General features: G+C 34.9%; 55 protein-coding genes. 31 read left to right on the top strand and 24 right to left on the bottom strand.

The window, feature by feature from the left end; genetic code table 11:
* Positions 1-137: 137 nt before the first annotated feature.
* Both GCQ56_RS05320 and GCQ56_RS05315 read left to right on the top strand, forming a co-directional pair.
* The gene (locus tag GCQ56_RS05320) at positions 138-569 is read left to right on the top strand and encodes a hypothetical protein (RefSeq protein ID WP_152733379.1); all 432 of its coding nucleotides are present in this window, start codon (positions 138-140) and stop codon (positions 567-569) included.
* Positions 570-703: 134 nt separating this feature from the next.
* On the top strand, positions 704-1,066 hold the full coding sequence (locus tag GCQ56_RS05315) for a hypothetical protein (protein ID WP_152733378.1): 363 nt from the start codon (positions 704-706) through the stop codon (positions 1,064-1,066).
* Positions 1,067-1,657: 591 nt separating this feature from the next.
* Here the strand turns inward: GCQ56_RS05315 and GCQ56_RS05310 are convergent.
* Both GCQ56_RS05310 and truA read right to left on the bottom strand, forming a co-directional pair.
* The gene (locus tag GCQ56_RS05310) at positions 1,658-2,137 is read right to left on the bottom strand and encodes a ribonuclease HI (protein WP_152733377.1); all 480 of its coding nucleotides are present in this window, start codon (positions 2,135-2,137) and stop codon (positions 1,658-1,660) included.
* Entirely contained in the window at positions 2,124-2,891 is a 768-nt protein-coding gene (gene truA, locus GCQ56_RS05305; RefSeq protein WP_152733376.1) for a tRNA pseudouridine(38-40) synthase TruA, read from the bottom strand. Before truA ends, GCQ56_RS05310 begins: the two co-directional genes overlap by 14 nt.
* Positions 2,892-3,280: 389 nt before the next feature.
* On the opposite strand from truA, the gene GCQ56_RS05300 reads away from it, so the two are divergent.
* The 9 genes from GCQ56_RS05300 to GCQ56_RS05260 all read left to right on the top strand — a co-directional run bounded on the left by GCQ56_RS05300 (position 3,281) and on the right by GCQ56_RS05260 (position 12,652).
* Positions 3,281-4,210 carry a MoxR family ATPase gene (locus tag GCQ56_RS05300; protein WP_366139691.1) on the top strand — a complete coding sequence of 310 codons (930 nt, stop codon included), beginning with the start codon at positions 3,281-3,283 and terminating at the stop codon, positions 4,208-4,210.
* Between the two features lie 52 nt (positions 4,211-4,262).
* Positions 4,263-5,129 carry a DUF58 domain-containing protein gene (locus GCQ56_RS05295; RefSeq protein ID WP_152733374.1) on the top strand — a complete coding sequence of 289 codons (867 nt, stop codon included), beginning with the start codon at positions 4,263-4,265 and terminating at the stop codon, positions 5,127-5,129.
* A 20-nt stretch (positions 5,130-5,149) separates the two neighbouring features.
* Positions 5,150-6,172 (top strand): hypothetical protein, encoded by a 1,023-nt coding sequence (locus tag GCQ56_RS05290; protein ID WP_152733373.1) that lies wholly within the window; start codon positions 5,150-5,152, stop codon positions 6,170-6,172.
* An 18-nt stretch (positions 6,173-6,190) separates the two neighbouring features.
* Positions 6,191-7,183: a VWA domain-containing protein gene (locus GCQ56_RS05285; RefSeq protein ID WP_152733372.1), complete on the top strand. Its 993-nt coding sequence runs from the start codon at positions 6,191-6,193 to the stop codon at positions 7,181-7,183.
* 35 nt (positions 7,184-7,218) lie between these two features.
* Complete coding sequence (locus GCQ56_RS05280) at positions 7,219-8,256, top strand: VWA domain-containing protein (protein ID WP_152733371.1); 1,038 nt, start codon at positions 7,219-7,221, stop codon at positions 8,254-8,256.
* Positions 8,257-8,277: 21 nt separating this feature from the next.
* Positions 8,278-9,030: a tetratricopeptide repeat protein gene (locus tag GCQ56_RS05275; protein ID WP_152733370.1), complete on the top strand. Its 753-nt coding sequence runs from the start codon at positions 8,278-8,280 to the stop codon at positions 9,028-9,030.
* A 102-nt stretch (positions 9,031-9,132) separates the two neighbouring features.
* Positions 9,133-10,941, top strand: coding sequence for a BatD family protein (locus tag GCQ56_RS05270; protein WP_152733369.1), 1,809 nt, complete (start codon positions 9,133-9,135; stop codon positions 10,939-10,941).
* A gap of 16 nt (positions 10,942-10,957) precedes the next feature.
* Positions 10,958-11,707 carry a tetratricopeptide repeat protein gene (locus tag GCQ56_RS05265; protein ID WP_152733368.1) on the top strand — a complete coding sequence of 250 codons (750 nt, stop codon included), beginning with the start codon at positions 10,958-10,960 and terminating at the stop codon, positions 11,705-11,707.
* 66 nt (positions 11,708-11,773) lie between these two features.
* Positions 11,774-12,652: an aldose 1-epimerase family protein gene (locus GCQ56_RS05260; protein WP_152733367.1), complete on the top strand. Its 879-nt coding sequence runs from the start codon at positions 11,774-11,776 to the stop codon at positions 12,650-12,652.
* Positions 12,653-12,694: 42 nt separating this feature from the next.
* Here the strand turns inward: GCQ56_RS05260 and GCQ56_RS05255 are convergent, their stop codons facing one another.
* Entirely contained in the window at positions 12,695-13,777 is a 1,083-nt protein-coding gene (locus GCQ56_RS05255; protein ID WP_152733366.1) for an alkene reductase, read from the bottom strand.
* Between the two features lie 187 nt (positions 13,778-13,964).
* On the opposite strand from GCQ56_RS05255, the gene GCQ56_RS05250 reads away from it, so the two are divergent.
* From GCQ56_RS05250 to GCQ56_RS05225, 6 genes are all read left to right on the top strand, one after another.
* Positions 13,965-15,785, top strand: coding sequence for a U32 family peptidase (locus GCQ56_RS05250; RefSeq protein ID WP_152733365.1), 1,821 nt, complete (start codon positions 13,965-13,967; stop codon positions 15,783-15,785).
* 48 nt (positions 15,786-15,833) lie between these two features.
* Positions 15,834-16,481 carry a helix-turn-helix domain-containing protein gene (locus tag GCQ56_RS05245; protein ID WP_152733364.1) on the top strand — a complete coding sequence of 216 codons (648 nt, stop codon included), beginning with the start codon at positions 15,834-15,836 and terminating at the stop codon, positions 16,479-16,481.
* Positions 16,482-16,914: 433 nt separating this feature from the next.
* Complete coding sequence (locus GCQ56_RS05240) at positions 16,915-17,586, top strand: TatD family hydrolase (protein WP_152733363.1); 672 nt, start codon at positions 16,915-16,917, stop codon at positions 17,584-17,586.
* Positions 17,579-18,301: a ThiF family adenylyltransferase gene (locus GCQ56_RS05235; RefSeq protein WP_152733362.1), complete on the top strand. Its 723-nt coding sequence runs from the start codon at positions 17,579-17,581 to the stop codon at positions 18,299-18,301. Before GCQ56_RS05240 ends, GCQ56_RS05235 begins: the two co-directional genes overlap by 8 nt.
* Positions 18,302-18,316: 15 nt before the next feature.
* The gene (locus GCQ56_RS20685) at positions 18,317-18,823 is read left to right on the top strand and encodes a methylated-DNA--[protein]-cysteine S-methyltransferase (RefSeq protein ID WP_152733361.1); all 507 of its coding nucleotides are present in this window, start codon (positions 18,317-18,319) and stop codon (positions 18,821-18,823) included.
* 201 nt (positions 18,824-19,024) lie between these two features.
* The gene (locus GCQ56_RS05225) at positions 19,025-20,818 is read left to right on the top strand and encodes a hypothetical protein (RefSeq protein WP_152733360.1); all 1,794 of its coding nucleotides are present in this window, start codon (positions 19,025-19,027) and stop codon (positions 20,816-20,818) included.
* 468 nt (positions 20,819-21,286) lie between these two features.
* Here the strand turns inward: GCQ56_RS05225 and GCQ56_RS05220 are convergent, their stop codons facing one another.
* The 3 genes from GCQ56_RS05220 to GCQ56_RS05210 all read right to left on the bottom strand — a co-directional run bounded on the left by GCQ56_RS05220 (position 21,287) and on the right by GCQ56_RS05210 (position 25,839).
* Positions 21,287-22,621 carry a citrate (Si)-synthase gene (locus GCQ56_RS05220; protein WP_152733359.1) on the bottom strand — a complete coding sequence of 445 codons (1,335 nt, stop codon included), beginning with the start codon at positions 22,619-22,621 and terminating at the stop codon, positions 21,287-21,289.
* Between the two features lie 71 nt (positions 22,622-22,692).
* Positions 22,693-24,957: an aconitate hydratase gene (locus GCQ56_RS05215; protein WP_152733358.1), complete on the bottom strand. Its 2,265-nt coding sequence runs from the start codon at positions 24,955-24,957 to the stop codon at positions 22,693-22,695.
* A 378-nt stretch (positions 24,958-25,335) separates the two neighbouring features.
* A complete protein-coding gene (locus GCQ56_RS05210) occupies positions 25,336-25,839 on the bottom strand; it encodes a metallophosphoesterase (RefSeq protein ID WP_152733357.1) in 504 nt (167 codons plus the stop codon).
* A 213-nt stretch (positions 25,840-26,052) separates the two neighbouring features.
* Here GCQ56_RS05210 and GCQ56_RS05205 point away from each other — a divergent pair, with 213 nt between their 5' ends.
* Complete coding sequence (locus GCQ56_RS05205; protein ID WP_152733356.1) at positions 26,053-27,627, top strand: peptide chain release factor 3; 1,575 nt, start codon at positions 26,053-26,055, stop codon at positions 27,625-27,627.
* 33 nt (positions 27,628-27,660) lie between these two features.
* Positions 27,661-28,035, top strand: a complete 375-nt coding sequence (locus GCQ56_RS05200) for a thioesterase family protein (RefSeq protein WP_152733355.1) — start codon at positions 27,661-27,663, stop codon at positions 28,033-28,035.
* 59 nt (positions 28,036-28,094) lie between these two features.
* On the opposite strand, the gene GCQ56_RS05195 is transcribed toward GCQ56_RS05200, so the two are convergent.
* From GCQ56_RS05195 to GCQ56_RS05185, 3 genes are all read right to left on the bottom strand, one after another.
* Positions 28,095-29,330 (bottom strand): DUF438 domain-containing protein, encoded by a 1,236-nt coding sequence (locus GCQ56_RS05195; RefSeq protein ID WP_152733354.1) that lies wholly within the window; start codon positions 29,328-29,330, stop codon positions 28,095-28,097.
* A 77-nt stretch (positions 29,331-29,407) separates the two neighbouring features.
* Positions 29,408-30,409 (bottom strand): glycosyltransferase family protein, encoded by a 1,002-nt coding sequence (locus tag GCQ56_RS05190; protein WP_152733353.1) that lies wholly within the window; start codon positions 30,407-30,409, stop codon positions 29,408-29,410.
* Positions 30,410-30,412: 3 nt separating this feature from the next.
* Positions 30,413-31,276, bottom strand: coding sequence for a UDP-2,3-diacylglucosamine diphosphatase (locus tag GCQ56_RS05185; protein WP_152733352.1), 864 nt, complete (start codon positions 31,274-31,276; stop codon positions 30,413-30,415).
* Positions 31,277-31,573: 297 nt separating this feature from the next.
* Between GCQ56_RS05185 and GCQ56_RS05180 the strand changes: the two genes are divergently transcribed.
* The gene (locus tag GCQ56_RS05180; protein ID WP_152733351.1) at positions 31,574-32,722 is read left to right on the top strand and encodes a hypothetical protein; all 1,149 of its coding nucleotides are present in this window, start codon (positions 31,574-31,576) and stop codon (positions 32,720-32,722) included.
* A gap of 39 nt (positions 32,723-32,761) precedes the next feature.
* Here GCQ56_RS05180 and sigZ read toward each other — a convergent pair whose 3' ends face one another.
* The 3 genes from sigZ to GCQ56_RS05165 all read right to left on the bottom strand — a co-directional run bounded on the left by sigZ (position 32,762) and on the right by GCQ56_RS05165 (position 34,604).
* The gene (gene sigZ, locus GCQ56_RS05175; protein WP_152733350.1) at positions 32,762-33,316 is read right to left on the bottom strand and encodes an RNA polymerase sigma factor SigZ; all 555 of its coding nucleotides are present in this window, start codon (positions 33,314-33,316) and stop codon (positions 32,762-32,764) included.
* A gap of 196 nt (positions 33,317-33,512) precedes the next feature.
* The gene (locus GCQ56_RS05170) at positions 33,513-33,764 is read right to left on the bottom strand and encodes a hypothetical protein (RefSeq protein ID WP_152733349.1); all 252 of its coding nucleotides are present in this window, start codon (positions 33,762-33,764) and stop codon (positions 33,513-33,515) included.
* A gap of 126 nt (positions 33,765-33,890) precedes the next feature.
* Positions 33,891-34,604, bottom strand: a complete 714-nt coding sequence (locus tag GCQ56_RS05165; protein WP_152733348.1) for an RDD family protein — start codon at positions 34,602-34,604, stop codon at positions 33,891-33,893.
* Between the two features lie 209 nt (positions 34,605-34,813).
* Between GCQ56_RS05165 and GCQ56_RS05160 the strand changes: the two genes are divergently transcribed.
* The 7 genes from GCQ56_RS05160 (at position 34,814) to GCQ56_RS05130 (ending at position 41,565) form a co-directional block, all read left to right on the top strand.
* A complete protein-coding gene (locus GCQ56_RS05160; protein WP_152733347.1) occupies positions 34,814-35,773 on the top strand; it encodes a stage II sporulation protein M in 960 nt (319 codons plus the stop codon).
* 24 nt (positions 35,774-35,797) lie between these two features.
* Positions 35,798-36,655 (top strand): hypothetical protein, encoded by an 858-nt coding sequence (locus GCQ56_RS05155; RefSeq protein ID WP_152733346.1) that lies wholly within the window; start codon positions 35,798-35,800, stop codon positions 36,653-36,655.
* Entirely contained in the window at positions 36,648-37,385 is a 738-nt protein-coding gene (locus tag GCQ56_RS05150; protein ID WP_152733345.1) for a hypothetical protein, read from the top strand. Before GCQ56_RS05155 ends, GCQ56_RS05150 begins: the two co-directional genes overlap by 8 nt.
* 5 nt (positions 37,386-37,390) lie before the next feature.
* Positions 37,391-38,578: a DUF4350 domain-containing protein gene (locus GCQ56_RS05145; protein ID WP_152733344.1), complete on the top strand. Its 1,188-nt coding sequence runs from the start codon at positions 37,391-37,393 to the stop codon at positions 38,576-38,578.
* 21 nt (positions 38,579-38,599) lie between these two features.
* Positions 38,600-39,580 carry a MoxR family ATPase gene (locus GCQ56_RS05140; RefSeq protein ID WP_152733343.1) on the top strand — a complete coding sequence of 327 codons (981 nt, stop codon included), beginning with the start codon at positions 38,600-38,602 and terminating at the stop codon, positions 39,578-39,580.
* 67 nt (positions 39,581-39,647) lie between these two features.
* Positions 39,648-40,979 carry a DUF58 domain-containing protein gene (locus tag GCQ56_RS05135; RefSeq protein WP_152733342.1) on the top strand — a complete coding sequence of 444 codons (1,332 nt, stop codon included), beginning with the start codon at positions 39,648-39,650 and terminating at the stop codon, positions 40,977-40,979.
* A 10-nt stretch (positions 40,980-40,989) separates the two neighbouring features.
* A complete protein-coding gene (locus GCQ56_RS05130; RefSeq protein ID WP_152733341.1) occupies positions 40,990-41,565 on the top strand; it encodes a peptidylprolyl isomerase in 576 nt (191 codons plus the stop codon).
* On the opposite strand, the gene GCQ56_RS05125 is transcribed toward GCQ56_RS05130, so the two are convergent.
* Positions 41,566-42,255, bottom strand: a complete 690-nt coding sequence (locus GCQ56_RS05125; RefSeq protein WP_152733340.1) for an HAD family hydrolase — start codon at positions 42,253-42,255, stop codon at positions 41,566-41,568.
* A gap of 175 nt (positions 42,256-42,430) precedes the next feature.
* On the opposite strand from GCQ56_RS05125, the gene GCQ56_RS05120 reads away from it, so the two are divergent.
* The gene (locus tag GCQ56_RS05120; RefSeq protein WP_152733339.1) at positions 42,431-42,811 is read left to right on the top strand and encodes a hypothetical protein; all 381 of its coding nucleotides are present in this window, start codon (positions 42,431-42,433) and stop codon (positions 42,809-42,811) included.
* On the opposite strand, the gene GCQ56_RS05115 is transcribed toward GCQ56_RS05120, so the two are convergent.
* Positions 42,803-43,741: a metallophosphoesterase gene (locus tag GCQ56_RS05115; protein ID WP_152733338.1), complete on the bottom strand. Its 939-nt coding sequence runs from the start codon at positions 43,739-43,741 to the stop codon at positions 42,803-42,805. The genes GCQ56_RS05120 and GCQ56_RS05115 overlap by 9 nt on opposite strands.
* Positions 43,742-43,872: 131 nt before the next feature.
* Positions 43,873-45,345, bottom strand: a complete 1,473-nt coding sequence (locus GCQ56_RS05110) for an aminotransferase class V-fold PLP-dependent enzyme (RefSeq protein ID WP_152733337.1) — start codon at positions 45,343-45,345, stop codon at positions 43,873-43,875.
* Positions 45,346-45,669: 324 nt separating this feature from the next.
* On the opposite strand from GCQ56_RS05110, the gene GCQ56_RS05105 reads away from it, so the two are divergent.
* The 3 genes from GCQ56_RS05105 (at position 45,670) to GCQ56_RS05095 (ending at position 50,418) form a co-directional block, all read left to right on the top strand.
* Positions 45,670-47,571 carry a long-chain fatty acid--CoA ligase gene (locus GCQ56_RS05105; RefSeq protein WP_152733336.1) on the top strand — a complete coding sequence of 634 codons (1,902 nt, stop codon included), beginning with the start codon at positions 45,670-45,672 and terminating at the stop codon, positions 47,569-47,571.
* A 79-nt stretch (positions 47,572-47,650) separates the two neighbouring features.
* Positions 47,651-49,174 (top strand): alkaline phosphatase, encoded by a 1,524-nt coding sequence (locus GCQ56_RS05100; protein ID WP_152733335.1) that lies wholly within the window; start codon positions 47,651-47,653, stop codon positions 49,172-49,174.
* A 101-nt stretch (positions 49,175-49,275) separates the two neighbouring features.
* Positions 49,276-50,418, top strand: a complete 1,143-nt coding sequence (locus tag GCQ56_RS05095; RefSeq protein WP_152733334.1) for a YibE/F family protein — start codon at positions 49,276-49,278, stop codon at positions 50,416-50,418.
* A 45-nt stretch (positions 50,419-50,463) separates the two neighbouring features.
* On the opposite strand, the gene GCQ56_RS05090 is transcribed toward GCQ56_RS05095, so the two are convergent.
* The 9 genes from GCQ56_RS05090 to GCQ56_RS05050 form a co-directional block, all read right to left on the bottom strand.
* A complete protein-coding gene (locus GCQ56_RS05090) occupies positions 50,464-50,766 on the bottom strand; it encodes a two-CW domain-containing protein (RefSeq protein ID WP_152733333.1) in 303 nt (100 codons plus the stop codon).
* Positions 50,767-50,924: 158 nt separating this feature from the next.
* Positions 50,925-51,689: a DUF1835 domain-containing protein gene (locus GCQ56_RS05085; protein ID WP_152733332.1), complete on the bottom strand. Its 765-nt coding sequence runs from the start codon at positions 51,687-51,689 to the stop codon at positions 50,925-50,927.
* 267 nt (positions 51,690-51,956) lie between these two features.
* The gene (locus tag GCQ56_RS05080; protein WP_152733331.1) at positions 51,957-53,534 is read right to left on the bottom strand and encodes a serine hydrolase; all 1,578 of its coding nucleotides are present in this window, start codon (positions 53,532-53,534) and stop codon (positions 51,957-51,959) included.
* Positions 53,535-53,601: 67 nt separating this feature from the next.
* The gene (locus GCQ56_RS05075) at positions 53,602-54,480 is read right to left on the bottom strand and encodes an alpha/beta fold hydrolase (protein ID WP_152733330.1); all 879 of its coding nucleotides are present in this window, start codon (positions 54,478-54,480) and stop codon (positions 53,602-53,604) included.
* Positions 54,481-54,655: 175 nt separating this feature from the next.
* Positions 54,656-55,780 (bottom strand): pentapeptide repeat-containing protein, encoded by a 1,125-nt coding sequence (locus GCQ56_RS05070; protein ID WP_152733329.1) that lies wholly within the window; start codon positions 55,778-55,780, stop codon positions 54,656-54,658.
* 49 nt (positions 55,781-55,829) lie between these two features.
* Positions 55,830-56,276, bottom strand: a complete 447-nt coding sequence (locus GCQ56_RS05065; RefSeq protein ID WP_152733328.1) for a hypothetical protein — start codon at positions 56,274-56,276, stop codon at positions 55,830-55,832.
* 10 nt (positions 56,277-56,286) lie between these two features.
* Positions 56,287-56,493 (bottom strand): hypothetical protein, encoded by a 207-nt coding sequence (locus GCQ56_RS05060; protein WP_152733327.1) that lies wholly within the window; start codon positions 56,491-56,493, stop codon positions 56,287-56,289.
* A 19-nt stretch (positions 56,494-56,512) separates the two neighbouring features.
* Positions 56,513-56,752, bottom strand: a complete 240-nt coding sequence (locus tag GCQ56_RS05055; protein ID WP_152733326.1) for a hypothetical protein — start codon at positions 56,750-56,752, stop codon at positions 56,513-56,515.
* Positions 56,753-56,812: 60 nt separating this feature from the next.
* Positions 56,813-57,517 (bottom strand): toxin-antitoxin system YwqK family antitoxin, encoded by a 705-nt coding sequence (locus GCQ56_RS05050; protein ID WP_152733325.1) that lies wholly within the window; start codon positions 57,515-57,517, stop codon positions 56,813-56,815.
* Between the last annotated feature and the right edge of the window lie 154 nt (positions 57,518-57,671).

Raw genomic sequence — 57,671 nt, 5'->3', positions numbered from 1 at the left:
TGAAATAATTTTGACTTCAAACTTTACAGGGAAAATATTTTGTTAGCTATGGTGGTTTTCATAAATTCGGGGGTTATTTTTACTGCAAGTGGAATCTAAAAACATCCTTAATCAATAACACTTTACAACTTTATAAAATGGAAAACTCAACTAAAACACCAAATTTATTTCTTTACTCCCTTATTCTACCAATTTTATGGATAAGTATTGGATTTCTAATAGATACTATTGCTCCAGAGAAAAGCCTAGGTGTTTTTGGATTGGTACTAATAATATATGCTACACTTACTCCAATATGTTGGCATTTTACAAAGAATCACCATCGTCATTTTAAAAAACAAGAGAAAATAAAACTTATCGTTTTTCTTACTTTCTGGGCAGTTCTTTGTGAATTGTTGGCAATATGGTATGAGTTATCACTTGAGTCAAATCCAGATATTAGCTCGAGCATTTACTATATAATTGGCGTTACCATATTATTAGATACATTATTTATAACTATTGGTGTTCAGGTTGTTGCAAAAAGAACAAACAACTATTTTTTAGAAAAGATTGATAAGAACAGGTAACAAAAGATAGATTTCATTGGCGGTTACACTCAACTTGATAAAGCAACAAAAACAATAAACTCTAGGCGGTTTTGATAAGGCGGTGGTTGTAGATCACTCACTAATTTCAACAAGATCGTCACATCAAACTAAAAATGAAAGAAAAATTTTACCAACGAAAAGGATTCCTTCCTACCCTATTTACAACTGTATTAATTATCGCAGTTGCTGTAATAACTGATCACTACAAAACACTTTTTGTACACGAAACTGGGAATATTAAAATCTTTGGAGGTTTAGGAATATTATTGGCTTTCGGGCTTTTATTAAGATGGAAGTACGTAAGGCAAATTTTAGGTGTATTTTCACTTATAGCAACCACTGGAATAACATTTCATATTTTTAATGTTGACAAAGAATTTATCTTATCTACATTCATTTTATTAGGAGGATTAATATTGATCTCTTATTTTTTAATTGTCTCAAAATCAATTAAATCTTATATCGGAGGGAAATGATATTTCAATTTAATTCATCATTGCTAGCAACAAATTACACATGAAAAATTGGCTTATATCAATATTATTAGGAGTAATTACCCTTTTATTTAATTCATATTTAGAATATCAAATTGAACAGGCTTACAAATCAATTGGAGAATTAAGAATGATTGTAGATTTTGGCTACAGTGCGATAAATGAAACAATCCTAATTATATTGATGGTGTTATCTTTAATTTTCTCCTTACTATCCATTTTATGGAAAAAAGAAAAACTTGGATTTGTTGGTCTAAGTTTATTTGTACTAAATACGTTTTTGTACCTATTCTAATTCTTTTTTAACACCCATAAGTTCTGCTTCCGAGACAAAAGAAAGTTCTTCCGTGACAAGCACCTAGCCTTCCGTGACATCAGTTTGGTCTTCCGTGATAAGGGGTTAGCCTTTCCGTGACAGAGGTTTCTTCTTCCGTGACATACGGAAAGACAAATTTGTGTCACGGAAGTTCACAAGTCGGTAGCGGAAATGATCCCAGATGTAACTGATGAAGGGAAATTTGTCACGGAACAAGTTTCAACAGATGCAGAAAGGCTAACTCTTATTACAAACAATCAACTATTTCGCAAAGCATTCCTCGAAGCACGATCCACCAAAGTAAAAAAGCGATCGATACCATCTTTATCAAGGGACCTTTTGTGTCCTTTAATCTTCACAAAGCTGCATTGTATCCTATCGGTAAGTTTGTAGAATTCCTGATACAATTGCGCATTGGCAATTTGTTTGCCATTCTTCGAAATGTAATTGTTTTTCTCGAATCGGATACGCCTGCCAGGCAAGCCAATGATATTCTGGGAATCGGTGTAAACAATCACCTCAGTCGCTACTGCATCCAACTTAGCAAGAACCCACAAAAGCGTTTGCAATTCGAGCTTAGAAGAAGAAGTGTTTTCAAAACTTACCGTTTCCACCAATTTCTTTGCCTCAGGTAATGAAATAGCCAGATCAGAAATCAACAGAAAAGCACCAAAACCAACTTTCGATTGAGGATTTACACTGCCATCGGTAAACAAATAATATTTAGCTGGCATCATCCTTTTTTAATCCCTTCGGATATTCAATCTCAGCCAAGAACAAAGCATATCCCGGAACCGATGAACCGGCATTCGAACGATTTTTACTTTCAATTACCATTCGGAAACCATCAAGATCCATTTTACCACGCCCTACTTCCACCAAAGTTCCTACTATGGCGCGAACCATATTGCGAAGAAAACGATCGGCTTTCACTACAAACACCAACTCATCTCCCTTATCTTTCCAAATGGCTTGATAAATTTTGCAATTGTTGGTTTTTACATCGGTATGCAGTTTGCTAAAGCTGGTAAAATCTTCAAACTCAAAAAGAACTTTAGCCGCTTCGTTCATTTTATCCACATCCAACTCGTAAGGAATTTTCCAGTGTGACTCCTTTCTAAAAGGATTCTTCTCTTTGGTAATCAAATAATGATAGGTGCGTGAAATTGGATCGAAACGAGTGTGTGCCTCCTCCTTCACCTGGAAAGTTTCCTTAATGGCAATATCATGCGGAAGAAAACGATTCAAACGAAAGCTCAATTTCTCACAATCAATTTGCTTATCCTGCACAACATCAAAATGAGCATAAAAATCGCTGGCATGTACACCGGTATCGGTTCTACCACAGCCCACAACATTAATCTCACAATTTAAAATGGTAGACAATGCCTTATTCAAAACCTCCTGCACACTAATAGCGTTGGGCTGTATTTGCCATCCATGGTAATTCGTACCCTTATAACTTAACCTGATAAAATATCGCTTGTTCAAATCCTAATCGTTTTCTAAATTCCTCACAAAAATACACAATTTAATAAATGTACAACCGTACGGATGCAAGTTCATTCATTTCTACTCAAACTAACAAAACTATGAACCGTACGAACGTAAGATCTTACGTACCTACCATATTTTGTACATGGAACACTCTTTTACTTGGAGCTTGTAGCTTGATCACTTGTGGCTTTATTCAGTCTTAACACTTTTTAACGGCGCTGAACTTTCATAAAAGCATCAAAAATTTATCTTTGTAGAGGTTTTTCGGGATTCCGATGACTTTTTATGTAAAAATTAAAGCAATAAATAATATTTCTATGATCCAAACAGTTGATATCAAAGAGCTAAATGAGCGTATCCAAAGGGAAAGTTCCTTTGTTGATATGATTTCTATGGAAATGAACAAGGTAATTGTTGGTCAGAAACACCTGGTTGAAAGTTTATTAATTGGTATGTTATCCAACGGACACATTCTTTTAGAAGGGGTTCCTGGTTTGGCAAAAACACTTGCTATTAACACACTAGCAACAACTATAGATGCTGATTTCAGTAGAATTCAGTTTACTCCCGATCTTTTACCTGCCGACCTTTTAGGTACGATGATTTACAGCCAGAAGAAAGAAGAATTCGTGGTGAAGAAAGGACCTATTTTTGCAAACTTTATATTGGCCGATGAGATCAACCGTGCTCCAGCAAAAGTTCAGGCTGCTTTGCTTGAAGCAATGCAGGAACGTCAGGTTACAATTGGCGATCACACCTATAAATTAGAGGAACCGTTCTTGGTAATGGCGACTCAAAACCCGATTGAGCAAGAAGGTACCTATCCGCTACCTGAAGCACAGGTCGACCGTTTTATGCTAAAAGTGGTAATCAACTACCCTAAGAAAGAAGAAGAGCAAATCATCATGCGCCAGAATCTTTTGAAAGCATTCCCGGTAGCATCTCAAATCTTAAAGCCAGAAGATATTCTTAAAGCTCGCGAAGTAGTTAAGGATGTTTATATGGACGAAAAGATTGAAAAATATATTGTTGACATTGTTTTCGCAACTCGTTTCCCTGCTGATTACGGATTAGATCAGTTCAAAGATATGATTTCATGCGGTGCTTCGCCACGTGCAAGTATTTCTTTGGCATCGGCAGCAAAAGCATTTGCCTTCATTAAGCGAAGAGGTTACGTAATTCCTGAGGATATTCGTGCAGTTTGTCACGAAGTACTTCGTCACAGAATTGGATTAACCTACGAAGCCGAAGCTAACAATATCACCAGCGAAAATATCATTAGCGAAATCCTGAATACTGTTGAAGTACCATAGGAATTATGAATTCGTAATTGTTAATTAATAATTATTCATTCGTAATTGAACTATGGAGACTAGTGAATTATTAAAACGCGTTAGGCAAATCGAGATCAAAACCAGAGGTCTTTCCCGCAATATTTTTGCTGGAGAGTATCATTCTGCGTTTAAAGGTCGAGGTATGACTTTCAGCGAGGTTCGCGAATATCAGTACGGCGACGACATCCGAAACATCGATTGGAATGTTACCGCACGCTACAATCATCCCTACGTAAAGCTGTTCGAAGAGGAACGTGAGCTTACCGTTATGCTGATGATTGACGTGAGTGGTAGCCGCGAGTTTGGTACCATGTCGAAACTGAAGAAGAACCAAATAACCGAAATTGCAGCTGTTTTGGCTTTCTCAGCCATTCAGAATAACGATAAAATTGGAGTGATTTTCTTTTCGGATACCATCGAAAAATTTATTCCTCCTAAAAAGGGAAAATCTCATATTCTTAGAATCATTCGTGAATTAATCGATTTTCAGCCGGAACACAGAAGTACCAACATCAGTAATGCATTGAAATATTTAACCAATGCAATAAAGAAGCGATGTACCACTTTCGTGATATCCGACTTTATCGATACTAATTATGAGAATGCTTTAACCATCGCAAACAAAAAGCATGATGTTGTGGCACTTAAAATATTTGATCAACGCGAGCAGGAGCTTCCTTCTATTGGCTTGATTAAAATTAAAGATGCAGAAACCGGGGAATATTCCTGGGTAGATACATCGAACAAAAAAGTGCGCGATCAATATGCAGCCTGGTGGCGAAAGCAAGAGGCAGATAACACCGAGGTGTTTAAACGCTCGGGTGTTGATGTTGCAAATATTAGAACCGATCAGGATTATGTGAGATCCCTAATCGCTTTATTTAAACGTAGAGGATAACTATCAGGAAACTGAAAACTATGGCAAATAAAATACAAACACATAAAAATTTCTTGATAAAGACAGTTACAGCTTTTGCGTTGATGTTCTTTTGTGTGCTTACTTTCTCGAAATCATCATTTGCACAAAATGATGGAGAAATTAACTACAGCGTACAACTCGACACCAATGTAATTGTAATTGGAGATCAAATTAACTTGAAACTTTCGGTAGAACAGCCAAAGGAATTAAAAATTGGCTTTCCCGTTTTCTCGGATAGTATCGTTAATGGAGTTGAAATTATAAATCAGACTCCGCAGGATACAACCCAACTTGAAAATGGAATTATTAAAGTTGACAAAAACTTTTTGATTACTTCTTTCGATGGTGGTGTATACAAATTGAAACCTTTCGAGCTTCAGGTTTACGATGCAAATTCCATTAGGGTATTGCGTAGCGACACCATGCTATTAGGTGTTCAAACCATGCAAATTGACACGACTAAGGCAAACTTTGACATTGTAATGCCAATTCAAACTCCGGTTTCCTTTGCCGAAATTGCTCCCTGGTTGTTAGGTGGCATAATCTTTATTGCACTTGCGGTATTCCTGATTTGGTATTTTCGCTTCCGTAAAAAAGATCAACCTCTGTTTACAATTGCGAAACCCGACGAGCCTGCTCACGTTATTGCACTTCGAAAGTTAGATGAATTGAAACAGGAAAAGCTTTGGCAGACAGGTAAAATAAAGCAGTTCCATTCCCAACTTACAGATACCATTCGTGAGTATCTTGATGAGCGTTACAATTTATCGACATTGGAATCGACTACTGATGAAATTCTTCAGGAAGTGAATTCTGTAGAGGTAAACAACGATTGGCATCGCAATTTGAGAGAGATATTGGAACGTGCTGATTTGGCAAAATTTGCGAAATTCCAACCTCTGCCCGACGATAATGAGCGAAGTTTGAAATATGCTTATCAGATTGTTGAAAACACAATTCTTATTGACAAGGATAGTGTAGAAGAGACAACAGAGACTGAAGAAACTGAGGACAATAAATAAACATTGAAAACCCACAGTATGAGTTCAATTGAATTTGCAAACCCAGAATATTTTTACTTTTTATTACTTCTGATTCCATTTATTTTATGGTACATCCTGAAGGATAAAAATGCACATGCAAGTATTCAGGTTTCAACCGTAAAAAGTTTTAATGCAGCACCAAAAACTTACAAGTACTATTTGCGTCATGCGCTGATTGTATTTCGAGTGTTGGCTATTGCATTCCTAATAACAGCATTGGCACGACCACAATCGAGTAATAAATTTGAAAACACAACTACCGAAGGTATCGACATTGTAATGTCGCTGGATATTTCGAGTAGTATGTTGGCACGCGATTTTGAGCCAGACAGATTAGAGGCAGCCAAAGACGTTGCCACCCAATTTATCACTGGACGTCCAGAAGATAAAATCGGCTTGGTAATTTTTAGTGGTGAGAGTTTTACTCAATGTCCGCTAACAACCGATCATGCCGTATTAATCAACCTTTTTCAGGATATCCAATCAGGTATGATTGAAGATGGAACCGCAATTGGTTTGGGTTTGGCTAATGCTGTAAACAGATTAAAAGACAGTCAGGCAAAATCGAAAGTGGTGATTCTATTGACCGATGGTGTAAACAACCAGGGAGATATTGCTCCCGTAACGGCAGCAGAATTAGCCAGCACATTCGGAATTAGAGTTTATACTGTTGGAATTGGAACCATGGGAGAAGCTCCCTACCCGGTTCAAACCGCATTTGGTATTAGTATGAGAAACATGCCGGTTAAAATCGATGAAGATGTACTGAGAGAAATTGCCGAAATGACCGGTGGACAATACTTCCGTGCAACTGACAATAACAAACTGAAAGCGATTTATGCCGAAATTGATAAGCTAGAGAAAAGCAAAATAGAAGTGAGACAATACAGCACCAAAAGCGAAGAGTTTTTACTATTTGCACTGTTTGGAGCCTTCTTACTTTTATTGGAAATTGCATTGCGCAATTCAATCTTGCGGAACATTCCGTAATTGTAAATTATTGAATAACTGAAAATCATTGTACAATGGATCAATTACGTTTCGATCATCCAGAATATTTATACCTCTTCCTACTCATTCCCATCTTGGTGGTTTTGTATTGGGTGAGTCATGTAATCAAGAAAAAAGCCTTGCAAAAGTTTGGCGATATGAGTATCATTTCTCAATTGATGCCTTATGCCTCTTTTACAAGACCAATTTATAAATTCATCATTCTAATTTTATCCTTAAGCTTTATCATTATTGGTGTAGCTGGTCCACAATTCGGATCTAAACTCAAAAAAATAAAGCGAAAAGGTGTAGAAGTGGTCATCGCTCTCGATGTTTCCAACTCGATGATGGCTCAGGATATTCAACCTAATAGATTGGAGCGTGCAAAGCGTGCCATCTCGAAAATGGTTGACAAACTGAACAATGATAAAATTGGTTTGATTGTGTTTGCTGGTGAAGCCTACACACAATTGCCAATTACAACAGATTATGCATCTGCAAAATTGTTTTTGTCTTCCATTAGCACTGATATCGTTCCTATTCAAGGAACTGCTATTGGATCGGCAATAAATCTGGCAACAAAGAGTTTTACTCCTGATAGCGAAGCCAGCAAAGCAATTATTGTAATTACCGATGGTGAAAACCACGAGGATGATGCTGTAGCTGCAGCAGAAATGGCTCAATCTTTGGGGATAACTGTTCATACCATTGCTATGGGATTACCCGAAGGTGCTCCAATACCTGTTCGTGCAGGATCGAGTGATTTTAGAAGAGACGATGAAGGAAATGTTGTGATCTCGAAGTTAGATCAGAAAATGGTGGAAGAAATTGCCGTTGCTGGTGGAGGAAAACCTGTAATTGCGAATAATACAACCACTGGTTTGAACGTTTTATTCAAAGAGATTAATAAAATGAACAAAACAGAATTGGAAGCTAAAGTTTACGCCGCTTACGATGAGAAATTTCAAATTTTTCTAGCAATTGGTGTATTACTCTTATTCCTTGAAATGTTTGTTTTGGAACGTAAGAACCGACATTTAAAAGACATTGATTTATTTAAAGAATCGAAATAGAAACAGACAAAGAGAGCAATTATGAAAAAATATATAATACTGTTCATGAGCATGATTTGTCTTCTAAGTGTGGAGGCTAATGCCCAAAAAGAGAGAAAATTTATTCGTTCCGGAAATGACCTTTTCGAAGGAGATAAATTTGAAAACTCAGAAGTGGAATACCGTAAGGCTTTGGATAAAAAAGTAAATTCTTACGAAGCTGGCTTCAATTTAGGCGATGCTTTGTACAAGCAGAAAAAATACGATGAAGCTTTAAAACAATTTCAGGCTTTGGCTCTTACCGAAAAAGACAATCAGAAACTGGGGCATCTTTATCACAATATGGGTAACACCTTATTGGAAAATAAAAAAATTGATGAAAGTATCGAGGCTTATAAGCAGTCGCTTCGTTATTTCCCTGATTCGAAGGAAACCAAATACAATTTGGAATACGCTCGCCAAATGAAGAAAAAGCAGGAAGAGCAACAGAAAAAAGACCAACAAAACAAGGATCAGAACAAAGATCAAGACAAGAAGGATCAAGACAAAAAGGATCAGGATAAAAAGAAAGACCAGAAAGATAAAGACAAGCAGAAGCAAGATCAGAAAGACAAACAAGGGGATCAGGATAAAAAGAAACAAGATCAGCAACAGCAAAATAAGATTTCGAAACAAGACGCTCAACGTTTGCTAGAAGCATTGGAAAACGACGAGAAGAAAGTTCAAGAGAAGGTTCAGAAGGCAAAAGCCAAGGCTCAAAAAGCCAAGAAAACCAAAATTAAAAAGGATTGGTAATTGGCATCGCCCACTTGATTTTTACTGATTATTTATCAGTACATTTGTGCGAAACGCATTTACTGACATTTTAAAGAACATCTGAAAAACTATTATATACGGATGAAGAAATTATTTTTCTTACTATTAGCAACAATTTTCATTAGCGCTTCGGCTATAGCCGAGGAGGTTAAATTTACAGCAGCAGCTCCTAAAGTAGTTGAAGCTGGTGAACAATTTAGACTTGTGTACAGTGTAAATCAAAAAGGGAAAGAATTAAAAATGCCTTCTCTTGCTGGTTTTCGAGTTTTAGCGGGACCATCAACGTCCAGAAGTTCGAATTCGCAATACATAAATGGGAAATGGTCTTCTGCCACATCCTACACATATACTTATGTCTTGTTAGCAGAGAAAGAAGGAAAGTATACCATTAATCCAGCCAAAATAAAGGTGAAAGATTATGAGTTTACATCCAACTCTTTAAATGTTGAAGTTGTTAAAGCAAATGAAAAACCGCAAGGGAATCAAGGGGCTCAGCAGCAAAATCAGGCTAGTGCAACCAAAATTACTCAGGCAAACCTATTTGTTAAGGTTGATGTAGACCGTAAAAGTGTTTATATGGGTGAGCACGTTGTTGCTACAATTAAAGTATACACAAGGCTTAATATTGCCGGATTTGGAGATTCTAAATTTCCATCGTTCAATGGTTTTTTAAGTCAGGAAATCCCAACTTCAGGTCAGATATCTTTACAAAGAGAGAATGTGAATGGAACAATTTATAACTCTGGCGTCATCAGAAAATTGATTTTGTTTCCTCAGCATACTGGTAACATCACTATCGATCCATTCGAATTGGAATGTATCATTCGTCAGCGACGCTCAAGTGGAAAAAGAGGTTTCTTCGATGATTTCTTTGATAACCATCAAGACATTCGTGTTCCTCGAAAAAGTAAACCACTTACGATTCGTGTGAAAGATTTTCCATCAAACAAGCCTGCCAGTTTCGATGGCGCTGTTGGTAAATTCAAACTTTCAGCTACTATTGATAAGGATTCTGTTCAGGCAAACGATGCTGTTACTTTAAAAGTAAAAATTTCAGGTAATGGAAATTTAAAATTGATTAATCCTCCTGAATTTGATTTCCCAGCAGACTTTGAGGTTTACGATCCTAAAACAAATCAAAACCTTAAAAACACTGCGAAAGGAACCACAGGTTCTACCACTTTCGAATATTTAATTATTCCTAGGCATGCTGGTAATTATGAAATTCCTCCGGTAGATTTTAGCTATTTCGATCCGAAAGCAAAAATTTATAGAACCAGATCTACTCCTAAATTCAACATTAAAGTTGGTAAAGGAAGTGGTGATGCTTCGGCAACTGTGATTAGTTCTTTCTCGAAAGAAGATGTAAAGTTTATTGGTAAGGATATCAGATTTATTAAAACCAATGTATTTACACCTAGAATTAAAGGTGAAGTATTCTTTGGAACCATGAATTTCTATCTTGGCTATATCATTCCATTTGTGCTATTTATTTTAGCATTTGTTTTCAACCGAAAACGAATTAAAGAGAATGCAGATGTGGCACGAGTAAAAAACAAGCGTGCTAATCGTGTTGCTATGAAACGCTTGAAAGCTGCTTCGGCAAGTTTAAAGGCAAAGCAAAAAGAGCAATTCTACGATGAGATTTTAAAAGCCCTTTGGGGATATACTTCGGACAAACTGAATTTGCCTCTGTCTGATCTAAATAAAGAAAATATCACTGAAATTCTGCAAGGAAAAGATGTAGAACAGGAGTTGATAAATGATTTCATTACCATTTTGGACACTTGTGAATTTGCAAGATATGCACCATCGTCTGGATCATCGGAAATGGACGAATTGTATGCTAAAACGATGGAAACCATTACAAAATTAGAAAAGAGCATCTAGTTTAATTTATAGAAAAATGAAGAAACTATTATATATCGTAATTGCTTTATTGTGTGTAAGTCGGATTCAGGCGCAGGAAACACCAATTAGTGAAGCAAATGATTTTTACCAGAAAGGAGAATACGAGAAGGCAATCAAATCCTACGAATTTGTTTTGGAAACTCATTTAGAATCTCCTGAGATTTATTTCAATTTAGCCAATGCCTATTACAAAACCGGACAGATTGCTCCCGCAATTTTAAATTACGAGAGAGCCAAACTTTTATCTCCTGAAGATAAAGATGTTCAGTACAATTTACAATTGGCACAAGCGCACGTTTTAGATAAATTAGAGGTACTTCCAGAATTGATTGTTAGCAAATGGTACGCTGGGATCAGAAATGCATTTTCGGCCAAATTATGGTCCTACTTTTCAATGGGATTTTTCTTTATCTGTTTGGTATTTGCTAGCTTCTACCTTTATAGTAACAAAAGTGGCTTAAAAAAGATTGGTTTCTTACTGGCTGTTCTTTGCTTCGGATTTAGCATTTTGTTCTATTCCTTTGCATCACAGAAAACAAAAGAAATCACCATACGTGAATATGCAATCATCTTTAGTCCAAGTGTTACCATTAAAGGATCTCCTGATCAGAGTGGTACTGAATTGTTCTTACTACACGAAGGAACTAAAGTGAAGGTTATAGATGAACTTGGCGATTGGAGAAACATTCAGTTAAGTGATGGAAACGAAGGTTGGTTGAAAAAAGAAGACATCGAAAAAATTTAAATCATCTTTTAAATTAAGATATTAGCTGCTAGTTTTACTAGCAGCTTTTTTTATAAAATATAGAAAATGATACACAGCATACAGAACGACACATTACAAGTAAGTGTTAAAGAAACCGGAGCGGAACTCTGCAGCATAAAGTCAATTAGCAGTAATCAGGAATTTATTTGGCAAGCTAATCCTGATATTTGGGGAAGTCATGCTCCAAACCTATTCCCTGTTATTGGATGCCTAAAAGATAATGGCTTTATACATGAAGGGAAAGAATATGCTATGCCTAAACATGGTTTTATTCGTAATAATTCGGATATAAGATTACTCGAAAAAGCAGAAAACAGATTGAGTTTTATACTGAAATCAAATGATAATACAAGAATGGTTTATCCTTTCGAATTTGAATTCAAAATTCACTTTATTTTGGAAGCAAATCAACTAAGAGTAGTTCATGAAATCACCAATACCGGAGATGGAGAAATGCTTTTCAACTTAGGTGGACATCCAGCATTCAATTGTCAGATACAGGATGATGAAGCCTACTCCGATTACTATTTGGAATTTGAAGAAAAGGAAACTTTGAATACCTGGAATTTAGCAGAAGGAGGACTAATTAAATGTGAAGGAAGGCAAGTTTTAGAGAATGAAAAACAAATAGATTTGCATCCAGAGATATTTGCCAACGATGCATTGATCTTTAAAAATTTAAAATCATCAGCTGTTAGTATCAAGTGTAAGAAATCAGATTTTGAGTTAAAAGTAAGCTTTGGTGATTTTCCTTATTTGGGATTATGGGCGAAGCCACATGCCCCCTATGTGTGCATAGAACCATGGATTGGAATTGCCGATTCCGCAGATACCAATCGTGAATTCAACACCAAAGAATTGATACAAAATTTACCTTCTTCAGAATCATTCTCAGCCGAATATTCAATTGAGATAAAGGAATAAAGATAAACCGCAGCAAATACAAATTGCTGCGGTTTATCTTTATTATTTCAATGCCGGATAATCCGTGTAACCAACTTCGTTCCCACCATAAAAGGTTTCCTGATTAGCTGTATTCAATTCCGCATTCACTTCAAATCGTTTCTCTAAGTCCGGATTAGCCAAATAAGGAACCCCAAAAGATACCAATTCTGCTACACCATTCTCTATAGCTTTATTACCAGAATCCTTAGTAAAACCACCATTAATCATTCTTACTCCGTTAAAAAGTTTCCCGTAATAGTTAGAGACATCTTTAATCAATTGAGGATGTTCATCAACAGGCATCAAAGGTTCAATTAGATGAAGATAAGCAAGATGATAAGTATTTAGTTTTTCGATAACATATTTGAAAATTTCCGTCGGATTAGAATCTCCCATATCATTAAACAAACCACTAGGAGAAAGTCTCACGCCTACTCTATCATTTGACCAAACTTCACTTACAGCATTTACTACCTCAAACAAAAAACGTGCTCTGTTTTCTATGCTACCTCCATATTCATCTTTACGATGATTGGTTTTGTCAACTAAAAATTGATCGATTAAATAGCCATTGGCTGCATGAATTTCGATTCCATCAAATCCTGCTTCCATCGCATTTTTAGCGGCATTTTTATAATCCTCAACAATACCTTTTATCTCCGAAAGTTCCAATTCCCGTGGTTCCACAAAATCTTTCAATCCTTCATAAGTAAATACTTGTCCAGCTGGTTTTATTGCCGATGGAGCAACAGGCAAATCACCCTCATGAAAATCCGGATGAGAAATACGCCCAACATGCCAAAGCTGAATAAATATTTTACCACCAACTTTATGAACTTTATCAGTTACAATTTTCCATCCTTTAACCTGTTCCTGACTATAAATTCCTGGTGTAGCAGGATATCCCATTCCTTGTGGTGAGATTTGACTTGCTTCGGTAATAATTAGTCCGGCGCCCGATCTTTGCTCATAATAATTTGCCATCAAATCTGTTGGTACATTTCCCTCTCCAGCTCTGTTTCTGGTCATAGGTGCCATTACCATTCTATTTTTTAAGTCCAAATCAGTAATTGAAAAGGTACTTAGAAGTCTATTTTTTGTCATCGTACTTTTTTATTATTTTTATTTATACAAGATATAAATAAGATCTCAAACCTTGAAAAAAGAATTTTTTGAGCATCCTATAAATGAATTTATAAGATCTGATTAAATGGCTAGATTTAAATTAAGGGTGCATAGAACCTTTAGGTCTCGACATTGCTTTGTATCTTCGCCTCAAATTAGCATTAACATGAACAAAATTGAACTATTAGCTCCGGCTAAAAATCTGGAAACAGGTATAGCAGCCATAAATTATGGAGCTGATGCCGTATATATTGGAGCACCTAAATTCGGAGCTCGCGCTGCAGCAGGAAATACTATTGAAGACATTGCTGAGTTAATTGACTATGCGCATCGTTATTGGGCAAAGGTTTTTATTACCATGAATACCATCCTTTACGATAATGAATTAAAGGAAGCCGAAGAGCTTATTCATCAACTGTATGAATTGGGAGCAGATGCTTTAATTGTACAGGATATGGGAATTCTGGAGATGAATCTACCTCCTATCGAATTGCACGCCAGCACTCAAACTCACAATTACGATTTAGAAAGAATTCAATTTCTTGAAAAAGTTGGATTTAAACGAATCATTTTAGCTCGCGAGCTATCTCTTGATCAGATTAAAAACATTAGAAAACATACAAATGTAGAACTGGAATATTTTGTTCATGGCGCTCTTTGTGTTTCGCTTAGCGGACAATGTTACTTTTCTCATGCTGTTGGCGGGCGTTCTGCGAACAGAGGAGAATGCAGCCAGGCTTGTAGAATGAAATATGATTTGGTTGACGAAGAAGGCAAGGTAATCGCTAAAGATAAGCACCTTCTTTCTCTTAAAGATTTGAATTTATCTGATCATTTAGAAGAGGTAATTGAAAGTGGTATCTGTTCCTTAAAGATTGAAGGAAGATTAAAAGACAGTTCTTACCTCAAAAATGTAACAAGCTATTACCGACAGAAACTGGATTCTGTTTTTGATAAGAAACGTGAATTTGAAGCTGCTTCATCAGGGCAAATCAATCCTGGTTTTACACCTGATCCAGAGAAAACTTTTAACCGTGGATATACCAACTACTTCTTTACAGGTAGAGTGCCGGAGATTGCCAATTTCCACACTCCAAAATCCATGGGAAAAGAAGTTGGAAAAATAGTAGAGATCAAAAAAGATCACTTTATAGTAGAAAGTAAGTTTGAACTAAACAACGGCGATGGTCTTTGTTTCTTTAATAAAAACAAGCTACTTAAAGGATTTCAGGTAAATGGTGTTAAAGGAGATAAAATTTTTCCTAATGAGATGAGCATGCTTCAACAAGGTGCTATATTGTATAGAAATAACGACCATGAATTTGCCAAAGTTCTGAAAAGAGATAACTCTGTTCGTAAAATATCTGTTGAATTTTTCCTTAATATTTTTGGTGATACTCTAAATCTTACAGCAATTGATGAAGATGAGATCTCAGCCAATATTGAGCTAAAAGCAGAATTCGAATCTGCTCGAAATGAAGAAATGGCACTATCTAATATCAAAAAACAATTGCAAAAAACAGGTGATTCCATTTTTGAGGTTAGTAACATCGAAACTGAGTACGATAAGGTTCCTTTTATTCAAGCTAAACTGTTGAATGAACTTCGTAGAGATTGCTTAAATCAATTGAGTCAGAATAGACTTGATGCGGCAAAACCAATAGAAACAAGACCCTTAATTTCACATCCTCAATATCCTACAAAAGAATTGAGTTATATGGGAAATGTAGCCAATTGTAATGCAGAAGAGTTTTATCACAAATGTGGTGTCGAAAAAATTGAAAAAGGATTTGAATTACAGGAAAACTATTCCGGTAAGACGATAATGACCACAAGACACTGTTTACGTCACGAATTTGGAATGTGCCATAAGGAGACAAAAACCAATAAAAGTGAGAATACACCCTTATTTTTAGTAGATAACAAAAACAGATACAAGTTGGAATTCAATTGTCAGCGCTGCGAAATGAAAATCGTTTTTGGATAAACACAATTGATTAAGAAATAAGATTACGAACCGTTAAAGTTTTAAGTTATGGTTCACTATATAGAGAAGCTAATTCGCGAAGGAGAACATCAGCAACAAGATTTTAAATTTTGCATTACAGATTCTAAAAAGATTGCAAAATCATTATCTGCCTTCGCGAACACCGATGGTGGCAAATTACTCATCGGTGTAAAAGACAATGGGAGAATTGCTGGGGCACAAATCGATGAAGAGTTTCATATGATTCAGGCTGCAGCAGAAATGTATAGTCGTCCAAAAATTACTTTCGAAAGTAAAGTGTGGAGTATTAATGGTAAGAATGTATTGGAAGTTACTGTTGCTCCATCGGATGAAATGCCTCATTATGCTCAAAATGAAGATGGCAAATGGTTGGCTTATGTACGTAAGTTTGATGAAAACAAATTAGCCAATCGTATCATGCTTGAAGTGTGGAAGCGAAAATCGAAACCTACCGGCACTTATTTAGAATATACCGAAACTGAAAGTTTACTGCTTGATCATCTAAAAACAAATTCAACAATAAGCCTAAATAAATTTAGCAAATTGGCTAAAATAAGCCGATACAAAGCCGAAAGAATTCTCGTGAAACTAATTTGCTGGGATGTAATTGAACCTGAATTTGGGGAATTTGGAACGAGCTATAAGATCAAGCAAATCAAAAATAATTCTTTCTAAATCTGTTCATAATAAAGCACAAAAAAACCGCATTAATTATTGGGATTTTAAACTCCTGTATGACAGGATTTGAGTGCCTGCTTGGTCAAGTTTCCCCTGTGCCGAAACAACCCGAAGGTTGGGGCCTGCTTTTGCAAGCATGTTGCTTACTCGGTATGTGATAACTGTTGAGTTTAACAATCGCTAATTAATGCGGTATGTTTTTTATATTGTATGTAAAAGAACGTTCTTTTCTATACACAAAGTAAGTAAGAATATCCCCATAAAACAAGGGACACAGTGATTATTTCCTTAATTTTTGACGAATCTTATATGAGATTTTTTGCAACCTTCAATCAATGAATTTTTTAGAATCACTTAACCAAAATAGAAAATTGCAGGAAATTTGTCCTCTAAGTCAATATTTGTATTTTTACGCACTAATTTTTTGAAGATGTCAGCAATTCCATATATCAATATTCATACGCATAACACACATTATAGAAAGAATTCTGTGGTTATTGTGAATATGTCATATGCAAATACACCGAACAATTTGAGCAGTGATTCAATATACTCTATTGGTTTGCATCCTTGGGATATAGCTAAAGTGGAACTATTCAATTTAAGCGAAGAATTAGCTCAACAAGCAGTCAATTTAAACGCCATAGCTATAGGCGAAATTGGTTTGGATAAATTCATAGATACAGATTTTAAGAAGCAGGAAGAAATTTTCAAATCTCAACTTAATGTTGCCAAACAATTGCAAAAGCCTGTTATCATACATTGCGTTAAAGCTTTTTCAGATCTTATTCGAATAAAAAAGACTAATGATACAGATACACCATGGATAATTCATGGCTATCAAAAAAATATTGAAATAGCTACGAGCCTACTGAAAGCTGGTTGTTATTTATCCTTTGGAAATGCATTATTGAAGAATGAGAAACTTCAGAAAGTTTTCCAAAATATACCTGAAAATAAATTCTTTTTGGAAACCGATGATAGCGATATCACAATTGAAGATATCTATACAAAAGCCGCGGTATTAAAGAAGATGGATACAGAGGAAATTAAAAATCAAATACTAAAAAATTACAATACCTGTTTTAAAAGTTATGAGTGAAGAATGGTTAAGCCGAACAAATCTATTGTTGGGTGAAGAGAAACTAAATATTTTAAAAAACTCCCATGTTCTAATTGTCGGATTAGGAGGAGTTGGGGCTTATGCCGCCGAACAAATTTGTCGTGCCGGAGTAGGCAGAATGACTATTGTTGATGGTGACACAATTGATACCTCGAATATCAATAGACAATTACCTGCCACGACCTCCAATATTAATAAGGATAAAGCTGAGGTTATGGGAGCAAGACTTTTAGACATCAATCCAAATCTGGATTTGAATATTAAAAACGAGTATCTAAGAGAGGAAAGAATAGGCGAAGTACTTGTAGAAGCGAAATACGATTATGTGGTTGACGCTATTGATACTTTAGCACCAAAAATATTTTTAATATACCGTAGCTTACAAAACAATCTTAAAATTGTTTCAGCAATGGGTGCGGGAGGAAAAACCGATCCCTCAAAAATTCAAATAGCTGATATCTCGGAAACGTACAATTGTAAATTAGCTAGAATGTTACGAAAAAAACTTCATAAGTTGGATGTTTACAAAGGCGTTCAAGTGGTTTTCTCTCCTGAAGATGTCTCAAAAGATGCAGTAATACTGGATGAAAGCAGAAACAAAAAGTCAAATGTGGGAACCATTTCATATATGCCTCCTTTGTTTGGTTGTTTTATTTCATCTGTTGTTATAAAAGGCTTATTACCAGACAAATAAATCTAATTGTTTTTCATGTTCTATTACGATATTATATCAACACCAATTGGTCAACTCCTACTATTATCAAGTGATGAAGGATTAAAAAAAATACTATTTGAGGATCAGTTTGACACATCATCCATTGATTCGAATTGGTATCATGATCCATCGAAATTGAATTTGGTAAAGGAACAGTTGGATGCCTATTTCTCAAAAACTTTGACTCAATTTAATTTAAAATTGGCTCCTGAAGGAACTGTTTTTCAAAAACAGATTTGGAATGAATTGTTACAAATTCCTCATGGTCAAATAAAATCATATCAAGACATTGCCAATGCAATAGATAAACCAACAGCCTGTCGTGCTGTTGGTATGGCTAACTCACAAAACCCAATTCCGATTGTAATTCCCTGCCATAGGGTTATTGGCAAAAATGGTAGGCTTACCGGCTATGCTGGAGGTCTAGAAAACAAATCTAAACTTTTACAAATTGAAAACATTGATTTAGAAGGCAATTCAAAACAGTATCAATTGTTCTAAGTTTTCATATTATTTGTTTTAAAAATTCTACTCAAAACACTTATTAAAGTTTAAATGCTTTAAACTTTAATATACTGCAAATAAGTAGATTTTATCTTTGATTTAAGCGCTAATTCATCTAACTTGCCCTCCGTTTGAGTTTTATGTGTAAATAGCATAAAAACACAAGCCGAATTATTTCATAAATCAATAAACAAATTCATGAGTAAAATTTTAGGACATAGTTTTCACATTCCGGTTATGGGTACCGGATTTACTGTGGATACTCCTGTAAAAGTGGCTCATTTAGGGATTTCATCAGTCGTTTCAATAGTAGATGATATTCTTGTTGAAAAGATGAGAGAAATGTACTGTAAAAAGTTAAGTCTCCCCTTTAAGCCTATAACAGAAAAAACCAAAGATTTTCGTGCTGAGAGAATTACTTCCTATCTGAATTTATTGGATAGTATGGTAAAGGAAAAGTTCGAAAATCTAAAAGATTCCATTCAAGATAAAGGTAAAGAGCTAGAAGAATATCTGGATATGCTGCCTGATTTTTCAGAAGTAAAACAGGAATTCAAAGAGAAATTTGCTGACAATCCTTACGTTAAGGAAGCTAAAGAATGGTTAAGTAACCATTTGCCTCTTGGGTCGATTGATGTAAATATCATGACCAAATTAGACAAAGGAAACCGTTACGAAGGTGAAGATTTACCTGTAGAATTCAATGATGCCCATGCAGCTCTTCGTGGATTTGCGATGAGTAACCTGGAGAGCTCCATGGTCCTTTCTGCTGGAATGAACCCACGCTTGTATGGTTACCTTGAGCAGTTCGAAGATTTTTATCCTGATAGCTCTGGCTATATCAAGAAAAAAATCGTTCTGAAAGTAAGCGACTATAGGTCGGCTTTAATCCAGGGGCGATATCTTGCCAAAAAGGGAATTTGGATCTCTGAATACAGAATAGAATCCGGTTTAAATTGTGGCGGTCATGCTTTTGCAACCGACGGCTTTTTAATGGGACCTATTTTGCAGGAATTCAAAGAAAAAAGAGCCGATCTGAAAGATAGTTTACAGCAAGTTTTGACTCAGGCATTAACTGAGAAAAACAAACCTGTGCCAGATAATCTTGAATTAAAAGTAACAGCACAAGGTGGTGTTGGAACTGCCGAAGAACACGAGTTCTTAATTAAGGAATACAATTTAGACTCTATTGGTTGGGGATCTCCATTCTTGATGGTTCCCGAAGCTTGTGATGTTGATGAGAAAACTCTATCTCTTTTGGAAACTGCTGATGAAAAAGATCTTTCATTAAGTCATGCTTCTCCATTGGGTGTTCGTTTTAACAACCTTAACGCAAACACTAGGGATGCAGACAAGTGGGATCGTTTGGAAAAGAATCAGCCAGGTAGTGCATGTACTAAAAAGTATATGATCGCCAATACTGAATTTACTAAGGAACCTATTTGTACAGCTTCAAGACAATATCAGAAGTTAAAATTGGCTCATTTAAAAGAGCAAAACCTTCCAAGAGAAGAATACCAAAAAGAATTTAATCTTTTAATGGAGAAAACTTGTCTTTGTAAAGGATTGTCTGCAGCTTCTTATCTTGTTAATGATATCGATACCAAACGCGATGGTGATGGTGTTTCCATTTGTCCTGGTCCAAATTTGGCATATTTTACCAAGAAGGTAAAGCTGAAGGAGATGATTGATCACATCTACAGCAGGACAAATCTTATCGATCGTAAGGACAGACCGCACATGTTTATCAAAGAATTGAATCTGTATTACGATTACCTTAAGGAGCAAGTAGGAGAATTAAAGAATCCTATTCCAAAACAAGTTAAATCGCTAGAAGGTTTTAAAAAGAATTTGCTGAATGGAGTGGATTATTATAAAAATCTTTCGCAAAAGGTCTCAAACAAATTCAACGATATGAAATCTCAAGTTGAAAAAGACCTCGAAAAACTAGAAGGAGAAATTAAAAATATACTGATAAAAACAGAATCTTAGATATCGAGAGCCAGCCTTTAAAGGCTGGCTCTTTTTTTTACACAACACTGAACAACATCCAGATTACTTACGCCTTATGTTTCTATTGGCGTAAAATACCTATCCTATTTTGGGTGTATCATTTTATCAATTTGGGTAAATGCCTTGAACATTTTCGAAAAAAAAGCATGCATATTTGTAATGTGTTTGGGAGGTAACAACATTAAAGTGTTGTGAGTGACGAAAGAGTAGTTAATTTTCAACTGCAATTAATATTTCAAATCCTACGTGAGGTTTAGGTTAGGGTTAGAATTGTGAGTAGGATTTGAAGTATTTATTTTAAAATGAAATTATTGGAACTTTTCCAAATTGTTAGTTTTTGCTTCAAAACTGTAAGAAGGTCTTCACCAACCTTTTTGCAGTTTTTTTTATGGCAAAAAAAAACTGAATTCGACAATCGAACTCAGCTCTTTTTTGACTTATAATCGTTTAGCTTTTTTCTGTTTCAACAATTTCCTTTTTTATACCAGCAATTTTTTCCAACATATCTGTAGTAATCGATTTTGGTCTCTCCAAAGGATAACCTAAAGCCCTATCCCAAATAATATTGGCACAAATACCAATTGATCTACCAATACCAAACAATACAGTATAGAAATCGTACTCAGTAACTCCATAATGCCACTGAATAACTCCTGATTGAGCATCGACATTTGGCCATGGATTTTTCGCTTTACCATGCTTTTGCAGAATTGGTGGAACCACTTTGTAAAGCAAATCAGCATACTTAAAAATTGGATCTTCTGGCAAATGCTCTAAGCTAAACTCACGTTGTAGCATATATCTTGGATCTGTTTTACGCAATACTGCGTGACCAAAACCAGGAATTACCTGACCGGAATTTAAAGTATCCCAAACAAACTGCTGCATTTCTTCTTCAGTCGGTACTCGATTCCCCATTTTATCCATAACCTCCTGCAACCATCTTAATACTTCCTGATTTGCCAATCCATGTAAAGGACCTGCTAAACCATTAATCATTGCTGAGATAGAAAGATAAATATCCGATAAGGAACTTGCAACCAAGTGTCCTGTATGCGCACTCACGTTACCACTTTCGTGATCACTATGAATGATGAAATGCAATCGGGAAACATCATCGTAAGGTTTAGCAATACCCATCATGTGAGCAAAATTGCCGCCCATATCCAAATTAGGATCTGATTGAATTCTTGGTCCCTGTCGATATAACTTATTATAGATATAAGAAGCAATCTCAGGTAGTTTAGCAAGCAAATTCAACGAATCCTCGTAAGTTGCTTCCCAATAATCCTTTTTATTTAATCCTGCGTGGTATTGTCTGTTAAAAACTGATTCTCTGTTTAAGGTTAAAATGGCCGTTGAAAATATTGCCATTGGATGACTACAGCAAGGGAAAGAATCAATCACTTCATAGACATACCTAGGAACAATTCTTCTTTTACTAAACTCATCAACAACCTGCATTACCTCTTCCTGGTTTGGGAAATCACCTGTTAAAAGAAGATAAAATAATCCTTCCACATAAGGCATATCTCCACCTTTTGGTTTTGGCAAATGCTTAATAACCTCTCCAAGCGTATAACCTCGGTATCTGATACCTTCTTCAGGATCAAGATAAGAAATATCAGTAACCAGTGATTTCAACCCCCTCATACCACCAATAACCTGAGATATAGTTACATTATCGACAACTACATCCCCGTATTCTTTCAATAATTTTGATGTTCTTGGTCTTTGTTCTTCAATTTTTTCGAATAAGGTTTGTTTTAGTGTTTTTTTCATATGGTCTAAACTTTTAAAATCTGAAACCACGCGGGGTAATTGGTTTCATAGTTATGTAATGTTTATTGTTTTTAGCTATTCTGTTTTCTAATTAAATTTAAAGCACTACCAGCTTTAAACCACTCAATCTGCACATCATTGTACGAATGGTTCGCTACAACTTTATCAGTTGTACCATCTTCATGAGTTAATTTAAGACTTAATGATTTTCCTGCTTGAAAATCCGTTAAACCAAGAATATCAATTTTGTCTTTTTCCTGAATTTTATCGTAATCAGCTTTATCTGCAAATGTTAGAGCCAATACACCTTGCTTTTTAAGGTTGGTTTCATGAATACGAGCAAATGAACGTACAATGACTGCCTTCACACCTAAATGACGTGGTTCCATTGCTGCATGCTCTCTTGATGATCCTTCGCCATAGTTTTCGTCTCCTACAACTATAGATCCGATTCCACTTGCTTTTAAAGCTCGTGCCGTTACAGGAACTTCGTTGTACTCTTTCGATACCGGATTGTAAATTGAGTTGGTTTCCTCGTTATAGAAATTCACCGCTCCAATTAACATGTTATTCGAAATATTATCTAAGTGTCCACGGAAACGCAACCATGGACCAGCCATTGAGATGTGATCAGTTGTACATTTTCCTTTCGCTTTTATAAGCAGATTCAATCCTTCATAGTTCTTGCCATTCCAATTTTCAAAAGGAGCTAACAATTGCAATCTCTCAGAATCTTCACTCACCTCTACAACAACACTCGATCCATTTTCATTTGGAGCCAAATAGCCCGAATCTTTCATATCAAATCCATTTGGAGGAAATTCAAATCCTTTAGGCTCATCCAACTTCACCTCTACTCCATCTTCATTAATCAGAGTATCTGTCATTGGATTAAAACATAAATCACCTGCAATTGCCATTGCCGTTACAAGTTCTGGTGATGCAACAAATCCGTGAGTATTTGGATTCCCATCATTTCTCTTTGCAAAATTTCTGTTGAAAGAAGTAATGATTGAATTTTTCCTTGTAGGATCATCCGTATGACGTTTCCATTGCCCGATACATGGACCGCAGGCATTCGCCATAATAACCCCACCAATATCTTCAAATTCCTTTAAAATACCATCTCTTTCGGTAGTATAGCGAACCAACTCAGAACCTGGTGTCACAACAAATTCCGCTTTTACTTTCAACTTCTTATCTTTTGCTTGCTTTGCTAAAGATGCCGCTCTTGATAAATCTTCATAGGAAGAATTTGTACAGGACCCAATCAAACCAACTTCAAGAGTTTGTGGATAATCATTTTTTTTAACCGCATTGGCAAAATTACTTAGGTCATGAGCCAAATCAGGTGTAAACGGACCGTTAATATATGGCTGTAATTCTGATAAATTAATCTCAATTACTTGGTCGTAATATTGCTCAGGATTCGCAAATACTTCTTCATCAGCACGAAGATGTTCCATTACTTCATCAGCTAAATCTGCAACTTTCTCGCGTTCGGTATGACGTAAATAATTACTCATATTCTGATCGTAAGCAAAAATAGAAGTAGTTGCACCAATTTCAGCTCCCATATTACAAATTGTTCCTTTACCTGTGCATGACATGGCATCAGCACCTTCTCCAAAATATTCTACAATTGCACCAGTTCCTCCTTTTACGGTAAGAATTCCTGCAACTTTCAAAATCACATCTTTAGGCGATACCCAACCACTTAATTTCCCAGTTAGTTTAACCCCAATTAATTTAGGCATTTTTAGTTCCCAAGGCATACCAGCCATTACATCTACAGCATCTGCACCACCAACACCAATGGCAACCATTCCCAAACCACCTGCATTTACAGTGTGTGAATCCGTTCCAATCATCATACCTCCAGGAAATGCGTAATTTTCAAGCACAACCTGATGGATAATTCCTGCTCCTGGTTTCCAGAATCCGATACCATATTTATTAGATACCGACTCTAAGAAATTATATACTTCATTATTTTGTTGTTTGGCATCAGCCAAATCCTTCTCTGCACCTGTAGCTGCCTGAATCAAATGATCGCAATGCACAGTTGAAGGAACCGCAGCCTTTACTTTTCCCGCATTCATAAACTGAAGCAAAGCCATTTGAGCAGTAGCATCCTGCATTGCAACTCTATCGGGAGCAAAATTTACGTAATCTTCTCCTCTTGTGAATTTCTCTCCCTTTTCTTCTACAGACAAATGAGAATACAATATTTTTTCACTAAGCGTTAATGGTTTCCCCAGAGTTTTTCTGGCTTTATTCACCCTATCGGGCATTTTCTCATAAACAGATTTTATCAAGTCAAAATCAAATAGCATGTTCAATGAATTTTTGATTAATTTTTATTTTACTACACTTCATTACAAAACCTCAAACTTGAATTGTCCTTTTAAAAGCATATTGTTTTCGGATTTACCGATCTTTTTATGTCTTTTATTGATGTAGCGACACAAATTCGGATGTTTTGTATTCCAGATATTTAGCAGCTTTCAGGATTTATAATCCGATGTTAAATATCTTTAAATTCAAATATCTAAATATAATAAAAACTTGGTATATTAAAAAGATGAAACCGAAAATCTTGTTTAAGAATTTACCAATCCTTTAACACTACAATTTCTATCTCTTTTACCAGTATTTCCCCCTTAAAAAAATGTAATTTCAGGTCCTGAATTTTATTTTGGAATTAATAAAGGCTAGACACGTCCTTTTTTTCCAAATTCGACCACCTGAAGGTCTTTAATATCCTTACGATCGATAGTAAATTTCACGAGAGTTTGTACTTGATGAAATCCCTGTATTCCTGAAGCTCCCGGATTAATGTGTAAGAGGTTCAAATCTTTATCGAATACAACCTTTAAAATATGCGAATGTCCAGATATAAAAAGCTGTGGTGGATTCTCGAATATTTCTGGTTTTACATTCCCATCGTATCTTTTCGGATATCCTCCTATATGAGTCATCCAAACATCAACTTCCTCACAAGTAAATCTCTGATGTTTAGGATGGACAGATCGAACTTCTTGCCCATCAATATTGCCATGAACGGCAATCAGTGGTGCGATTTGGGCTAAGGCATCAGCAGTTTCCATATTTCCAATATCTCCAGCATGCCAAATTTCATCACACTCTTTTAAATGTTTTAGTGCTACTGAATCTAAATGTCCGTGAGTATCCGAAAGTAAACCAATCTGCTTCATTCATCTGTCTTTTCACAATTTCGAGGCGTGAAGATAAAAAAAGAATAGCAGAAAAAGTAGATTGAAATCAATTTAATTAGATCAAGACTTAATAGACTTACTCATTTTTCCAGATATATTTTACTTTAGATTATACTTAAACATCTGTATAGGTTATCGGTTTAAATTATTACTTTTGCAAGCTCAAATTTGAAAGTAAATACAATACTATAGATGGGGTTTAAAGAAGAGATACAAAGACGCCGAACTTTCGGAATTATATCACACCCTGATGCGGGTAAGACAACATTAACAGAAAAATTGCTTCTATTTGGTGGTGCAATCCACGTTGCAGGAGCAGTAAAATCAAATAAAATTAAGAAAACGGCAACTTCCGACTTCATGGAAATTGAACGTCAGAGAGGGATTTCTGTTGCAACTTCTGTTATGGGATTTGAGTATGAAGGACATAAAATTAACATTCTCGATACTCCGGGTCACCAGGATTTTGCCGAAGATACATTTCGAACTTTAACTGCTTGCGATAGCGTTATTATCGTAATCGATGTTGCTAAAGGTGTGGAGGCTCAGACTCGCAAATTGATGAAGGTTTGTAGAATGAGAAAAACTCCCGTGATTGTGTTCATTAATAAAATGGACCGCATGGGAAAAGATGCATTTGATCTTCTGGATGAAATTGAACAAGAATTACAATTGAGTGTAAATCCTTTAAGTTGGCCTATTAATATGGGACCTGATTTTAAAGGAGTTTACAACATATTTCAGAAAAATTTAAGCCTATTTACTCCTGCAACTCAAACCGTTGAGGAAAGTATTGAATTTGATGACTTATCAAACCCAATGCTTGAAGAATATATTGGTGAAGATGCTGAAATTTTAAGAGAAGAATTGGATTTGGTTTCTGGAGTTTATCCTGAATTCAATGTGGAAGAATATTTGGATGCAAAAATTGCTCCTGTATTTTTCGGTTCTGCTTTGAATAATTTTGGAGTTCGTGAGCTTTTGGATGTATTTATTAAAATTGCACCATCACCTCTGCCTTGCCAAACTGTTGAGCGAGTAATAGAACCCCTTGAAGAGAAGTTTTCTGGTTTTGTATTTAAGATTCATGCCAACATGGATCCTAACCACCGAGATCGAATTGCTTTCGTAAAAATTGTATCGGGAACATTCAAAAGAAATAAGCCATATCTACATGTTAGAAATGGAAAGAAATTGAAATTTTCCAGCCCTACAGCGTTTATGGCTGAAAAGAAATCTATCGTTGAGGAAGCTTTCCCAGGAGATATAATTGGTTTGCACGATACAGGAAACTTTAAAATTGGTGATACCTTAACCGAAGGAGAAAAAATCAACTTTAAAGGAATTCCTAGTTTCTCTCCTGAATTGTTTAAATACATCGAGAACGCAGATCCTATGAAATCAAAACAGTTGGCAAAAGGTATTGACCAGCTAATGGATGAAGGGGTTGCTCAGTTATTTGTATCACAATTTAACGGTAGAAAAGTAATTGGAACCGTTGGTGCACTTCAGTTTGAAGTTATAGAATATCGTTTGTTACATGAATACAGTGCATCGTGTAGATGGGAGCACATTAACCTTCACAAAGCTTGTTGGATTAAAACAGAAGACGAGGAGCAATTGAAAGAATTTAAAAAAGCGAAATACCAATATATTGCAAAAGACAAGCATGGCAGAGATGTATTCCTTGCCGATTCTGGATATATGTTGCAAATGGCTCAACAAAACTATCCTAATCTTGAATTCCACTTTACATCGGAATTTTAATAATCGTTTTTGCAGACTGAAAAATAATAAGATATGGCTTTAACAGAAGGATTAAGCGCAACACAAGAAATGATTGTTGGTGAAAATAATACCGCCAAATATCACGGTTCAGGAAAACTGGATGTGTATGCTACACCAGCAATGGTGGCATTTATGGAAAGTACCGCAGTTGCATGTGTTGATAAAGATTTGGAAGTAGGAACAGATACTGTTGGAATTCAAATCGATACCAAGCACATTAAAGCAAGCAAATTGAATACTAAAATTTCTTGCACTGCGAAACTGGTAAAAGTTGATGGAAAAAAATTAACTTTCGAAATTGAAGCTTCTGATGAAGAAGGACAAATTGGTTCTGCTTATCACGTTCGCTACATTATCGATCCAGTAAAATTTATGAGTAGATTGTAAGAATATCTTCAATTATATATGAAAGCCTGAAAGATTTATTCTCTCAGGCTTTTCTATTTTTACATTAATCTTTTTTCTCCTTCCAATGTCTTGATATCAGTTAAATCCTGACTTACTTCTATACAACCTTTATAAACTCCATTTTCGTCGCGTAAAGCGAAGTATTGTATCAGAATAAAGCGACCTTTCATCTGAATCCAAAACGGTTCACTATCCTTTTCTCCGCTTTTAAACGCTTTTAACAAATCTTCAACCACATTCACACTCTCGGGTGGATGACAATTTTGAACAGTTCTTCCGATTATGGCTTTTGATCTTGTGAAAAAGCGATCTTTGGGATTTGAGAAAAACCTTACTCGATCATTTTCATCAATCATGGTAATGTCTACAGGCAGATGATTCAATAGCATCATAGCCTGCTGTAATGTAATTAATCCTGTATCGAAATTTAATAGGGTATCGTTTAATTGAAGAGTATCCAACTGCTCTCCTTCAAAAGTAAAGGCTTTCTTTGGTGTATTCTTAGTTTTTGTAAAAACAGGAGGCTCAATAAAACTAAAACCAATTTCCTCGCTTTGATAATTCATTTCCTCCCACAACTCTTCCGATACAGCATTGACTGCTACTGGAAACAATAGATATTCCTCTCTGAAAATTACGGTATTCATAAAGAAGAAAAGATCTCCCATAAGCTTATTGATTCTTTGTAAATCCAAAGAATTATTACTTAACACTTCTACCAAATCCTTTCTTACCTTGCGGATATCATCATGAATTGACCACATCACTCCCAAACATTTAAATTCAGGATATTGATTTTCGAAATAGGGGAAAAATACATTCTCTTTACGAGAATAATGCTTTTCGATCTCAGCCAGCTCTTCAATCTTATGCCTCAGAATTGATACAGTTTTTAAAAGATCCTTTTCATCTGCCTGCTGATTGATTTGTTTTGCCAATGGTTTAATCTCATTCAATCGAGTTTCCAATTCCCTATTTTCTCTCATCATTATTTCTAAAAAATGATTTTGAGAGAATTTTAGCTTAGGCTGATTTAAAATCGGTTTGTAAAAAACATTCAAAGCTTTATTGATTCCAATTTTCATATCACTCATTGGCAGGTTCGCTTCTACCAAACGATGCACAACCACAACAATATCATTGGCTGTTACACAATCAATCGCCTCTTGATGTTTCTTTATTAGCTCTGTTCCCTTCTCTCCATTAATCAACTTAAAACAGAAATCAAAAATGGATTCAATACGAGCTTTATTATTATTTATAAACTCTGACATACTAGTATTTTAACGAATTATATATTCGATGAAAATACGATAAAAGCCAATGCATAACAACACAAAATACTTCTTATCTATTTTTCATGTATCAGATAATGCTTTAAAATAAATTCAATATCCAATTTTGAATTATCAGGGTACTTGATTTTCCCTAAATGCCAATCTTCTTTAATCCACTGCTTAATTTTCTTTGGTCCGTCAAACTCTAAATCCTCTATCACAAGAACTCCCATCTCTTTTAACGCATGAGCATTGCACATTTGTTCAAATTGATTTTTCATTGGAATTACAGCCAACTTTTTTCCCAAAAACATACTTTCCGCCGGAGTTTCAAATCCTGCACCACATAGCACACCTTCACAATCCTTTAATTTATTAATAAACAATTCTCCATTAACAGGATTAATTTCCACATTATCGGCTCTGTACTTTTCTTTGCTATGTTTTGAAAACACAATCCACTTACTCGATGAAAAATGAGAAAGAACAGATATTAATTTCTCATCGGAATAGGCAGGTAAATAGACCAAATAATAGCCTTTATTATCAGATTCTAAAACTCTTATTTCTCGTCGGATAACTGGTGTAAACATGTTATGTCCATACTCCTGAAAATGAAAACTGACATTCTGATTGCAAGGCGCATACTTTTTTAAAATCTGAAATCCGAATGCATCAATCTTTTCAGGCATAGGAGTTCTGGTATTCAGCATCGCAGATTGATGACTTAATCCAAGACAAAACACCTTCTTTATTTTGCAAGCCCAGGCCGTTACTGGCTCAAAATCGCTAATTACTAAATCATATTCTTCAACCGGAAGAGTTCTTATATCTTTAATAAATCGATAGATATTAAACTTTCTAATTGTTTTCAAAAAATCAATCCCTCCATTTTTACCAAAGAAAAAGCCTAGTCCTTGTTTTTTATATTTTATAGGGTGTTTAAATTCTAAATCGTGATGTAAGCCTGATATTAAAATGTCTACGTCAGCTACTTTCTGAAAATGTGGTATTAATTCTATAGCTCTACTTAAATGTCCATTTCCCGTTCCTTGTATTCCGTAAAGTATTCTCATTGTTTAGGATACTTTTAGATTTGAACCAGCCATAAATTCAGACAAAAGTTCTTTAAATATTTTCTCATTATCGTCGAGTTTGTAGCTTTCTAGATCCAGTTCCATTGCTTTTGCTTTCTGATCCTCATCATATTCATAGATCTTCCATTCTCCATCGTTGTATTCTAAGGAACTTAAACTCTCTACCCAATCTCCTGAATTTAAATAAGTAGTTGATCCATTTTTAGATGAAATTTGCTTCTGCTCGGGTTGATGTATGTGTCCACACAACACAAAATCATATCCTTTATCAATTGCTATTTCTGCGGCAAGTCGTTCAAAATCATTAATGTATTTAACGGCTGATTTTACACTATTTTTAATTTTCTTAGATAAGGAAACTTTCTCTCGCCCCACTAATTTGGCAAAATAGTTCACCGCTGAATTTATCATGATTAGCAGATCATAACCAATAGATCCCAAACGTGTTAACCATTTTGCATACTGCATGGTAATATCAAAAACATCTCCATGAAAAACCCATGCTTTTTTTCCATTAATGTTCAATATCAATTTATTTACAATGCTGAGTTTTCCCAATGTGAAACCTTCAAATTTCCGAAGAAGTTCGTCATGATTACCAGTAATATAAAATATTGGAATACCTTTAGATAATAGAGAGGTGAAATGCTTAATAATTCTCATGTGAGATTTAGGCCAATATCTCTTTTTAAACTGCCAGATATCAACAATATCACCATTTAAAATTACTTTTTTTGGCTGAATTGAATTCAGGTACTTTAGAAGCTCTTCTGCTCGACAACCTTTCGTTCCTAAATGGATATCCGATAGAACAAGAACCTCCACTTCTCTCTTTACTTTTGTCATAAGTTCAACAACTTGATTATATCCAAAAGTAAATCACTCATGTTACTTCAATAATAATCTTGATTTAGGATATAATAAATATTAACAAGGTCAATATTAAAAATATGTAATCTTTTAAAATCAATATTAAGTAGTTGTCACTGCAAGTCATTGGGTTTAATATAAAAAATAATGTTAGAATGGCTCGGTATTTGTTTTTCCCATAAAACAGATAATAATTTTTAGAAAACCATATCAATTCATAATCGTAGTATCCATTTTAAATCTATTTTTGCTACAATTAAAATCCCACTAAATATGAATAAAACTATACACTACATTTGTTTTGCTCTTATTGTTATTTCCTCAGCTTGTAGCTCGGGAGAAAAAGCATTGCAACAAGGAAACTATTTTGCAGCAGTATCAAAAGCTGTTGATCGATTACGGTCAAATCCTGATAAAGTAAAGGCACAAGAAACATTACTTCGCAGTTATCCTTTAGCCATTAATTGGTACGAAAGAGAAATCAATAGTTTGATGGCATCTTCTGATCCATTTAAGAACACAAAAAGTGTTGACAAGTACAATTTATTAAATAGAATGTACAATGACATCAACAGATGTCCGGCTGCTATTGAATTAATCCCAAATGCAAAATCGTTCCATAACGAATTAGAATTGGCTAAACAGAATGCTGCACCAGAATGCTATGAGGCTGGAGTGAGAGAACTTGCCAAAGGAGGAAGACAAGATGCTATCAACGCATATAATCACTTTAACAAAGCAAATACCTTTGTTCCAAACTACAGAGACGTTCAAGAAAAATTAGCTGAAGCTGAATATATAGCTACTTTAAAAGTGGTGATAGAACATATCCCCGTTCACTCAAAAAGGTATCAAGTAAGTGCTAAGTTCTTCCAGGATCAGGTTACACAGTATATTTTTCACAATATCAAACGAAAATTTGTGCGCTTTTATACTCCTAAGCAAGCAGAACTTGAAAAATTAGAATATCCAGATCAAGTTATTGCAATAGGGTTTGAAGAGTTTATTATAGGAGAAACGCATGATACTAACTTCGAAAAAGAAGTAACAAGTGCCGATAGTGTTGAAGTTGGAAGTACAACTCTAAAAAGTGGTGAAAAAATAAAGGTTTACAATAAGGTTAAAGCTAAACTTCACATTCACAATCGAGAAGTAATTTCCAAAGGTTTACTTGCCTTAAAAGTTATTGAATTTGACAATCAGAAGATTCTTAATCAAAAACAATTTGCGGGACAGTTCAATTGGTTCTACGAATGGGGACACTTTAATGGCGACGAAAGAGCATTAACAGAAAAAGAATTACAAATTTGTGAAAACGAGCCTATTCTTCCTCCTCCACATCAAGATTTATTCATTGAATTCACAAAACCAATTTACAAAGATCTAACACAAGAATTAAAAAGATTTTACAATAGATATTAAAAACCTAAGGCATTGATTCATCGTCAATGCCTTTTTCTTTTATTTGCTGTCTCTACAATTATCACAGTTGGAAGCTCTTTTTTCGTAATCGATAATTCTTCCTCTAGAATCATGCTCGAAACTACAACATTTGCTTAAAGCCTCTTTTAACATACTTCTGCCTCTTTGAACTCTCGATTTTGCAGCTGAATAGGAAATATGCAGTTTCTCTGAAAGTTCTTTTTGACTTAATCCATTCAATTCGGATAACATTAAAGCATCTCTATAATCTTCAGGTAAGGATTTAATCATAGGAACGATACAGGATTGAATATCTTCCAATGCTCCAGGATCATTTTCATCCTCTAGGTCTGAAATTTGATCGTCCTGCTTTGAATGTAGTTCTGATCTCCTGTAATAATCAATTATGGTATTGCGAGTTATCTGAAACAACCATGCTTTCACCTTGCGCTCTTCCTGCAAGCTATCTATTTTGCTGTGTATTTTAATAAACACCTCCTGAAGAATATCCTCTGCCATTGTAGGATCGGACACTCTTTTTTGGATAAAAGCCAACAACTGTTTGTGATAAGTTCTCCAAATATGCTCTACCATTTCATCTTTCTAATTTTACTCTACTAGTGAACAAAAATACAAAAAACAGCAAAACAATCTAAACTGGTTCTAAATAAAAACGTCACCTCCTATTGATTCTCTTGATGTACTCATAGATTCAATAATAGATGACGATATGAAAATTAATTAGTAGTGGTTCTCCTATTTACCAGGAGTAATATCGTACACAAAGGAATTAACAGCCACAGTTTCCACCGCAACCACAGGCGTCATTTGCATACTTAAGATCTTTAAATTGATCTGCAATTGCATCTTCTTTTTTATCTGGTGGACATTGACACGGACCTAATCCCTTGCATGCACAATCCTTCAAAGCTTTCTCTTCAGGAGCATTTAATACCTGATTTACCAATTCTGTATTTACGCTATCATCATTACAGCAAACACCTGTATGATACAATTGAGATCCGCAACATTCGTTATTCATATGCTTATTTTTTGATTTTCTTCATTTAAATTTTCTACTCTCATTCGGGTAGACGCATATGAATGCAAATGGGTGCAAAAAAAATCGACAAAAATTTAACTTTTTTGCCGATTCTTATATAAGTTTCTAATTTCTATGAATATAGTTGTAATCTGTAAGTAAGGTTTGAAAAAATTGCTCAGGTGGCATTTCTGTTTTTATACCAAGTTGATCGGAAACTTTCTTTCTTGCCTTTAAACCAAAAGTCAATTTTTCTACATGATCTTCCATTTTGCTTAATTGGCTAATCACTTGTTTAAATAACTCCAGATCTTTATCCTTCACTTTTTTTACCTCGGGGAAAACCAATTGGTAACCTTCGGGTATATCTTCCAGAATGGTATTCTTTAATGTTATTTTACTAGTTGTTTTAACAACAGTAGTTTTTGCCAAGATATCACCAACACGTTGTCCTTTTTCTCCTATAACGATAGTTAGTATAGCAGCAACCCCATTGGTTAAGGTAATATCAACTAATCTAAACATCCATCTGATAAGATAACTAATAAAATCTGCAGAATCCCCATCAATTTTGCATACTTTAATTTTCATGATCTTTTTACCCGGTGTTTGCCCACTCATAAAAACTTCAAACAACAAAGTGTAAAAAAGAAATGGTATCGTTATCAGAAATACAAAAGCATACGCTTCTCCTAAAGCTCCAAATAACAATCCACAAAACATGAAACAAACTCCTATAAATAAAACATCAAGAAGATAAGCGGCAATTCTTTCCCCAACGCTAGCCAAAGGAAAGCTTAATTGTACGTTCTGTGTAGTTTCAATTCCAATTTTCGACATAAATTTCAATTCGTTTAAGATTAAACGAAGATACCTATCATAAACAAAAGATAAAAATTTCGAAGCTATTTTAATCAAATGACAAAATACATTTCATTGCCAATCTGAAACTTACAAATACCAAGTAAAATTAACAGTAAAAGTGATTTGTTTATTTCCTGATTTAAGATAACTTTATCACTGTAACATAGACCACTTGCCTACCCTATATGAAAGAAATAGTATTCCTGAATCGCAACAAGCACAAATGGGAAAAATTTGAAAAACTATTAAATCAATCATCCGATAGTGATCCGGATACGATTGCCAATTTATACATTCAGCTTACCGACGATTTATCATACTCGAGAACTTTTTATCCCGGATCTTCAACTACTATCTATCTGAACCAGTTGAGCATGCGTGTGCATCAAAAAATCTACAAAAATAAAAAGGTTCGAAAAGGTGCGTTCAAAAACTTTTGGAAAACCGATTTACCATTAACACTATACCAAATCAGAAAACAACTGCTATATGCTTTTCTAATATTTATTGTAGCGGTATTTATTGGAGTTTTATCGTCACGAGGAGATCAAGCTTTTGTTCGTACTATACTTGGCGATGACTATGTTAATATGACAATTGACAACATTCGAAAAAATGATCCTATGGCTGTGTACAAACAACATGGTCAAACAGAAATGTTTTTAGGCATCACAGTCAACAATATAAGAGTTTCCTTTATAGCTTTTGTATTTGGGATATTTACAGCTTTTGGAACTGGATACATTCTATTCTCCAATGGCATAATGCTTGGGAGTTTTACCTATTTCTTCATAAAACACGATCTTTTTTGGGAAACAACTCGTGTTATCTGGATTCACGGAGCCTTAGAGATTTCGGTAATTATAATTGCCGGAGCCGCTGGAATCACTCTAGGAAATAGCTTCATTTTTACAGGAACTCTTCCAAGAAAAGTATCCATACAAAATGGTGTAAGAAAAGGAATTAAAGTAATAGTAGGAATATTCCCAATATTTATAGTAGCAGGTTTTTTAGAAGGATTTGTTACCCGACACACCGAAATGCCAATCGCATTAAGCTGGAGTATTATTTTAAGCTCATTTGCATTTATAATTTGGTACTTCGTTATCAATCCAGTAAGAGTTTATCAAAGCAAAAACAATTAATTAATAACTACCAAAAAGAAAAAAATGACAAGTAACGATTTTAAATTTGAGAAGGTTCGTGACTTCGGAGCTTTATTTAGTGATACTTTCTTATTTATTAAGCAGAATTTTAAAAACCTGGCTAAAGGACTTCTTTACTATGTATTTCCAATTAGCTTGATACAGGGTGTTGTATTAGGCTTGATTCAATTTAACAGTCTAACTAATTTATCATCCGGAGGAAATATTTTTACTCAAGGATCAAGTTTTCTTATTATCACAACTTTTATCAGTTACTTTTTAATGTTACTTGCTTATTCATTTGCAATGTCATTTGTAATGAACTACGTAAACACCTATAGAGAAAAAGGAGCAAATAATTTTGAATTAAGTGAAGTATGGAAACGAATGATTACTAACATTCCACAGGTACTTGGAGCTTTATTCCTTTGTGGTCTGTTGTCATTGGTAGGTTTTTTTATTTTACTAATTCCTGGCATCTACATTGCAATTTGTGTAAGTCTGGTAATTCCAATCGTAATTTTTGAGAAAGAAACTGTTGGTTCTGCTATTAGCAGCTGCTTTAGCCTAATAAAAAACAACTGGTGGAATACTTTCGGATTTTTATTTATCATTAGTATAATTGGCTACTCATTAAATTTCTTTGTTCAACTTCCTAATTTCATTTACCAGATGGTTGTTGCTATTTTTATGAGTACCGGTGATCCAATTACGCCAAGTAAAGCTTTAAGTATCTTGTTTTCTATAATCCAGGCATTAGGATATGCATTTATTCAGGTTTTACCAATAACAGCAATTGTAATTCAGTACTTTAATTTAATTGAAAAAAAGCAAAGCCCATCTCTATTAAAAGACTTGGAAACTGTAGGCACCGATGAGTAAATTTCTAAAAATAGTAATCCTAAACTGCTGGTTCCTGATTTTTTCGGGAACCATGCTTTATGCTTCACAAACAAATACAGCAAGCGATACCTTAATTTTAGATAAGGGACAGGTTAAAACCTACAAAAAGGACATCTCGAAAGACAGAATAAAAGAGTATCGTCAACTAAAAGATTTCAATTACGATTTATCGGAACCAGAATCAGTAAATATATTCGAAAGAATACAACTGATGGTTCAACGTTGGCTGGCTTTTATCAGTAAAAGTTTGGGTGTTATTTGGTATTTAAGATACATCCTAATTGGCGGTTTAATTCTATTCCTGATTTTTATTATCGTAAAAAGCAATTCAAGTGGCTTATTTAAACCTCACCAAAAAATAATTCCAATACAGTTTACTGATAATATGAATCCCGAAACTGTAAACTGGGAAGAAGAAATCGCTAAAGCACTAAAAAATAAAGAATACCGATTAGCCGTTCGCTATCAGTTTTTAGCCTCACTTAAAACCTTAAGCAAACTAGATTTTATCATTTGGAAATCGGAAAAAACAAATTACGATTACATTCTTGAAATAAAAGATACGAACATTAAAACCGAATTCTCAGAACTGAGTGCATTGTACGAAGCAATTTGGTATGGCAATTTTCCAATTGTTCAGGAAGATTATACCTCGATAGGAAATGATTTTGAGCGTTTCAATTCAATGTTTAATACTAACAGAAAATAATTCAAATGAAATTAGTTGTTCCAAAATCCATCTATCCTTTTATCGGAATATTGATTCTACTGTTTCTTGTTGAATTATTTACTCCTACCCCAATAGATTGGACTCAAAATTTCAATTCAAACGATAAAAGACCTTATGGATCTTACCTACTTGTGGATCTTCTGAAAACGGAGTTTTTTCCGAATCGAACTATTGAGCATGAGACAGTACCTGTTTTTAATTATGAGTATGAAGAAGATGAGTCAGTTTTAAAAAATTACATCTACATCACCAATCATTTGGATATGAAAGATTGGGATGCTGCTAGATTAATTGAACTTGCAGAACAAGGAAATCAAATTTTTATTGCTGCATCCAGCATCGGTAAAGCTCTGGAAGATACTCTTAAATTAAGCATTAATACCGATCTAAGAATTGCTCACCTAACTAAGAACACTCGAATTCAATCCTTCGAAAACGAAAAAATCTATCGTAATAAAACATTCAATTTCGAGAAAGCTTTTGATCCTTCTTTTATTGACAAATTTAACAAAGACAGTTTGATTGTACTTGGTCGCAATTCAGAAAAGGAAGTGCAATTGATTAAGAAAAAAATTGGCAAAGGAAACCTATTTTTAAGTTGCCAACCCTTAGCCTTTACCAATTACAATATTCTTTCGGATAATAATGCAGAATATATCGCTGGAGCATTTAGTTATTTACCCAATTATCCAATTGTATGGGATGAATATTACAAGCCAATGCGCGCTATGCGTTCCAGTTCTCCACTTAAATATCTTTTAGTCAATCCTCCATTGCGCCTGGCATTTTACTTGCTGTTTTTCTCCTTAGTATTCTTACTGATTTTCCAGGGAAAAAGACAACAGCAAATCATTCCGATAATAGAACCATTGCGAAATACTTCTCTTGATTTTATTCGAACACTTGGTGCATTGTATTATACGAGTAGGAACCACAAAGATATTGCTGATAAAAAGATTAAGCATTTTAAAGAATTCATTCGAAGCAAGTATCATACAGAATTTGCAGAAAAAAACCTTCACGAATTAAGTGTTCGTTCAGGTATCGCATTAAAAACCTTGCAAATTCTACATCAGCAAGCAAAATCAGTAAAAGAGTTAAACCAACTTACACAAGAAGGTTTAGAAGATTTTCATTCAAAAATTGAATACATCTACGACAATTGTAAATAAAAAAATAAGATAAAACTCAATATGGAAAGTAAAGCACACTTCGAAAGCAGAATTGATTTGAACGAATTAAATCAACTGATAAATCAGATAAAATTTGAGATTCAAAAAGTAATCATTGGTCAGGAAAAAAACATTGATTTACTACTTGTGGGTTTATTTGCAAAAGGACATGTTTTAATTGAAGGTGTTCCGGGAATTGCAAAAACCTTATCGGCAAAGTTACTTGCTAAAGCAATCAATTCCGATTTTTCAAGAATACAATTTACACCTGATTTGATGCCTTCAGATGTTTTAGGAACTACCATATTCAACATGAGTAAATCGGAATTTGAATTCAATCAAGGTCCAATTTTCTCAAACATTGTTTTAATTGATGAGATCAATCGTGCTCCAGCAAAAACCCAAGCTGCTTTATTTGAGGTAATGGAAGAATTTCAGGTGAGTATCGATGGACAAACCTATAAAATGGATGAACCATTTTGGGTGCTGGCTACACAAAATCCAATTGAGCAGGAAGGAACTTATCGCCTACCAGAAGCACAGCTAGACAGATTCCTAATGAAGATAGAATTCGATTATCCGAATGAAGATGAAGAGGTAAACATATTGAATACAAAACATGAGCGCAGAGGTAATTTGGAGATTCAAGAAATCTCGAAAGTAATTGATGCCAACCAGATTCAAGCCTTACAGAAAATTGTACAAGATGTTCATATCGATGAGAATCTTCGCAAATACATTGTGCAAATCGTTCAGAATACAAGAAAACATTCAGGTGTAATTTTAGGTGCTTCTCCTCGTGCCTCTGTTTCGGTAATGACAGCAGCAAAGGCTTTCGCAGCTATTCGTGGACGTGATTTTGTTACTCCTGATGACATCAAACAAATTGTTGCGCCAGTTCTTCATCACCGATTAATTTTAACCCCTGAAAAAGAGATGGAAGGAATATTGGCTAAAGAAATCATAAATGAAATTTTGGAAGGAATTGAAATTCCTCGCTAAGCTGTATCAGAAAATTCATGTACTCATTAAACTAAAATTTTCACTTCATCAGTTCAATTGATTGCAAATGAAATTTATTAAATCATTATATCTTCATCCCTTATTCTACTGGATAATAACTGCAATTGCCGTTGTATCGGTACTAGGTTATTTTTTTTCCATTTTATTCGCTATTGCACGATTGCTGTGTTTACTTTTTGTCATAGTTATAGGATTAGACATCGCTTTACTCTATAGAGTTAAAAATGGGATACAAGCGAGTAGAAAATGTCCAGAGAAATTATCAAATGGCGATGAAAACCCAATTAGCATAAATGTTGAACACAATTACAACTTTTCCATTGGTGTTGAATTGATCGATGACATTCCTGTTCAATTTCAAAAACGAGATTTTCATTATTGCTTTACACTTAAAGTTGGCGAGGGGAATCTAATCAATTACAATTTGCGACCACTTGCCAGAGGTGAATATCATTTCGGAAATATCAATATCTATGCCAGTTCCTTTTTGGGAATCGTGAAACGCAGATATCGAATTGATGCAAAAGAAATGCTTCCTTGCTATCCATCTTATATGCAGATGAGACAGTACGAATTGATGGCTATTTCGAATCGATTAACCGATTTTGGAGTGAAGAAAATTCGTAGAATTGGTCATCAGATGGAATTTGATCAAATTAGAGAATACGTAAAAGGTGATGATTATAGAACCATTAACTGGAAGGCTACTGCAAGAAAATCGCAAATCATGGTCAATCAATATCAGGATGAAAAAGCACAACCGGTTTATTCCATTATTGATTGCGGACGTTCTATGAAAATGCCGTTTTATGGACTTAGTTTATTGGATTATGCCATAAACACAAGCTTGGTAATTTCGAATACAGCTGTGTTAAAACATGATAAGGCAGGACTTCTGTGCTTTGGTGAAAAAGTTCAAACTCATATACCGGCAGGCGGAAGACGAACTCAGGTTAAGAAAATAATGGAGGTGCTTTACAATCAGGAAACCACTTACCCTGAACCTAATTTTGAGCTGTTGTATACTTCGGTGAAACATTACGTTCGTGGACGCAGCTTACTGATGTTATATACCAATTTTGAAAGCCTGGATTCCATGAAAAGACAACTTCCCTATCTGCAAGGTTTGGCAAAAGATCATCTTTTAGTGGTTGTTTTCTTTAGCAATTCAGAAATACATGAGATGACCAGACAACCAGCCAAAAGCATAGAAGAAATCTATGTGAAAACCATTGGTGAAAAATTCATGTACGATAAAAAATTAATTGTAAAAGAATTGGAAAAATATGGAATACATGCGATATTAACCGATCCGAAAGATTTAACCATTAAGACACTAAACAAATATCTTGAATTGAAATCAAGAGGATTAATTTAAATCAAATGCCATGAAGCAATTCGTTCTTATACTCTTTACAGCAGTGTTATTTCAATTTTGTGGAAATTCTCAAAATCCAAGAATAGAAATTCAAACCTCCCTGGGAGTTATCGAATTGGAGATATTTGAAGATAAAGCCCCGATAACAGCGAAACATTTTCTTAAAAATATCGATAAAAATATATTTGCAGAAGCTTGTTTTTACAGGGTTGTTCGAATGGATAATCAACCTCACAATGATATTAAAATAGAAGTTATTCAGGGTGGATTGTTTCACGATTCAATTGTAGACAATCTTCCCACTATTCAACATGAAACTACGAAAAAAACAGGCATTCTTCATACTGATGGAGTAATATCTATGGCACGCTTAGAACCCGGTTCAGCAAGCACCGAATTCTTTATTTGTGTTGGAGATCAACCCGACTTGGATTATCAAGGCAATCGAAATCCAGATAATCAAGGATTTGCTGCCTTTGGGAAAGTAATCTCCGGAATGGAAGTCGTAAGAGAAATTCAAAAACTGGAAGATGAAGGTCAAATGCTTAAACAACACCTCCCAATTCTATCCATTAAAAGAAAATAGTTAAATAAGATTGAGCAACTCTCTTATGTTTTCAATCTCGTGAAAGTTAGCATTCTCAATTTCTTTTTCTGAAACCAATTCGTGCTCCCATGTGGTATGAAAAGGGACATGTACCGCATTACCTCCTATATTTAATACTGGAAGTATATCCGATTTTAAAGAATTCCCTACCATTAAAAACTCTGCAGGTTTTATATCTAAATGTTTGATCAACTTTTCGTAATCCGCATCCTTTTTATCGCTCATTACCTCGATATGGTGAAAATATTTTAGTAAACCTGATTTCTGAAGTTTTCGCTCCTGATCCAACAAATCTCCTTTGGTAGCAACAATTAATCGGTATTTTCCTTGTAAATTTTTAAGCACTTCAACTACTCCATCAAGCAATTCAATGGGTTTGTTTATTTGCTCTTTTCCCAATTCAAGAATAGCGCTTATTTTTTCGGATGATACATTGCCATTTGTAATTTTCAAACTTGTTTCTATCATCGACAAGGTAAAAGCCTTTGTGCCATATCCATAAAGCGGAATGTTTCCAATCTCAACTTCAAATAATTCCTTGGTTACTTCGTCAAGGCTCATTCCATTTCGCAACAATTCACAAAATTTTCTTTCAGTTTGTCTAAAGTAAGGTTCATTCACCCATAAGGTATCATCTGCATCAAATCCAATTACTTTACAATTTTGCATAGGAACAATTTCTAAATTTTAAGCTGGCAAGCTACTAACTATCTTTTAAAGACCAAAGGTCATAGGACCAATTCAAACCATTTATATTGACTTTAGCCTTAGTATTGCGTACATTTAACCTATTCCAGCCATCATTTTATTACTACCCAGTTTCAGGAACTTAATAAGATATAATATGGAAAAATTACACTATCAAGATCATCCTTCGCGCTTTCTTCGCCTTATTGGACGAATTTTTGGCTTCATGATTACAGGTGTTTTTATTCTGTTTATGGTACCCGAATTTATTGCAATTCTAGAGAATCAAGGCAACAATACCGAACTTTGGATATTCATTTTCTATGCACTTTCACTCACCTATGGCTTTGGTTTTCTTATCTCCTTTTGGAAAATAAAAACAGGTGCTCAAATTATGGTCATCTCCAGTTTTGCCATTGCATTATACGGTTTTTTAGATTCTATGAGATGGGAAGTTTTTCTTCTACTAATACCGCTCTCCTTTTCAGGAATCCTGTTTCTTATCTATTCGAAAATAAAACAGAAACATTTACACTAATTCCGATTTCTTAACTTTATCAACTGAAATAATATTGCTCTGATCTAACTTTTCGCTACCATTCCATTTGTATGCAACCAGGCTTCCACCATTTGCTACGCATCCATCTACACAGCACAAGTTTTCACGAATAACACCCGCTTTACTATTCAAACAGTAATGCCCGAAAAAAACTGGTAGTTCATCAAGAGAATACAGAGGAATATCATAGCACAATTGAGAAGGAATGGTATATTCTGGCAAGTGAAATCTATTGCCAAAGGAAATATCTTCAAAACTTTTACCATTCATAGGCTCCCACCACTTGATACGATAAGCCGAACGCTTAAATCCATAGGCATCTTTCAAAATCATATCATCCGGAAAGTTAAATTCTCTCCCCTTTAAAAGAAGCATTAACGCTTTAAACACCTTGCCTCTTTCAAAATAAACACGTCTCAAAAATGTTTTACTCAATCTATTTTCAGGATTTTCTTTTTTCAAGAGCGCAATAGCTTTATCATCCCAACTTGCATGAACCACCCTAAATTCGTCTAATTCAAGAAAAATAGGTAATGATCTCAGCCATTTTAGACATTCTTTTCGTCTGGATTTATCAAGTTTGAACTCTTCGTAAGTATTTTTGATTTGAGTTTTATTCTTCAAATTGTGCTCCCTTAAAAACTGTCCATCCTCATCTTTTGTGTAATAAGTCAACACGTTTAACTCGTGATTGCCAACAACCGCATAAGCATTACCGGCTGTTACCATCTTCTTCACAATTTCGAGCGTCTCAAATATTTTTGGTCCACGATCTACAAAATCACCAACAAAAACAGCCTTTCGTTTCGGATGATAAAATCCATCCTCTCCATTCTCATAGCCAAGAGTTAACAACATGTGTTGTAATGTATCTGCTTCGCCATGAATATCTCCTATTATATCGTACACGTTTTTTCCTGATTGGTTAATCTAATTCAAAAATATAAAAATATCTGAATATATAATTTCACAAAAGGACACAAAAAATGCTTACCGGTGTCATTTTTAATCCTGACTTTATCCGATAAGCATCGTATTAATTACAAATTGAACAATTCGTTCACTTCTATTTTTTTCTTGATTTTATTATCTCCACTGTAATAGAACTCATTATTTTTTCTGTTATAAGTATAATCCTCTTTCCAGGTTTCATAATTCTCTACAACCTTCTCTAATGAGTCAATAAAATAAAGTACTTCTTTATCTGTCGTTGTTGGATGAAGTGACCAACGAACCCATCCCGGTTTGTGAGACAAATCACCTAATGTAATTTCATCAGTAATAGCATCAGATTGTTCCTGGCTTACCTCCAATAAATAGTGACCGTAAGTACCTGCACAGGCACAACCTCCGCGTACCTGAATTCCGAAACGATCATTCATTAACTTCACTAGCAAGTTATAGTGAATGTATTCAACGTAAAACGATAGTATACCCAAACGTTTCTGAATATTATCAGCCAATACATGAACATCCTTAACAGCTTTTAATCTATCAAAAGCAAGATCAAGAAGCTCCTCTTCACGAGCAGCTATATTCTTGGTTCCCATTTGATTCTTCAATTCGATGGCTAAGGCAATTCTTATTGACTGAAGAAAACCTGGTGTACCTCCATCTTCACGTGCTTCAATGCTATCTACAAATTTGTATTTTCCCCAAGGATTGGTCCAGTCAACAGTTCCTCCACCCGGATTATCAGGCACCTCGCTATTGTACAATTTAGAATCAAAAATCATTACACCTGATGATCCCGGTCCTCCTAAAAATTTATGCGGTGAGAAAAATATCCCATCCAATTTTTCCATCTCGTTTGAAGGATGCATGTCAATATCCACATAAGGTGCAGACGCAGCAAAGTCGATGAAACAAATTCCACCATTCTCATGCATTATTTTTGCCATCTCATGATATGGAGTCATTATACCCGTTACGTTTGAACAGGCAGTAAATGAACCAATCTTAACCTGACGGTCTTTATATTTTTCAAGTTCTGTTCTTAAAGCATCCAAATCGATGGTTAAATCTTTTCCTGGAGGAACAACCACAACATCTACATTGGTTTCGTACCAAGAGGTTTGATTTGAATGATGCTCCATATGAGTTAAGAAAACAACTGGTTTCTCTTTCTCCTTCTGGCATTTAAATTTGCCAATCATTCCGCACCCCTTAAGTCCCAAAATTCTTTGCAATTTATTCACCACAGCAGTCATACCAAAACCTGCATGAATAATCACATCATCAGGACCTGCATTCACATGCTTCTTTATCAATTCCTGAGCTCGATGATAAGATTGGGTCATTAAGGTTCCCGTTTCGTTAGTCTCGGTGTGCGTATTCGCAACATAGGGACCAAACTCTTTTACCATCTTCTTCTCGATAGGTGCATACAATCGCCCACTTGCAATCCAATCGGCATATACGATTTTTTGTTTGCCATAAGGCGAATAAAAACTCGCATCGAAACCAATCGTGTTTTTGCGAAATTTTTTAAAGTATTTTTCCAAATTACTCATTCGGTTCAGTTTTGGGTTAGTTGTTGTTTTGTATTTTGCTTGTTGTTCTACCTGAAAGACAATCTAAATCATAAAAATCATGAAAAAAGATTCACTTTTTTTCCTCCTCAATTCAAATAGAAAACGTCGTGAAAATAAATAAACTAAGTAGTATAATCAAGAAGAAATGTCAGCTTTTACTTTTACACCTATTATTCGCCATAAATACTTATCATATTACGACTTAAAGTAATTTTAACAATTCGTATTTGCTTTGCCCACTCGAATCAGCTATTTTTGGGATTCTTAAAATTTGTATTACAACTTTATTGATTCAACATATACATGAATACAATCATTCAACTCTTCGAGGAGAGTGTAAAAAAATTTGGTTCCAATCCCTATTTATGGGAGAAAAATTCCGATAAATATGAACCGCTAAGCTATCAGGATCTGCACAAGGATGTAAAACATTTGGCAGCTGGATTATATGCCTTAGAAATAGATAAAGGTGATCGAATTGGTCTTTTATCAGAAGGTAGAAATGCATGGGTACTATCCGAACTTGGAATATTATTTACAGGAGCTGTAAACGTGCCTCTTTCGGTAAAGCTAGATGCCCAAAATGAATTAAAATTTAGATTGATTCATTCCGAATCTCGATTTGTGATTGTTTCTAAAAATCACCTTGAGAAAATTCGTTTGATTAAAGACCAAATTGAAACTCTTGAAAAGGTAATTGTTATTGATGATGATGCAGACTTAATAGGAGATGAAGTTTATTTATCTGACATCATAAATCTTGGGTCAATTTTAGCAGATGAAGATCAGAAAAAACTAAATAAAATTCAGCAAGAAATTCAGGCGGATGATAATGCAAATATTTCCTATACTTCAGGAACTACAGCGGATCCTAAAGGAATTATTTTAACGCATAACAATTACACTAGCAATGTAATTCAGTCGTCAAGTTTAATGCATATTCCTGAAACCTATAAAACCTTACTAATACTACCCTGGGATCATTCCTTTGCGCATACTGCAGGAATATACAGTTTTATGCTTAAAGGTGCATCCATAGCGGCTGTGCAACAAGGAAAGTCACCAATGGAGGCTTTAAAAAATATTCCTGCAAATATCAAGGAAATTAAGCCTGACATTCTAATGAGCGTACCTGCTCTGGCAAAAAACTTTAAAAAGAACATTGAAAAAGGAATTAAAGCCAAAGGACCAAAAGTGGAAAAACTTTTTAACAAAGGCTTACAGTTGGCATACAAATACAACGGTTATGGTTGGGATAAAGGAAAAGGCACCCGCCTATTTCTTAAACCGATGTATAAGTTTTACGATAAGATTTTATTCTCAAAGGTGAGAGAAAATTTTGGAGGAAACTTAAAGTTCTTTGTTGGCGGAGGAGCTCTATTGGATATTGAATTGCAACGATTCTTTTATGCCATTGGTATACCAATGTATCAAGGATATGGATTATCCGAAGCTTCGCCTATCATCTCATCAAATGCTCATCACAAACATAAATTGGGTTCTTCCGGATTTTTAGTAAGTGATATGGATCTTAAAATTGCTGATGATGAAGGCAATTCTTTACCTGTTGGTGAAAAAGGTGAAATTGTAATTAAGGGTGGCAATGTGATGAAAGGCTACTGGAAAAATGACAAAGCCTCAGCCGAAACACTTCGCGATGGATGGTTGCATACTGGTGATATGGGATATATGGATAAAGATGGTTTTCTACATGTTTTAGGAAGATTTAAATCACTATTAATCGCTAATGATGGTGAAAAATTTAGTCCCGAAGGAATAGAAGAAGCGTTTGTTGATCAATCTCAATATATGGATCAGTGTATTCTTTACAACAATCAGGATCCTTATACAATTGCATTAATTGTCCCTAATAAAGCTGCCATACTTGCTCACTTACGAAATCTAAAACTTGATGCCAATAGTGAAGAAGGACAGAAAGCGGCATTGGATTTGCTTCAAGCTGAATTGAACGAATATCGTCCTGGCGGTAAGTATGAAGATATGTTTCCGCACAGATGGTTGCCAACGGCTGTTGGAATTCTACCAGAAGGCTTTACCGAAGAAAACAAACTACTGAATTCAACCATGAAAGTAGTTCGTGATAAAGTTGTAAGCTACTTTAAAGAATATGTAGATTATTTGTATTCGCCAAAAGGTAAAAACTTTACAAATATTAAAAACAAAGAGAGCATTAAAAATATGTAATAGATAATTGTGATCAACCTGAATTCATATAAACTCCACAATTATATATTACAGATCAACCAAAAAATATAAGATCAACATGTTTAGAATAATTAAAAGTGTGCAAATTGTACTAATTGCTGTTAGTTTGTTGTTAACATCAGCAGTAACAGCACAAACAAGTAAACAAAGTGAGTATAAAGGAGCTGCTCCAAAATACATTTTCTTTTTCATAGGAGATGGAATGGGACTCTCGCAAGCCAATACGGCCGAAGCTTATTTGGGTGCTCTAAATAAAACCAACGGCATCCAGAAGTTGAATTTAAGCAGCTTACCTAAACAAGGATTCTATACCACTTATGCCAGTGATCGTTTCATTACCGGTTCTGCAGCAGCAGGTACAGCCTTGTCAACTGGTGGAAAAACTACGGTTAATACCATTGGAATGGATGCCAAACGTCAGAAACCATTAAAAACCATTGCTGAACTGGCTAAAGAAAAAGGCTATAAAGTAGGTATTGTCTCATCCGTATCTATTGATCATGCAACACCCGCTGCATTTTACGCTCACCAGCCGACAAGAAACATGTATTACAATATTAGTCTGGATCTAAGCAAAAGTGGATTCAACTATTTTGCAGGCGGTGGATTTAAAAATCCGGAAGGAGACGGCAAACACATCGAAAAAAACTCCATGGCGAATTTTGGTATGGGAGAATCAAAAGAATTAGAAGATAAAGAACCTAATTCAATGAAAATTGCTGAAAAAAGAGGTTATCGATTTGTAAACACAGTTAAAGATTTCAAAAAACTAAAAAAGGGTGATGATAAAATCATTAGTATAGCGCCAAATTTATCTGGCGGTTCAGCCCTTCCTTATTTTATCGATCAAAATGGTAAAACGGATATCTCATTAGCAGAATTTACCAAAAAAGGAATCGAAATTCTCGATAATAAAGATGGTTTCTTTATGATGGTAGAAGGTGGAAAAATAGATTGGGCTTGTCACGCTAACGATGCTGCAACCGTTATTCAGGAAGTTTTACAATTTGACAATGCCGTTGCCGAAGCTCTTAAATTCTATAACAAACACCCTGAAGAAACACTAATTTTAGTTGCAGGTGATCATGAAACGGGTGGAATGGCTTTAGGGTTTTCTGGTAGTCACTATTCATCTGACTTTGCAGTCTTACAACACCAAAAACTATCCTACGAAGCATTTAGCGATTTGATAAAAGAGTACAAAAAGACCAAAGAAGGAAATTACAAGGTGGAAGATGGATTGGCATTGGTAAAAAAACACTTCGGACTTGGAGATACTGAAAAAAAATTGGCTCTTAGTGAATTCGAATTGAAACAATTAAAAGCTGCATTCGAAAAGAGCATGAATTACAAAAAAGAAATGAAGAAAGATGATCAGTTCTATTTGCTTTATGGTAGTTACGATCCTTTAACCATTACAGCTTGCCATATTTTATCGCAAAAAGCAGGTATTGGATGGACATCCTTCTCTCATACGGCAGCTCCAATTCCAATTCGATCAATTGGTGTGGGATCTGATTTATTTGTTGGTTTTTACGACAATACCGACGTACCTAAAAATCTGATGAAATTAATCGAATAACTGTTACATAAACAGATTACAAGCCCTGCAGAAATGTGGGGCTTTTTATTTTTACATCCCTGCTACCCTTTTACATTCCCCTACTTTTTTAACTTTGCATCATGTTAAAATTCAAATTGCCTCAAAAATCCGATTTAATCTTAGTTAGTGTTCTTATCATACTTTGCACTGTTATTGTTCTTACCCCAAATGGTTTTTCTCGTACCGATGATACAAATTCGGAAAGAACAAAGGCTTTGATAATTGAAACAGACAACAGTTTAATTGTTGAAACTGGTATCATTAAAACAGGTACTCAATCCTTAAAAATTAAGATCTTAAACGGCAATTTCAAAGGAAAAGAATTAACAGCTTTCAATCAACTGGTTGGAAGAATGGAGTTCGATAAATACTTTCTTCCTGGAGATAAAGCACTCACCGTTCTAAATTTAACAGAAGATAATTCTCAAATTATTAGTGCCAATGTAATTGATCATTACCGAATCAACCTGGAAGCCATTTTATTAATTTTATTTGTGGTATTCTTAATCTCATTTGCAGGATGGACAGGAGTTAAAGCAATGCTCTCCTTTTTATTTGCGGGTATTACCATTTGGAAATTACTTCTGCCCGGATTGTTGAAAGGCTATGCTCCTATCCCACTTTCCTTAGGTATAGTTGCTCTTCTAACTTCAGCCATCATATTTTTAGTAGCTGGAACCAATAAAAAAGGATTCACCGCATTTCTAGGCGCCATGAGTGGTATTGCAATTACCTGTTTTATGGCTATACTGTTCGGTAATTTATTCAATATTCATGGTGCTATAAAACCGTTTTCAGAAACCTTGCTTTATTCAGGATACAATTACCTGAATCTAACTGAAATATTTCTTGCTGGTATATTCATCTCTTCATCGGGTGCAGTAATGGATATTTCTATGGATATTGCTGCCTCACAAGCTGAGGTATATCAAGCCAATAAAAACATATCGGTTAAAGAATTGCGTCGCTCAGGTTTTGAAGTTGGGAAAGCCGTTGTTGGCACCATGACAACCACACTACTATTAGCCTATTCAGGAGGATTTTCTGCTTTACTAATGGTATTTATTGCTCAAGGCACACCAATGGTAAACATTCTCAATTTAAACTATGTATCTGGTGAAATCCTACATACCCTTGTAGGGAGTTTTGGTTTGGTTTTGGTAGCCCCTTTTACAGCTATAATTGGAGCGTGGGTATTTACCAAAAAGAAAAAGCAAGACTAAAAGTCTTGCTCGCTCCGATTCAATAGTTAAACTAATTCTAACTTATTATATTTTGGTTTCCCTTGCTTTATTTGGCGTTAAGAAAAAAAAACGCCCCTCTTCTTCCTGTACAAATTTTAAAAATTTACAATCCAGGCAGCCTAATAGCTTATAAGCGAAGGCTCCACTTGGCTTTCCATGACACAAAGTACCAGATATGGTCCAACAAAACCGACCACCGGCTTTACCTTCATGAATTCCATCATATTCATTGGTCAAAGCTGCAGGACACACCCCCAACTTTCCAACATTTCTACCATTGGATTCTCTCCCACAGTTCATCAACTCCCAACAGTTCACCTTACTCATAAGTCAATTTAAATAGTAGTTTTTTATTATCTAATACACACAAAATAGGTTACGCAAGAAAACGGTATTGGTTCTATTCAAATGGCTTTTACCGGTAGATTTTTCATTTCAACTTGACGAATTACAACTTCCGTTCGACCAAAGGAATTTCTTCAATTTCAATTGTCAGCTCTTTCCCGAAGGATATCATCGTAAAGACAACGCACTTGTATATCGCCAAAACCATAAATAGCTTCACGCTTACAGAACTCTTTAAACACTAATGCAAACTCTGTTGTATTTAAATCTTTCATGATTTTCTTTAAACTTTCAATAGGGCGCCCCTGGTCATTTCCCTTTGATAAACGATTAATTTGTGCATATACCGCCGGAAGTAGAAAAGGAAATTTTTCCTGAAACAATTCTGCTACTCTTATCATTTCACTCCATTTTTCCTTCTGATAATACCTCCACAATTGACGAATTTGTTTCAGTTCCTTCCCTTTTATTTCCTGACGATGATGAAATGCTAAAGACAACTCCTTATGATTCATATTGCCGAAATTGTATTCATTTCCTTTGTTTGGTCTAACCAGATAAATGTTTTCTCTTTTATGATTTTCGTACAATAAGTTCAGAACAAACCAAAAGTTGACCTGACAAAACAAATCATCTTCGAACCAAAGATTCACCTCATCATTAACTCCTATGGTAAGTATCTTCTTGATTTCAACAGAACTTTTCTGATGATATTCTTCCTCGCTACTTACAAGATTCCTGCCGCAAATGTATTTTGCCCTAATCTGCAATAATTCATCCAGACTTTCGCCCAAAACATCACCTTCTACCAAAAATTCACGCATAACTATCTGTTCGCCACTACTATTTTTGGGGAACATCTCTTTTAAGCAGTCGCCGTTGAGTATGTGATGTTGTCTTTGCATGATCCTAAATGATTTTGTTGTCAAAATTTAAGCAAAAAAGCAATATCCACATGAATTTCTCCATTTAAAATATTGCTATTACTTCAATAACAAGAAATGGTATTCATCTATACAAAGTGGAGCCACAAAATCTTGCAGCTCCACTTTATACTTTATACTTTATACTTTATACTTTATACTTATAGTAATTTCTTAAAATATGTAACATATCAAGCATCTCAAAGATGCTAGACATGTTGTTCATGAACATACCTTATACTTCTCTCCTTACTCCTCTACTCTTTGCAAATCCAAATCCTGAAAGTCGAAACTAAAATCAATATTTGGAGAGATACCCTTCATTTTTATGGATATGGCTTTTCCTTCCTCATCCAAATTAAACGTTGCAAAGGCATCACAATTCATATCTCGATAATCCCACTTAATAGCAAAAGTAGTTGCCTTATAAAAGTGCATGCTGCCAATTAATTTTGGTGAACGTAAGGCTTTAATCATCAACTGACCATCTTTATCGAAAACTTCCATTTTGCCGAACCACTTGTCTTCATAGGTTCCGATATAGTTCGACATTTCTATTGTTTCTGTCTTAGCCAATTCAACCGTTTCCCAAACACCATTAACAATAGAATCTACCTCTGTATTGGTTCCCTTCAATCTTTCCGAAGCAAAAGCATTCCAATCCATTGGCTCAACTCCCACATAGGAATCAATAATCGCCTGTGTAAGCGTAAAATAAGTATATCCACCAGGCAAGGTATTGGTCAATACAGCAACACCCAAATCCAATTCAGGAATCAATAAGGTTTTAGAGAGCATGCCTGGTAATCCACCCGTATGACTTATAATAGTATATCCTTTATAATCCTCGATTCCCCAGCCTAAACCGTAGCCGTTGTAATGATTGTTATATCGTCCATTTCCTGTTGCCGAGAATCCTTTTAAAGTGTGAATATTCCACATTTCGCGCTGTCTGGCTTCCGAAAACAGTTCATTTTCCAAGTCATCACCATACTTACCGGCATTCAACTGCACCAACAACCACTTGCTCAGGTCTTTTACACTGGAATTAATTCCACCTGCCGCATCGGTTAATGAACTGGCATAGGCAACGACCTCTTTCAATTCTTTTGTTTCCGATGAATGCGGAATGGCAACATTATCTTTCCCATTTAATCTGTTATACGATCCTACCGATCTTTCCATTCCCAAAGGTTTCAGAATTCGAGTTTCAACAAACTCAGCCCACGACATTCCACTAATTCTCTGAATAATTTCTCCTGCTACAATGTAAAGCAAATTGTCGTAATCGTATTTGGTTCTAAAATCGGATACTGGTTTCTGATACTGAAAACTCTTCAAAATATCATCAACTGTGTAATCCCCACCATCGGGAAATATCATTAAATCGCCTGCTCCCAATCCCAATCCACTACGATGGCACAACAAATCTTCAACAGTAAAATTTTCTCTTACATAGGAGTTGTACATGGTAAATTCAGGGATGTGTTTCACCACCTTATCTTTCCAGCTAAGCTTTCCTTCATCAATTAAAATTGCCAAAGCAGCAGCCGTAAAAGCCTTACTATTCGATGCAATTGCAAAAAGTGTATTCTCATCTACAGCCTCTTTACTTTCGATAGATTTTACACCATATCCTTTCGCATGAATCAATTTCCCATCCTTAACTACGGATACTGCAATCCCTGCCGATGGAAATATCTCTAAAGATTTCTGAACGATAGAATCAATTTGATAACTGGACAGTCCTTGTGCGATCACATTCATATTGGCACATAAAAATGCCAAAATCACTAATAAACTTCGTGTTTTTGTTCTGTTCAACATGTTGAGTTGGTTTATTGTTATACTTTAAACGATGTGGTGTTTCGGGATAAAGTCAAGCACAAGTCAATTACTCTTTTATTCCAATTAATTCCATTAATACTTGTTTTGATTTAGGACGTTTGAAAGGATTGCTTAAGAAACGATCCACCATCATATTGAATAATTCATGCTCATCACGAATCATAAAATGCGTTGCACCTGGCATTACAAATAGTTGCGCCTTGGGAATGTTCTCATAAATTTCCAAAATATGTCTTGGGCGAATGATGTCATCATCACTTGTCATGACCAAAACAGGACATTGAATTTTCATTAAATCTGAGAAAGGAATATTAGGCTCATTCTTCATCAAATCCATATGTACCTTTTCTTTTTTCCAATCTCTACTTTTGTCCTTCACCATTATCATCGAATCGATAAGCTTTCGGTAATGCTTACCCATTTCCAGTTCCCATTCTGCAATTACATCCTTACCTGTTGTAATATTTGGAACAGCCGATACCAGCTTGCTTACCCGATCCGGATAATCCATCGCCATGATTAAACCAATAATTCCACCATCGCTTTGTCCTAAAACAAATGCATCACTAATCTTTAAATCATCAAGAATAGCAATATAATCTGCAGCCATTAAATGATAGGTCAACTTATCGGTATCGCCCGATTTTCCATGAGTTCGGTTATCAGCAACCACAACAAAATAATTCTTCTTGAAAAAATCAATTTGCAAAGCCATTGCACCAATATGTCCCGAGTTCCCATGAATTAGTACCAGAGCTTGCTTATCCTTATTGCCATAAGTTTCGTAGTAAACATGCGATGTACCAATCTGAAGCGTTTTACCTGCCTGGGCATTATTTCCGTACTTATTTTGTGCTTGTAAACTGTAGGTTAAAGCAAATAAGCAAGAAATAAAAAATACGAATGTAAGTTTAAAATTCATCATATCATCAATTTTGGGTTAGCGATTCAAGAGCTTTCAATTTAAGCAAAGCGATTGAATTTGAAAACAAAAAGTAAACCCAATAAGCATCTCCAAACAATTCCTCTTTTGTAATTATCAAAGGTTTCCTAAACTTGTGATTTAAACTGCATTCTCATTTTTATCTCTAGTATTACAATTATTGATTTCTGATTTTATTTCCCAGAATAAAACCAAATATTCCTGTCATAAGGATGCCAATAGTTGTTTGAATGACATTTAAGAAATCTATAAATGGAGAAATACTTTTAACCTCTGCTGGTGACATGGCAACCATATTTTTAAAGCTTACACCTACAGCTTTAATATAAGTTGGCATTGATATAACTGGAGATGCGTAGTAAAAATAAGCAAAAACGAAAATAACGAAGATGTATGTAAATATCATTCTACTTATGCTCTCGCCGTATCCAAACATGATATCCAATAGAAAGTTCCAGATTATAGCAATTAGCTTTTTGAATTTATAGAGTACCGAACCTCCATTTAATTCTGTTATCATTCGCTTGCGCTCCATCTTTTTCCCCTGAACGTAAGCCCAATTTGCATCACCTAAAAATCCCTTACTCATCCATAAACCATTCAAACTTTTATAAATATCCTCTGCATCAGCAAAGCGAGATTTTAATGAATTTTCCGGATTCCAATCCGACGTACAGTTTAATTGATTGTTCGTTCTTACACCAGTGCCATAAGTATTCCAATCAACCAGAAATGTTCGGTAAACATCCTTGCTTTGTTGTAATATCTTATTGCCAAAAATATTCTCCTTTCGGATAGTCGACCCCTCATCAAAATAGGTATAGTACAAACTACTATTGCTGATTTTAGACTTTCGAAAAATACCTACACCAATAAAAAAAGCCCTGTAAAAATCACAAAAATCTATTTTAGCAGCTTCGAAAGTTACCTGACTAATCTCAGAGTATCTAAAGTCGCACCAGGATAAAGATGCCTTACGAAATCGACAACTAATCAACTTGCAATTTTTAAAAGAAATCCTGGATAAATTGGAAATGCTGACTTCTTTACAAGTATCAAAATTGCAATTCTCCAGAGTAGCACCATCGAAGGATACATTTTCAAGCACTGCATCTTTAAAATTCACATTTCGAAGCAATCGCTCCTCTTGATCCTCTCTTGCGAACCTCACATTTTTTAGTACGCATCCCGAAAAATTATAAGCATTAACATCAAGTTGAGATAGATCAACATCTTCAAGCTGTTTATGCGTTATTTGTTGCGATAATTCTTGTAAGTTCATATATGCTATTATGTATTAATTACAATCCACACTCCTTGTTCTCTTAAAATTAAATCTCACCTACTTCTAAATCCAATTGCAAACCATTTTCTTTCGCTTTTTTATCTTTTTCCTGTCCTAATACCATGCCTATAACCAAACCTATTGGTAATCCCATTCCAATAAATGCCATATTATCTAAGCTCTGACTAAACAAAACACCAATTGGAAGACCAAATACGCACATCCCCAAAGCTGTCCATAAGTTCTGATAGTGTGATTTTGTCACCAATTTTAATTCCTTCTCTATCAATTGCAAGATTTTATTCTGTTCCGATCTTATTTGCAACACATACTTAGAATCGCTGCATTCAATGGCATTCAATTGATCAATGCTGGCGTTTATCAAATCTATAATTTCTTCTGGAATTTCTCGTGATCGCAATTCGCTCAACAGTTTCATAAAAACCTGATGTACTTTTAGCTGCTTCGGATTTTGCTGTATGCTATTCCGCATATTTAATTGATTAATCGGCATGTACTTCTTTCTTTTTGTTTGATTTTCTAAATAATATCTCAAGCAATAAACCAAGACCAACACCTATAAAGAAGCCAGCCATTAAATTCATGAATTCCCCATCAATTAACACATAACCTTCTTTTAATAACAACTTGAAGGAAATCGCAATTGCAATGAATAAGGGTAAAATAATCAATTTTGTTTTGCGTTTCATAATTATAGGTTTATTGTTCTTACTTAAATCTGATAGTATATGTAAATCCACTGGGAATAAACTTAAATTTACTATCCACAATTTGATGTTCATTAAAGTCCGTAGTCTTCAAAAATTTATCTATTTCCTTTTCCAATCTCCTGGTTGCAGTTCCCTTTCCTGCAAAACCACCTGTATAAATGGTCATTTTATATTCATTCGGATTGCCATTGGGTACAAATCCTTCTCCATCTATTGCTGTCGCGTTAAAAAATCCCATTTGTTCTATTGTTATAGTTGAGCGGTGTCGCCCTTAAGTTTTGATATGTGCATGGCGTTTTTACTTTTCGTCTTTGTACAATTTCTCATATATTTCCATGTCCCAACCTGGATAGCATGGAAATGAATTTTCATCTCTAATAATTTTCCCATTCTTATATTTAACGAAAGCTTTCGGGTTATAATCAGAATCGAATGTTATCCAATCTCCATGTTTCTTATCGTTTTTCCAAGTTCCCTGACTTTCAAAATAACCGTAATACTTAAAATTAATTTCTATACCATGCTTCTTACCATTCTGATAATCTACAATTTGTCTTATTCTCTTGTTTGGGTAATAAAAACATAGCCTGCCATGAAATTGATTATTGCCTTCTTCATCTATGTGAAAGTTTATTTTATATTTTATGTCTCCATCTGGATAATATGCTTCTAATCTGTATAAGCGTTTTACATCTACATGTTTAGCTGAGTTAATTTTATCTAAATTTAAGGAGTCAATAATTTTAAAATATTCAATATTATTTGATTCATTTAAAGAAACAATAAGAGTGTCATGTGATACCTGCCACTTTCCTTTTTCATATTTATCAGCGTATTCATAAATTGGTGTGTAGTGTGCTGTTGAGTCAGGAAAGAGTCTTAAAAAATATCCATGAACAACACCACAAGATTTTGACCAATATTTACCACTCAAATCGCTCTGAGCTGTTAGGGTTGACAAAAAACTCAGTATAAATGCGATGTTTAAAATAAGTTTCTTCATTTATATTTAGGTTATCACAGCCTTGCAGCTAACGGCAGTTTGTCTAAAAACTGATTAAACTGCTCAATTAAGCTTTAAATATAGCAGTTTTAAGGATACATAAAAATTGAAAATCCTTTTAATTTGAAATAGAATTGAGGTTCTTATTTGAGCC

It is taken from the genome of Marinifilum sp. N1E240, from assembly GCF_009295825.1.
GTDB lineage: Bacteria > Bacteroidota > Bacteroidia > Bacteroidales > Marinifilaceae > Marinifilum_A > Marinifilum_A sediminis.
The sequence above is the reverse complement of the archived record's forward strand: the minus strand, read 5'-3'. Positions and strand labels throughout refer to the sequence as shown.

Coding starts and splice junctions, on each gene's coding strand:
- GCQ56_RS05295 (WP_152733374.1), top strand. CDS start 4,263: ATGGAGACTAGTGAATTATTAAAACGCGTTAGGCAAATCGAGATCAAA.
- GCQ56_RS05290 (WP_152733373.1), top strand. CDS start 5,150: ATGGCAAATAAAATACAAACACATAAAAATTTCTTGATAAAGACAGTT.
- GCQ56_RS05105 (WP_152733336.1), top strand. CDS start 45,670: ATGAATACAATCATTCAACTCTTCGAGGAGAGTGTAAAAAAATTTGGT.
- GCQ56_RS05255 (WP_152733366.1), bottom strand. CDS start 13,777: ATGACAAAAAATAGACTTCTAAGTACCTTTTCAATTACTGATTTGGAC.
- GCQ56_RS05300 (WP_366139691.1), top strand. CDS start 3,281: ATGATTTCTATGGAAATGAACAAGGTAATTGTTGGTCAGAAACACCTG.
- GCQ56_RS05200 (WP_152733355.1), top strand. CDS start 27,661: ATGGCTTTAACAGAAGGATTAAGCGCAACACAAGAAATGATTGTTGGT.
- GCQ56_RS05100 (WP_152733335.1), top strand. CDS start 47,651: ATGTTTAGAATAATTAAAAGTGTGCAAATTGTACTAATTGCTGTTAGT.
- GCQ56_RS05285 (WP_152733372.1), top strand. CDS start 6,191: ATGAGTTCAATTGAATTTGCAAACCCAGAATATTTTTACTTTTTATTA.
- GCQ56_RS05130 (WP_152733341.1), top strand. CDS start 40,990: ATGAAGCAATTCGTTCTTATACTCTTTACAGCAGTGTTATTTCAATTT.
- GCQ56_RS05225 (WP_152733360.1), top strand. CDS start 19,025: ATGAGTAAAATTTTAGGACATAGTTTTCACATTCCGGTTATGGGTACC.
- GCQ56_RS05150 (WP_152733345.1), top strand. CDS start 36,648: ATGAGTAAATTTCTAAAAATAGTAATCCTAAACTGCTGGTTCCTGATT.
- GCQ56_RS05170 (WP_152733349.1), bottom strand. CDS start 33,764: ATGAATAACGAATGTTGCGGATCTCAATTGTATCATACAGGTGTTTGC.
- GCQ56_RS05180 (WP_152733351.1), top strand. CDS start 31,574: ATGAATAAAACTATACACTACATTTGTTTTGCTCTTATTGTTATTTCC.
- GCQ56_RS05135 (WP_152733342.1), top strand. CDS start 39,648: ATGAAATTTATTAAATCATTATATCTTCATCCCTTATTCTACTGGATA.
- GCQ56_RS05265 (WP_152733368.1), top strand. CDS start 10,958: ATGAAGAAACTATTATATATCGTAATTGCTTTATTGTGTGTAAGTCGG.
- GCQ56_RS05280 (WP_152733371.1), top strand. CDS start 7,219: ATGGATCAATTACGTTTCGATCATCCAGAATATTTATACCTCTTCCTA.
- GCQ56_RS05140 (WP_152733343.1), top strand. CDS start 38,600: ATGGAAAGTAAAGCACACTTCGAAAGCAGAATTGATTTGAACGAATTA.
- GCQ56_RS05220 (WP_152733359.1), bottom strand. CDS start 22,621: ATGAAAAAAACACTAAAACAAACCTTATTCGAAAAAATTGAAGAACAA.
- GCQ56_RS05085 (WP_152733332.1), bottom strand. CDS start 51,689: ATGCAAAGACAACATCACATACTCAACGGCGACTGCTTAAAAGAGATG.
- GCQ56_RS05060 (WP_152733327.1), bottom strand. CDS start 56,493: ATGAAACGCAAAACAAAATTGATTATTTTACCCTTATTCATTGCAATT.
- GCQ56_RS05145 (WP_152733344.1), top strand. CDS start 37,391: ATGAAATTAGTTGTTCCAAAATCCATCTATCCTTTTATCGGAATATTG.
- GCQ56_RS05160 (WP_152733347.1), top strand. CDS start 34,814: ATGAAAGAAATAGTATTCCTGAATCGCAACAAGCACAAATGGGAAAAA.
- GCQ56_RS05090 (WP_152733333.1), bottom strand. CDS start 50,766: ATGAGTAAGGTGAACTGTTGGGAGTTGATGAACTGTGGGAGAGAATCC.
- GCQ56_RS05270 (WP_152733369.1), top strand. CDS start 9,133: ATGAAGAAATTATTTTTCTTACTATTAGCAACAATTTTCATTAGCGCT.
- GCQ56_RS05050 (WP_152733325.1), bottom strand. CDS start 57,517: ATGAAGAAACTTATTTTAAACATCGCATTTATACTGAGTTTTTTGTCA.
- GCQ56_RS05195 (WP_152733354.1), bottom strand. CDS start 29,330: ATGTCAGAGTTTATAAATAATAATAAAGCTCGTATTGAATCCATTTTT.
- GCQ56_RS05185 (WP_152733352.1), bottom strand. CDS start 31,276: ATGACAAAAGTAAAGAGAGAAGTGGAGGTTCTTGTTCTATCGGATATC.
- GCQ56_RS05110 (WP_152733337.1), bottom strand. CDS start 45,345: ATGAGTAATTTGGAAAAATACTTTAAAAAATTTCGCAAAAACACGATT.
- sigZ (WP_152733350.1), bottom strand. CDS start 33,316: ATGGTAGAGCATATTTGGAGAACTTATCACAAACAGTTGTTGGCTTTT.
- GCQ56_RS05210 (WP_152733357.1), bottom strand. CDS start 25,839: ATGAAGCAGATTGGTTTACTTTCGGATACTCACGGACATTTAGATTCA.
- GCQ56_RS05065 (WP_152733328.1), bottom strand. CDS start 56,276: ATGCGGAATAGCATACAGCAAAATCCGAAGCAGCTAAAAGTACATCAG.
- GCQ56_RS05275 (WP_152733370.1), top strand. CDS start 8,278: ATGAAAAAATATATAATACTGTTCATGAGCATGATTTGTCTTCTAAGT.
- GCQ56_RS05075 (WP_152733330.1), bottom strand. CDS start 54,480: ATGATGAATTTTAAACTTACATTCGTATTTTTTATTTCTTGCTTATTT.
- GCQ56_RS05250 (WP_152733365.1), top strand. CDS start 13,965: ATGAACAAAATTGAACTATTAGCTCCGGCTAAAAATCTGGAAACAGGT.
- GCQ56_RS05215 (WP_152733358.1), bottom strand. CDS start 24,957: ATGCTATTTGATTTTGACTTGATAAAATCTGTTTATGAGAAAATGCCC.
- GCQ56_RS05235 (WP_152733362.1), top strand. CDS start 17,579: ATGAGTGAAGAATGGTTAAGCCGAACAAATCTATTGTTGGGTGAAGAG.
- GCQ56_RS05165 (WP_152733348.1), bottom strand. CDS start 34,604: ATGTCGAAAATTGGAATTGAAACTACACAGAACGTACAATTAAGCTTT.
- GCQ56_RS05155 (WP_152733346.1), top strand. CDS start 35,798: ATGACAAGTAACGATTTTAAATTTGAGAAGGTTCGTGACTTCGGAGCT.
- GCQ56_RS05095 (WP_152733334.1), top strand. CDS start 49,276: ATGTTAAAATTCAAATTGCCTCAAAAATCCGATTTAATCTTAGTTAGT.
- GCQ56_RS05190 (WP_152733353.1), bottom strand. CDS start 30,409: ATGAGAATACTTTACGGAATACAAGGAACGGGAAATGGACATTTAAGT.
- GCQ56_RS05205 (WP_152733356.1), top strand. CDS start 26,053: ATGGGGTTTAAAGAAGAGATACAAAGACGCCGAACTTTCGGAATTATA.
- GCQ56_RS05260 (WP_152733367.1), top strand. CDS start 11,774: ATGATACACAGCATACAGAACGACACATTACAAGTAAGTGTTAAAGAA.
- GCQ56_RS05240 (WP_152733363.1), top strand. CDS start 16,915: ATGTCAGCAATTCCATATATCAATATTCATACGCATAACACACATTAT.
- GCQ56_RS05120 (WP_152733339.1), top strand. CDS start 42,431: ATGGAAAAATTACACTATCAAGATCATCCTTCGCGCTTTCTTCGCCTT.
- GCQ56_RS05055 (WP_152733326.1), bottom strand. CDS start 56,752: ATGGGATTTTTTAACGCGACAGCAATAGATGGAGAAGGATTTGTACCC.
- GCQ56_RS05245 (WP_152733364.1), top strand. CDS start 15,834: ATGGTTCACTATATAGAGAAGCTAATTCGCGAAGGAGAACATCAGCAA.
- GCQ56_RS05125 (WP_152733340.1), bottom strand. CDS start 42,255: ATGCAAAATTGTAAAGTAATTGGATTTGATGCAGATGATACCTTATGG.
- GCQ56_RS20685 (WP_152733361.1), top strand. CDS start 18,317: ATGTTCTATTACGATATTATATCAACACCAATTGGTCAACTCCTACTA.
- GCQ56_RS05070 (WP_152733329.1), bottom strand. CDS start 55,780: ATGAACTTACAAGAATTATCGCAACAAATAACGCATAAACAGCTTGAA.
- GCQ56_RS05310 (WP_152733377.1), bottom strand. CDS start 2,137: ATGATGCCAGCTAAATATTATTTGTTTACCGATGGCAGTGTAAATCCT.
- GCQ56_RS05080 (WP_152733331.1), bottom strand. CDS start 53,534: ATGTTGAACAGAACAAAAACACGAAGTTTATTAGTGATTTTGGCATTT.
- GCQ56_RS05315 (WP_152733378.1), top strand. CDS start 704: ATGAAAGAAAAATTTTACCAACGAAAAGGATTCCTTCCTACCCTATTT.
- GCQ56_RS05320 (WP_152733379.1), top strand. CDS start 138: ATGGAAAACTCAACTAAAACACCAAATTTATTTCTTTACTCCCTTATT.